Below are 56130 nucleotides of genomic sequence, written 5' to 3'. Positions count from 1 at the left end.
GCTGGGCAAAGCGATATAATCTGAAAGAAATGTCCAAGACGCTGATTTTCTTACAGGAGCATAAAATCGGCAGCATTAAAGAAATGCAGGAACGTGTGGATGCAGCAACTGCTCGCTATCACGAGTTGGGCGATTCCATTAAAGCTGCAGAAGCGCGCATGACCGAGATTGCTGTTCTGAGGACGCACATCGTTAATTATGCCTGGACACGTCCGGTCTATGATGCCTACCGCAAAGCCGGGTACCGTAAGAGCTTTCTGGATGCCCATCGGGAAGAAATCACCCTGCACAAGGCTGCAAAAGCCGCTTTTGATGAAGCTGGATTGAAAAAGCTGCCAAAAGCCAAGGACTTGAGCATCGAATACGCTGCACTTCTTAAAAAGAAGAAAGAAGCATACCCAGACTACCGTAAGGCACGAGATGAGATGCAGGAGTTGATGAAAGCTCAGAAAAATGTAGAGATGTTTTTTGCAGAGGAAAAAGACACAGCCGAAAAAGAGCCAACACGATAAACGAAATCCACCGAGGATTCTTCCCGTTTTTTTCGGGAGGATTCCTCGGCGGATTTTTGCTTTTGAAAACTGATTTCTAAGAATGTGAATTCAAAATACCAAAATTATTCAGTCAAGCCAAAAAGGTAAACCACACAAATGCAGCAGTTGCACATATCATCAGAACCAGTAGTATCGTACTTGCAAGTTTCTTCTCAATGGAAACTTTCTGATTTTCGCATAGGACAATCTGCTGAAGATTGTGAAATTCGGCTTCGCTGACATTTCCATTTAATGCTTTCCATGCAGTGCAGCGATCTGTAACCAGCAAAAAATCGGACAGTATCTCCATAAAGATGACAGCGAAAAATGCCAGAGAAAAGAACCACATACCATTCCATTGGCTTGCTGTCAAAATATCTCGGAGTGTTGCCGGTTTCAAGGACTGTACCGCAATGACATAAAGTAACGTATCACAAACATCTTTGGTCAACGGACCCTTTTGCTTGAAGAATTCCATTTTGCTTTCTCCTTTTTTAGTTCTGATATTTAAGCATTCACTTATCACTTAAATGTGTATTCGAGAAATCCGTTGTGTTTTTAGGTCTGCATTGGAACTATCTCCATATTGATTTTTGTTCATGCTCTCAGGTATCAATCTTGACTTATTTTCATAGGGAGTGGGGTGATTTCAGACGTTTTATTTAGCTCATTCCATTCAATTGGATAGATTTTCTTGTCTTTTTCTCCTACTTCAACAATAAGTCTATCTTTTTTATGATGAACAATCACCGGAATACAACCATCTGAATTTTCCACAATTAAACAGGTGACTCCATTGTCCCATTTCTCGTTCAACTCCGTTGACAGCATAGAAATAATTTCTTCTCTTGTCATTTTGATTCGCTGTTTACCTCCAATTTTTTGCTTCCGATAGGGAGCTTTTGCTTAGTTAACGTAGTTCGCATCGTGTTTGTGACAGCTTTTTTGAAAAAAGTTTAGAGTCTGGTCAACTTTGGACGTTTCAACAAAAAAACGCCCACACATTTGTAAGCAATTACAAGTGTGGGCAAAAATTTAGCCAGTCAGGAAATGCTCTCTGCAATTTTTAGAATCTCTTCACGCGGTATCTTTCCAATAATCGTATGTGAAATGCCATCTTTCTCCCATACTAGCACATATCCTGTACGTCCTCCGCTATTGTTCGTTCCGAGTGTTGCATCGGCTGTTCCAACTTTAATGCGCTCATAAACCGTGTGCTCATTGTCGAAAGTTTCGACTTGTCCATAGTCTTGAATTACGGAACAGTCCACATAATAAAAGATGTTCTTATCATTGACATCAACATAGGCATGAAGAAAGGATATTTCGTTATCATATCCTTGTTCATAATCTCGTTCAAAGCCATCCGGCACATAATGGTCGCTGTATCCATTCGGAAGCTGTTCCAACGGTTCGCCGTCCACTTGATACGTCAGCTGCATCTCAATGGGCAGGAACTTCTGAATCATCGTGTAGACTGCCTTGCGGAAGTCTGCGCTTACTGCAAGTGCGCCGAGAGTTAAAATTACCAGCGTCATGGCTGCAACAAGCACTCGTTTCAGCACCGGACGGCGTTTATGCAATGCCGCTTTCAGGCGAGCATCCCATCGGAACGTGTCCGGGTAGCGTTCTTCAAGCTGTGCCGGAGTTGGCAGCTCGTCCAGTTCTTTCTGTGCATCTGCACGGAGTGCCATCATCAAAGCTGCATCAAAAGAGATTTCTGTCCGCTCACTCACGGCTGTTCAGCTCCTTCCACAATAGTTTTCTTCCACGGAAAAGCCGCATCCGAACCACTTCATCCGTCAGTCCAAGCGATTCGGCAATCTCCCGGTTGGTATAGCCCATTGCCAAAAGACGCAGAGGATCACGGTACATCGGTTTCATCTGCCCAATCAGTTCTGTCAGGTGTTGGATGTTATCGGTGCTGACTACTGCATCATCCGGCACCGGGGCGTCATCTGGTGCGTCCGGGACTTCCTCCAGCGGTTCTTCTCGCTGCTTGCGAAGCATATCGTATGCACGGCTTCTACTACAACTAACGAGATAAGCAGCGAGTTCGTGACAGTTTTCTCGATGAATTTTAGAAAAATTTTTGGCAACGTACAAAAACACCTCTTGCAGCACATCTTCTGCCAGATACGAATCGCCCATAATTTTGTAAGCGGTATGGTAGACCAGCCGTTTGTAGGTATTATATACATCTATAAATTGTTCTTCTTTGCTTTGATCGTCAAGAACAGCTAAGTACAGGGAAAGCAACACAATCACCTCCAACGGATTCGCATGGATTGGATGTAGTGTACCATGAACCAGCGGAAATGTCGAATGTTTTCCGTTCTGAACGAAGAACAGCCAGCATCATGACCTCACTTACCGTTGAGGCCGTTGCTGGCTGTTCGTTTGGCTTGAGATGTCTCCATCAAAATTGCAGAGCGCAACTGTCTTAAAACTCTACCTTATATAAATAGAAGCGTTTTGAAAAAACGCGCAGCCTGCATCGGCACGATGCAGAACAAATGGGGTTTGGGCATAGCCCAACAAGCATTTTTGCAAAGCAAAATAGCATTTGTATAGACGAATGCCCTGCTTGCTGGAACACTTCTTGATTTTAACACAATCGGATGTTATCCTATTCTTATAGAAATCTCCGAAGGGCAGGTGTTTTCATGTACAATCATCAGCTGGAAACCTTCATCCGTGTGGCGGATGCAGGCAGCTTCAACAAGGCGGCAGAGGAAAGCTACATCACGCCAACGGCCATCATCAAGCAGATCAACCTATTGGAAGATTCCCTTGGTGTCAAGCTGTTCAAGCGTACTCGCCGGGGACTAACACTGACCAAAGCAGGCCGTTCCATGTATCAGGATGCCAAGTACATCATTCAATACTGCCATGATTCTGTCATTCGTGCCCGGAACGCAATGCAGGAGGATTCCAACGTCATCCGCATTGGTTCCTCTCCCATGACACCTGCCCAGCTGCTCATGGAACTGTGGTCGAAAGTGCAGACCATCTGCCCGGACATCAAATTCCAGATTGTGCCTTTTGAAAACACCCCGGAAAATGCACGGGAAATTCTGGCGAACCTCGGCACGAACATTGATGTAGTAGGCGGCATCTTTGATGAAACGATGCTGCATCTGCGCAAATGTGCCGGTCTGGAACTGGTTCGCAGGCCGTTTTACTGCGCGGTTTCCATCCATCATAAACTTGCGGCAAAAGACCGCTTGCAGATCACAGACCTGTACGGCGAAAATCTACTGCTGATGCACCGTGGTTGGAGCCATTATGTAGATGAGCTCCGGGACGATTTATGGCAGCACCATCCACAAGTAAATATCGTGGATTTTGAATTTTACAGCATGGACATCTTCAACCGCTGCGAAAACACCAACGATGTGCTGCTGGCAATTCCGGGCTGGGCCAATGTCCACCCATTGCTGAAAGTGATTCCAGTAGATTGGGATTACGGCATCCCCTATGGTATCCTGCACTCCCCGAATCCAACGCCTGCCGTTCAGCGTTTTCTGGATGCGGCTAAAATAGCCAGTAAGGAATTGTATCGCTGATACGCCACTGCAACGAGAAGCTGCTGCATGAGAAATCATGCAGTGGCTTTTTCTTTTTACAAAAGATGCACTTGACCTAAAGCTGACTCTAAGTGTTACAATCAGAGGGTCAAGCGGGTTGTTTGAACCTTTGAGTTCAAACAAGTGAACAAAGTGGAGATTCCGGGAAATGCAGACTTGCGCTATACTGGAACCAGAAAAAGAGAGTACCTCAAAGGAGGAACGACCGATGAAGAAAGTCTTGATTTTGTCCGGCAGTCCCCGCAAGGACGGCAACTCCGACCTGCTGTGCAGTGAGTTTATGCGTGGTGCGCAGGAGAGCGGCAACGAAGTGCAAAAGATCTTCGTGCGCAGCAAGAAGATTGTGCCCTGCAATGCCTGCTATTACTGCCGCGACCACGGCGGCAAGTGTGCCCTGAACGATGACATGAGCGAAATTCTGGACGCAATGCAGGCGGCAGATGTTATCGTGATGGCAAGCCCAGTGTACTTCTACTCCATTGATGCACAGATGAAGATCATCATCGACCGCAGCCTTGCCCGGTGGACGAACATTCCGAACAAGGAGTTCTATTTCATCATGACCTGCGCGGACGATAACCGTGCTGCCATGGCCTGCACCTTGGAGTGTTTCCGGGGCTTTACCGCCTGCCTGAATGGTGCCAAGGAAAAGGGGGTCATCTACGGCACCGGCGTATATCGGCCCGGCGAGGTGATGTCCTCCCCGGCCATGAAGGAAGCCTACGAGATGGGCAAAAACGTCTGATTTCCCAGTTTTATATAAAGGAGTGTAACGGCTATGAACAATTTTCTGTTTGAAAACAAGACCAAGGTTTATTTCGGCAAGGGTGGCGTGAAGGAATATCTGGGCTGTCTGCTGGAGCACTACGGCGATACCGTGATGCTGGCCTACGGCGGCGGTTCTATCAAGCACAATGGTGTCTATGATGAAATCGTCGGTATTCTGAACGCCGAGGGTAAGCGCATCGTGGAGTTTCCCGGCATCATGCCCAATCCCACCTACGCCAAGGTGCAGGAAGGTGCAAAGCTGGCCCGTGAGAACCATGTGGATTTGATCCTTGCCGTGGGCGGCGGTTCCGTGTCCGACTGCTGCAAGGTGGTGTCCGCACAGGCCAAGGTGGACGAAGATTTGTGGGAGCTGGAAAACACCAAGCATACTCGTCCCACTGCGTTCATCCCGCTGGGCACCATCGTCACGGTGTTCGGTACCGGCTCCGAGATGAACAACGGCGCGGTCATCACCCATAAGGAAAAGAAGATTAAGGGGGCTCTGTGGGGTGCACAGGCCGACTTTGCTTTCCTCGACCCCACCTACACGTTGTCCGTTCCCATGAAGCAGGTCATTTCCGGTGCGTTCGACACCCTGAGCCACGCGATGGAAACTTACTTCGGCAAGCCGGACGAGAACAACCTCTCCGATGACATCAACGAAGCCGTCATGCGCAGCGTCATCCGCAACATCCGCGTCCTGTTGACCGACAAGGACAACTACGAGGCCCGCAGCGAGCTGGCATGGGCTTCGGCTATGGCCGAAAACGGCATCCTGAAAATCGGCAAGGTTACCGACTTCCAGTGTCACATGATCGAGCATCAGCTGGGTGCCTACACCAACTGCAACCACGGCGCTGGTCTGGCGGTCATTCACCCGGTACTGTACCGTCACCTGCTCCCGGCCAACACCGCACGGTTCGCCCGCTTTGCACAGAACGTCTGGGGCATCGACCCAGCGGGCAAATCCGAGCTGAAACTGGCACAGGCTGGCGTGGAGGCTCTGGCGGCCTTCATCAAGGAGATCGGGATGCCCACCACCTTTGCAGAACTGGACATCCCTGCCGACACCGACCTCAAGGCTGTGGCCGATTCCACCGTGCTGACCGGCGGCTGCTGCAAGAAGCTGAGCCATGACGAGATTTACGAAATTTTGAAGGAGTGCAGGTGACCATGAAGAAAATCACAGCAGGCAGAGATGTGCTTGGTGAATTTGCGCCGAAGTTCGCACAGCTCAATGATGATGTTCTTTTCGGTGAGGTTTGGAGCCGGGAAAGCGAGCTTTCTGCACGCGACCGTTCCCTCATCACCGTGACAGCACTGATGGCGCAGGGGCTGACGGATACCTCTTTCGGACATCATCTGCAAATGGCCAAGGAAAACGGAATTACCCGCAGTGAAATTGCGGAAATCCTGACGCACGCTGCGTTTTATGCGGGTTGGCCCAAGGCTTGGGCGGCATTCCGCATGGCAAAGGACATCTGGGCAGACGAGGAAAGCGCCGACGAAAAGCAGCGTCATCAAAACAGCATGGTATTTCCCATCGGCGCGCCCAATGACGGCTTTGCACAGTATTTCATCGGGCAGAGCTATCTTGCGCCAGTCTCCACGGAGCAGGTCAAAATCTTCAATGTAACCTTTGAACCCGGCTGCCGCAACAACTGGCACATCCACGAAGCTGACAAGGGCGGCGGACAGATCCTCGTCTGCGTGGCAGGCCGGGGCTACTATCAGGAATGGGGCAAAGAGCCGCAGGAGCTGCACCCCGGCGATGTGATCAACATTATGCCCGGTGTAAAGCACTGGCACGGCGCTGCGCCGGACAGCTGGTTCTCCCATCTGGCTGTGGAAGTACCCGGAGAAAACTGCCGCAGTCAGTGGTGTGAACCTGTTACAGATGAAGTCTACAACAACCTGAAATAAAAGGAGTTTTCGAAATGGAATATGTATCTCTGAATAATGGCGTAAAAATGCCGATGGAGGGCATCGGCACATTTCTTTTGACCCCGGACGAGGCAGAGGCCTCCTGCGTCAGCGCCTTGCAGAACGGCTACCGCTTGATCGACACCGCCAACGCCTACTGCAACGAAAAAGCCGTGGGCCGCGCCATGAAGAAGTCCGGTCTGCTGCGGGAGGAAATTTTCCTCGAAACCAAGCTGTGGCCGACCTTCTACACCGATGCCGATGCTGTGGACAAGACGCTGGCACGTCTGGACACCGACTACATCGACCTGCTGCTCATTCACCAGCCTGCCGGTGATTACGTTGCCGGTTATCGCCTGATGGAAAAGGCTTACAAGGAGGGCAAAGTCCGTGCCATCGGTCTGTCCAACTTCAACGAGGAGCAGATCAAAGAAATTCTGAGCATCTGCGAAGTCAAGCCTACCATCCTCCAGACCGAAGTTCACCCCTACGCCCAGCAGAAAGAACTGAAAGCCTTCCTCGCCGAGAATGGCATGGTGATTCAGGCATGGTATCCGCTGGGCCACGCTGACAAGGGCCTGCTGGAAGAGCCGTTGTTTACCCGCCTTGCAGCAAAGTACGGCAAGAGCAACGTGCAAATTATTCTGCGCTGGCACATTCAGGCAGGCAATGTGGTCATTCCCGGCTCCAAGAACCCGGCCCACATCCACGACAACTTCGATGTGTTCGATTTTGCGCTGACCGATGCAGAAATGCAGGAGATCACCACGCTGAACAAGGATAAACGGTATTATGAGGTCACGGAGGATAAGCTGGCGGCATTCGCCACCATGTTTCCTCCCGTGGACGATCAGAAGTAAATTTCAAGCAGTTTGTAGCTGGGTGCGGAGAGTTTTTTGCGGAAAATGAACCAGATGAAAGGGTAAATGCAGATGAATAAGCTGAAGAATAAAATTTCCCGCCGCCAGTTTTTGCAGGCTGCCGGCGCATCCGCTGCCGCCCTGCTGCTGGCTTCCTGCTCCGGCAATTCCGCTAGCAGTGTGAGCAGTTCTTCTGTGGCTTCCAGTGAAGCCGCATCCAGCGCGGCTGCTTCTTCGGAAGCTACCAGCACGGTAACGACTACGGGCAAAACGCTGGTGGTGTATTTCTCCGCCACCGGCACTACACAGGGCGTAGCGCAGACCATCGCCGATACCGTGGGTGCTGACCTGTTTGAAGTCGTTCCGTCTGACCCTTATACCTCCGATGATTTGAACTGGACGAACAATGACAGCCGCGTTTCCCGTGAACACAACGACGAGGGCCTTCGTGCTGTGGCTTTGGAAAGCACCGATGTGGACGGCTGGGACGATTACGACACCGTGTTCATCGGCTACCCCATCTGGTGGGGCATCGCCGCATGGCCCATGAGCAGCTTTGTTGCCGTCAATGACTTCACCGGCAAAACGGTCATTCCGTTCTGCACTTCGACTTCCTCCGGCATCGGCCAGAGCGGTGAGCTGCTGGCAGAATTAGCCGGGACTGGAAGCTGGCTGGACGGCCAGCGGTTCAGCCGCAGCAGCAGTGAAGCTGACATTGCAAGCTGGGTAAATGGCCTGAATCTGTAAGCAGAGCTTTTGTGTGAGGAGAATTTTCTCTTGCGGTAATTTTTGAAATAGAGGGTAAATCAAAAGGAGAATGTTTGTATGAAAGCATTGCTCATCAACGGCAGTCCGCGGCCCAACGGCTGCACCTTTACAGCCCTGACAGAACTGGCAAATACGCTGGAAGCCGAGGGCATTGAAACCGAGATCGTCCATGTGGGCAACAAGGACATCCGGGGCTGCATCGCCTGCCGCCGCTGCCACAGCACCGGCTCCAACAAGTGCGTCTTTGATGATATTGTCAACGAAGTAGCCCCCAAGTTGGCTGAAGCCGATGCCTTTGTCATTGGCGCACCGGTGTACTTTGGTTCCCCGGCAGGCGGCGCGATCTCCTTTATGGACCGCCTGTTCTTCAGTACCCTGAACATCGACAAGACCATGAAAGTGGGTGCTTCGGTCGTGACCTGTCGGCGCGGCGGCAACACTGCTTCCTACGATGTGCTGAACAAATATTTTACCATGTGTGGGATGCCAGTGGCCAGCAGCCAGTATTGGAACATGGTCTACGGCGGCTCTGCCGAGGAGGTCAAGAAAGATGCCGAGGGCTTGCAGACCATGCGCACCCTTGGCCGCAACATGGCCTTTTTGATGAAGAGTATCCAGATAGGCAAGCAACAGATCGGCCTGCCCGAAAAAGAACCTGCTATCTTCACAAACTTCCATCATTGAGGAAGTGTTCCATATTCCTCCTTCTTTGTTGCAGGGAAAGCCGGGACGGAAACGTCCCGGCTTTCCCATTTCCCTGATTTTTGCGAGGTGATTTTATGCGCAGCGTGATTTTCGCGGTTTCCACCGCTTTGACCGTTTTATTATCCGCCTGCACCGGGGCGGCATCCTCTGTGCCAGTCAATACGGTTTCTTCGGTTTCGGCCAGCACATCCATCACGACCTCGTCCGAAGTGGATTCGGCTGTTTCGGAGAGTGCTTCTTCGGAAACCGGAAACATCCAGACTGGGCTTGTCCGGGAGCAGACATTGGACAGCACTGAGGGGCTCATCCATTACAGCTACTACCTGCCGGAGGATTACGACCCCACCCGGAAGTACCCCATGATGGTGGTCATGCCCGGCTATAACATGATGTGGTTCGGGGAATCTTCCTCCGGCAGCAATCTGGACTGGACGGGGTTCACCAGCTGGACGAACCTTGGACAGGATATGATCGTAGTGTCTGCCCAGCTCACCGACTGGGGCGACACTTCGGCGCGGCAGGCCATCGCTCTGACGGAGTATTTCATCAATCACTTTGCCGTAGATACCGCCCGCATTTACGCCGCAGGCTACTCGGCTGGCGGCGAAACCATGTCGCGGACAGTTGCCATGCGGCCTGACCTGTATGCAGCTTATCTGCATGGAGCATCCCAGTGGGACGGCGGTTTTGCGCCCATTGCAGAAAACGGCGTGGCGGTCTACATCTACATGGCGCAGGGCGATGAATACTACGGAGTGCAGAAAGCACGGGATGCCTACAACGGTCTGCACGATGCTTACGCCGCCGCAGACTGGACGGATGAACAAATCGACACCGTGCTGCAAATGCAGACCCCGGACAACGCCTTTTTCGATGCGCAGGGACTTCACGTCTACCATGCTGCCGCAAATGTTGTCTTTGATGATGCCGATATTCTGAACTGGATCGTTTCCAAACACAAGTGATAGGAGAGAAATTTTGAATCGACGGCAATTCACAAAACTTCTGGCGGGTGCAGGGCTGCTTCTGGCAGGCTGCCGGGCAGGTGCTGCACCCAGTTCCTCCACCTCGGAAAGAAAGGATTCCATGCAAACGACCACCCAAACTTATACCCGCACCACGCCCATCGAAACCGTACGGAATGACCCGGTTTTCGGTGATTATGGGCGGCTGATCTTCCCTGTGGAACGCTCTTATTACAGCGGCGACACGCTGGAGCAGCTGCATCTTACCTACTATAACAACATCGACCCGGACGAAACAGTGGACATCTGCAACACCCTGCGCCAGCGTGCAGCGGACGGGCAGACCATCTTTTACGATATTTACACCGAGGACGAAAAAGCCGCTGACCCGGACAAAGCTGACACCGGCTTATTCTACTTCAAGGGTAATCCCGGCGCAAAATTTTCCATCTGCAACGCAGGCGGTGCGTTTGCGTATGTGGGGGCCATGCAGGACAGCTTTCCTCATGCACTGGAACTTTCCCGCAAGGAGTACAACGCTTTTGCGCTCATCTACCGCCCCGGCGCACAGACCGCCTGCGAAGATCTGGCACGGGCCATTGCCTTTGTCTTTACCCATGCGGAGGAACTGGAAGTAGACACCAGCGGCTACTCCCTCTGGGGCGGTTCTGCCGGGGCACGGATGGCGGCGTGGCTGGGCAGCTACGGCACGGCATCCTTCGGTGAACAGGCGTATCCGCAGCCGGGAGCCGTCATCATGCAGTACACCGGGCTGGGGGAAGTCTACGGCAACGAGCCGCCCACTTATGCCTGTGTGGGTGACCGGGACTACATCGCAGACGAACGCGTGATGCGCTGGCGCATTGAAACCATCCGCTCTCAGGGCACCCCTGCCGAGATCGAAGCCTTTCCGGGCCTTGCCCACGGTTTTGGCTTGGGCACCGGCACCTCTGCCGAAGGCTGGCTCGATCATGCCGTAGCGTTCTGGGAAGAAAACACCTGAAACCGTGAGGAAACTGTTATGACGAAAAAATGGACTGCACTGCTTCTCGCGGCAGTACTTGCTGTCGGCCTTTCGGCCTGCGACACCAGCCGCGCAGAAGCCCCCGGCAGCAATTTGGAAAGCGGAGTTTCCGCCATCGAGGATGATCTATTCGTTCTATGGGCGGCTCAGCGTGGGCAACATGGACCCGGACTGGCTGGCCGAGGGTGATCTGCCGCCAACATTCTACGTTTACGGCACGGAGGACCCCTTCTACCGCCAATTCCAGCAGCAGTATGATGTGATTCGGAATATGGGCATTTCCACCGGACGCATCGTGCTGAATGGCTGGCCCCACGGCTTTGGCTCGGATGGCGGCTGGGTGAACGATTACGCCGCATGGCTGGAAAGTGTTTTTGCAAATAAGGAGGAATTTTAACATGAAGTATCGTACTTTGGGCAATAACCTGACCGTTTCGGCTGTTGGTCTGGGCTGTATGGGCATGAGCCATGCCTACGGCGCACCTGCCAACAAGAAGGAAATGACCGAACTGCTGGCGCAGGCCGTGGGTATGGGCTATACGTTCTTTGACACCGCCGAAGTCTACGGCACACCGGATAATCCCCACGACAACGAGGAACTGGTGGGTGCTGCCCTGAAACCCTACCGAGATAAAATCGTTCTGGCGACCAAGTTCGGCATCCATTTTGACATGACCAGTACGGCAGTCAACAAGCCGCTGGTGCCGGATTCCCGCCCGGAAGTTATCCGTGCATCGGTAGATGCCTCCCTCAAGCGGCTGGGCACCGACCATATTGACCTGTATTATCAGCATCGGCTTGACCCCAAGGTGCCCATTGAGGAAGTGGCCGGTGTAATGGCTGACCTGATTCGGGAGGGCAAGATCACTCACTGGGGCCTTTCGGAAGCCACCGAGGAGACCATCCGCCGAGCACACGCAGTCTGCCCGGTAACGGCCATCCAGAACCGTTACTCCATGATGGCCCGCTGGTACGAAAGCCTGTTCCCGGTTCTGGAAGAACTGCACATTGGTTATGTGGCATTCTCGCCGCTTGCAAACGGTTTTCTCTCCGGCAAATACGATAAGACTTCCAAGTTTGAAGCAGGCACGGACTACCGCAGCGTCATGCCGCAGTTCCAGCCAGACAGCATTGACCAGAACCGCGCCCTGCTGGAACTGTTACACCGTCTTGCCGCCGAGAAAAATGCAACACCTGCCCAGATCTCACTGGCGTGGATGCTGTGCAAAAAGCCTTATATCGTACCAATCCCCGGCACCCGGAAACTTAACCGTTTACAGGAAAACGCCGGTGCAGCGGATATTGTGCTGTCTGCCGCAGAAGTGGCGCTGATTGACGAAGCACTGGCGCACATGGAAATGTCGCATGTGTTTGGCGGGAGCCGCATTGTGAAAGAGTAAGACAGCAGCTTTGACGATGAGCTTCAATAGATCATGCGGAGGTAATTGTTTTTGATAATGAAGAAAGCAAAGGGTATGAACCTTTGAGTACTAACAGGTGAACAAAACGGAGATTCTGCTCAGGGGGGCAAACGGTTATAATGAAACCAGAAAGAGTTCCAGCGCGGCAGGGAGCGGAAAAGCAGGATTCCGCTCCCCGATCTGGAACAAATCTAAAAAGAAAAGGAGAACACGATTATGGCAAGTAAGTACGATGGTCTTGCCCGCATCATCATCCAGAATGTCGGCGGAAAAGACAACATTATCTCTCTGACCCACTGCATCACCCGACTGCGTTTCACGCTGAATGATGAGAGCAAGGCACAGACAGAAATTCTGAAAGAGACCGATGGCATCGCTTCGGTCATCCAGAAGGGCGGTCAGTATCAGATCGTCATCGGCAATGAGGTCAGCGATGTGTACGATGCCGTGTGTGCTGTGGGGCACATCAAGCCCGGCGGTGCCGTGGACGAAGATGGTACAGCTGTTGCTGAAGCAGCTCCTGCGGCCAAGAAAAAGCAGAATCCGTTCGATGCCTTTATCAGTATCGTGACCAGCGTATTCACCCCCTGTCTGGGTGTGCTGGCAGCCTGCGGCATCATTAAGGGTGTGCTGGCCATGCTGGTAGCTGCCGGTGTGCTGGACGGTGCAGGCTCTACTTACAACATCCTCTACTCGCTGGGCGACTGCTTCTTCTACTTCATGCCTATCCTGCTGGCCTACACTGCCTCCAAGAAGTTTGGTCTGCCGGAGCTGGAAGGTATGACGATCGGTGCCGCTATCCTGTACCCCTATCTGCTGGGTTCCAGCACCATGGTGCATGACAGCCTGTTCGGTATCCCGGTGGTGATGCCCGCAACCGGTGATTATACTTCCAGCGTCATCCCCATCATCTGCTCCATTGCGTTCGCAGCATGGTTTGAAAAGCTGTATGCAAAGCACATTCCCAGCAGCATCAAGCTGTTTGCCGTGCCGCTCATCACCTGCGGCGTGACCTTCTGCCTGACGCTGTGGGTCATCGGCCCGGTCACTTCCATTGCCGCACAGGGTCTGAGCGCAGTCTTTACCTTCCTGAACAGCATCAGCTCCGTTCTGCTGGGTGCTGTGGTCGGCGGTCTGTGGCAGGTGCTGGTCATGTTCGGTCTGCACTGGGCACTGGTTCCGCTGGGTATCAACGATGTCAGCGTCAACGGCTTCACCTTCATCCTCGCCGGTATGCTGGGCACCACCTTTGCACAGACCGGTGCCGTGGTTGCTATCTGGATCAAGTCTAAGAACAAGAAGCTCAAGAGCCTCTGCCCGCCGGCCTTCATCTCTGCCATTGCCGGTGTGACCGAACCCGCTATCTACGGTATCACTCTGCCGAAGAAGACCCCCTTCATTATCACCTGTGTGGTTTCTGCCATCGGCGGCGGTGTGCTGGGCGCACTGAACACCGTGCAGTACAACATCGGCGCACTGGGTATCTTCTCGTGGCCTTCCTTCGTGAACACCGCTACCAACGATGTCAGCGGTATGATCGCAGCGGTCGTGGTTTCTCTGGCCTGCACCGTTGCAGCCTTTGTTGCCGTTCTGGTAACTTATAAGGACGAAAAATAATTCCCCATTCAGGCACCCCTAGTTATCCGTCATAGGAGCTTCACAGGTGCCGGAACAGAATCCTCTGTTCCAATCACGGAAGCGGAACATCTTGACCGGCCTGCGGGGAAAGATGTTCCGCTTTTTGCTTAAAAATAAGTCAACAAAGGAGTATTGCTATGAAACCGATTCAATTCCCGGAAAACTTCCTCTGGGGCGGTGCAACAGCCGCAAATCAGTGCGAGGGTGCCTACAACGAAGATGGCAAGGGGTTGTCCATTCAGGACATCATGCCCCACGGCATCAAGGGCGAACCAACCGCAGAGCCGACCCCCGACAACATGAAGCTGGTGGCGATTGACTTTTACCACCATTATAAGGCGGACATCAAGCTCTTTGCAGAAATGGGTTTTAAGGTGTTCCGCTTTTCGATGGCATGGAGCCGAATTTTCCCGAATGGCGATGACACTACGCCCAACGAAAAGGGCTTGCAATTCTATGACAATGTGATCGCCGAGTGCGAAAAGTACGGCATTGAGCCGCTGGTTACCATCAGCCATTACGAAACGCCGCTGAATCTGGCAAAAGAATACGATGGCTGGCACAGCCGTAAACTCATCGACTTTTATCTGAACTTCTGCAAGGTGTTGTTTGCACGGTATAAGGGCAGAGTGAAATACTGGTTGACCTTCAACGAGATCAACTCCATCCTGCATTCTCCGCTGATGAGCGGCGGCATTATGACCCCGATGGACAAGCTGACCCAGCAGGACTTGTATCAGGCCATTCACCACGAACTGGTAGCCTCGGCCAAGGCGGTCAAGTTAGCACATGAAATGATGCCCGGTGCTATGGTGGGCTGCATGATTCTCGCCATGCCTACCTATCCGCTGACCCCGAACCCGGACGATGTGCTTGCCGCCCTGAAAACCGAACAGAAAAACTACTTCTTCGGCGATGTGCAGGCCCGTGGCTATTACCCGAAGTATCTGAACGATTATCTGGACGAACAGGGCGTTCATATCCAGATGAAACCGGGCGATGAAGAAGCCCTGAAGAACACCGTAGACTTCATTTCGTTCAGCTATTATGTCAGTGCCTGCGAAACGACAAAACCCTATACCCCCGGCGAAGGCAACCTGCTGGGCGGTGCCAAGAACCCTTACCTGAAAGAAAGCGAGTGGGGCTGGCAGATCGACCCGGTGGGGCTGCGCGTTGTTCTGAACGAATACTATGACCGCTACCAGAAGCCTCTGTTCATTGTAGAAAACGGTCTGGGTGCCGTGGACAAGCTGGTGCCGGACGGCAAGGGCAGCTATACCGTCCACGATGATTACCGCATCGACTATATGCGCCGCCACCTCATTGAGGTGGGCAACGCCCTCCGGGACGGTGTGGACATCATGGGCTACACCAGCTGGGGCTGTATTGACCTCGTAAGCGCGTCTACGGCACAGTTGAAAAAACGGTATGGCTTTATCTATGTAGACCGCAACGATGACGGCACCGGTACGCTGGAACGCTACAAAAAGGATTCCTTTTACTGGTATCAGAATGTCATCAAAACCAACGGTGCATGCCTGAATGAACAGGTAAAAAGATAACAAGGCATTTTGTCTTGCGGAAGGAGAAGATTGTTCATGAAAAAAGTTGAAGTCATCGTCCGTACTACGGAGGACAATTTTCCTCCGCAGGAAAAAGTTGTTTTGAAATTCACAGAGCAAACGGTTTCTTCGGCAGAAAACGATGCCGTGCTGAGTTATCCCGGATTGGAAATCCATCTGGAGCATCATCGAGTATTCAAAAACGGACAGGAAGTGTACATGAGCCGTTACGAATATGGCGTTTTAAGTTTAATGGCACGGCATCCGGGGCAATTGTTTACAAAAGAGCAGATATTTGAAGCCGTGTGGCATCAGGATAGTGAAAGCTGCCTGACTGCTGTTACCAATACAATTGGACGCATCCGGCAAAAAATCGAGGATGATAGAGCTGTACCTGTCTATATTCGAACGATTTCCAACCTCGGCTACCAATTTATGCCGAACATTTCAGTGAAAAAAGATTCCTTATAACGATAAAAGCCATACTCAATGGGTAACTTAAACCTTGAGTATGGCTTTTATCGTTAGCTGGATAGATAAAAATTGACATCCTTGCAATCGGAAATAATCTTTTCTAAAATATAGAAAAAAGATTTTAGGAGGCGGTAAGATGCAATCCTTCGAAGATGTTCTGAGAGAGTTTGAAGTTTTTTTGCAAACGGCATCCTATTTAGAGGTTCTCCCATGTCGATGGGGGTATGTACGGCTTTTTAATGAGGGTGATCCTATCAACTTCTACGCAGTCTTATGCCGTACCCCACAAGAACTATATGATACGCTAGAAAATGATCTTGCCATTGAAAAAGAGGTTCAAAATCCACAACGAGACTGATTACGAGAAATTTATTGTGTAATTCGTTTGCTTTTCACGTGATTTTATTGAATGACCTGTTAGAATATTGCGTATTCAGACAAAAGAACGCCAGAGAGAAGCGTAACGTCCACTCTGGCAGCTTAGGTGTTTTTGTTCTGTTCTGAAAGTTCTGTCAAATGGATTGCGAGTGACCTTGTGGCATCCAACAGCGTTTTTCGCATTTCTGGCGGACAAGCAAAATAAATCGATTCTAACTCTCGACATTCGCGCTCTGCTTCTGATAAGTTCGGGTTGATAACCGAATCCAAGGAAAGTGGCAGAACATGGAGAATTGCACTTAAAATGTCAAAAGAAGGATTTTGCTTTCCGTTTTCAATATTGGCGATATACTTCACCGAAACATGGCTTTTTAGTGCCAGCTGATCTTGTGTCATTCCCATTGCTTTTCGGACAGCCTTTATCTGCTTTCCTAAAGCAATCGCATCCGCATTCGGCATCATCATCACCTCAATAGTATTGTATCGTTCTTGCGGAAAGAACGGTATAACATCATCATTCCAGTGATTTTGTCCTATCGTGCCGATTTTTACATTTCCCGGTCGAGTTATAAAAAAACGGTAACTCGTCTGGGCGATTTTACGCGCCATCTGATCACAGTTGCCGTTTGTGGAGGTAACTGTGATTTTTTATTGGGGTAACGCATCAAAAAAAGCCTGTCTGCTGCCGTAAGCCAGACCGCCCCGAAGCAAGCACAATCGTTCCGTTCCACCATCCACAATCGTGCCGATGTGTTATATTGCGCCAGCTTCCCGCCATGGGAGGCTGGCGTTTTTGCGCTTTTGGAGCCAAAGTGCCGCAGTCCGCCGTTTCTCCTATGATACAGCAGCAAACTTTATATTTGGGAGGGAAAGTCATGCTCAATCATAAGAAGGAAGCGATTACGGAACACTGGCAGTTTTGCCCCAAGTGCAATATAAAGCTCTATCGAATGACCGCCGACTGCACTGGATTCATCCACATAAAATGCTGGCGTTGCCGGGAAATGTTATGGCTCAACCTTTCCATTCGAGCCAAGTAAGCATTGGTTTCATAAAAATCGGGTGCAACGCACTCTGAATATGGACTGTTAGCACCGAGCAACGGGCCATTGCCACATGGCAATGTATGAAACGTAGCACCAAATGGCCGGGCAGCAGCTTGACTGAAAGATTTTCGCTTGAAAATCCTTCGGTTGGCTGTTGTCCGGCTATTTTTTATAGCTTCAGATGGCCTGCTCCCGAAAAGGAGCAGGTTTTATGTTTGCCCTCTTTTCGTGGCTGCCCCAAGCGGCGAAATATCCGTAGCATCTCCAAATTTTCGACTTTTCACGTTTTATCGAAAATTTGGAGGTTACACATGGGCTTTAATTATGGTTTGGAAAAGAAGAACTTTGACCGTCAGTGGGCTATCATGCGCAAGCAGTATGAGGACGCTGGCATGAGCATTGAAGTGATTCAGGCAATGTATGAGTATGACTGGTCTGTTTTCAATGCTGCGCGTTCTTACCAGAACCACACAGGAAATCGCTGCCCCGTCCTTTGAACAGGGCGAAGAATCCTACTCGCCCCTTATGAACAAGTATCAGGAAGCAATTTCTGTTACCGAACACTACCGCGAAACCAAGAGCCGCTTCACATGGATTGGCGAAATTGAGAATGAACGGCTGTTGTCTGCTCTTGAAAATTTGTCGGACGCAGACCTCAACCTTGTCACCATGTATGCCTATGAGGGGTACACCGTCACTGAAATTTCTAAAGTTTTAGGTGTCGCGCAGCCTACTATTAGTATCAAAATCAAGAGAATCACTAAATTTTTAAAAAACTTCAATTTCAATGCTATGGATTGACCCTTCTCGATGCCTACCAAGTGAGAGGACAATTCACCAGATGGCGAAAGCCACTGAGCGAAATGTCTGCACTCATGTTCTTTGAAAACTGAATAGTTCCGTCATCTGGTACTCCGATAATGATACTTCCGTAATTCGCGGCCCGGTCACAAAGCAGACGGGGTGGCTGAAATGCCAATGAAGCGGTACAAGTCCGCTGCCAGATGTTTATGCCCCACTCGCAGGGAGCCGAGGGCGAATATGCGAGACCTTAACTTATTAAATCAGGCGTGGCCGAATGCTGTTTTCGGTCTTCGTCCACGCCTGTTCTTTTTACTTATTCCATATATCCACATTTTCGTCCTACATAGGAGGTTTTATGAACGAAAACGACCGTACCACCTTAGAGCAAGCGATCTACGAGGAAATGGAACTGACCCCGGAGATGATCCGGTCCATCCGCACGCTCTGCGGTGTCTGCCTTTGCAGTTTTGTAGAATCCAAGGCGTTCAAAATCGCCATTGTTCCCAGCGCAGACCGAAGCATGGACACTTGCACAGTCTGCCAGACCCGGCGCGGTCATGACTACGTTATAATGAACCGCTGAACAAACACACCGCCCACTGCCAAGGAGGTGCAGCGGGCGGTGTACATATTGCAAAAGGAGGACAGCTTTTGATTCAAAACTGGAAATTCCAGCGCGGAGACATTTTCTTTACCCGTTTCGACAACGCCATCGGTTCAGAGCAAAGCGGGAATCGTCCGGCAGTCGTTCTTCAGAATGATGTGGGGAATTTTTACTCGCCCACGCTGATCGTGGCCACATTGACAAGCAAGGCGGCAAAAAAGTATACCCAACCGACCCACTGCCTGCTGGTGAACGAGTTTCTCTCCGTACCATCCATCGTTCAGGCAGAGCAGATTTTTACCGTAGACAAAAGCAGGGTGCTGAAATATCTCGGACACCTCACCCCGGAAGAAATGAGCCGGGTGGATGATGCTGTCCGTGCCAGCCTTGCCCTGAACCCGATGGGGAGCATTCAGCGGCTTCCACCCATCATCCGCTCTACGGCGGCTTACGCACCGCCTGAGGTGGTTGACGGTAAGCCGCCCATCTATCCCTACACGCCCATCAAATCGTCCTTTGAGGACGCTGGGAGCGTTGAGGACATGATGCTGTACACCGAACTGGAAGCTGCGGTACACGCAATGATTCAGCGGCTGGAATACAGCTTCACGTTTAACCCCAGCCTGCTCACCATCCCAAAGCGTAAGCAGCAGGTTGCGGAAATCCTGAAAGAAGCCGAAACGTACATCTGGAGGATCAAGGAGGAAATGCGATGCGCCTGAAAGACAACAACAATCCCTTCATCCATGTCAACCCGCCGTACCAGCTCATGGTCATCCACAGCAGCAAGCTGGTCTACCCCCGCGAACTGTATCAGCGCGGTGTGGAGCGCAAGCGTGTGGAACTGATTGCCGCCCACTTCAACGAATATGTGGCAAATGAGCCGAAGGTCAGTTTCCGCAACGGTCAGTTCATCGTAACGGATGGGCAGCACACCATCGAGGGGCGCATCCTCCGCAACGGCGGCAAAGATCTGCCGATCCTCTGCAAGGTGTACACGGGCATGACCGTGGAGCAGGAAGCCCTGCTCTTTGCCGAGCAGAACGGCTTCTCTGCGCCGCTGACGGCAGGCATCAAGCTCCGTGCCAAGGTGGTAGGCGGCGATGCCATTTCCAAGGCGTTTCTCGCAGCCACCAACCGGGTGGGGTTGAGTCTCAATTATGACAGCCAGCAGCTGACCGATTACCGCATCGGCTGCGTTGGTACAGCTTTCCGGCTCTACAAGCAGATGGGCGAACCGCTCTACTGTGAAACGATGCGGCTCATCGTGGCAGCATGGGAGGGCAAACCCGATTCGTTCCGGGCCTCTGTTCTGAAAGGCATGATGCACTTTGTGGAACTGTACCACGGCGAGTTCAGTGAAGAACGGCTGCTCCGTGCGCTGCGCAACATCCACCCGGTCGATATTTACCGCATCGGGCAGGACGACCCCGCAAAGCTGCGCGGATGGAAAAAATACGTTTTCCCCATCTACACCGCCTACAACGACAAGTGCAGAAAAGACGCGCTGCCGATGAAATTCTGATATTCACAGGCATTCCTCCCATATACACAAGGGGCATCCGCAAACCGCAGATGCCCCTTGTTACATATCAAAGTGCAATATATAGTGTTTCTGTATTCATTTAATACAACATATAGAGAAAAGAGGTATTCTATGCGCTCTCAGTTCACTTCGTATGAGCAGCTTCCCATCACCCTGACAGCCGATCATGTCGCTGCTGCGCTGGGCATCTCCCGCGCCAACGCTTACATCCTGCTCCGTTCGGACGGCTTTCCCACGCTCCACATCGGTAAACGGATGGTCGTACCCAAAGACCGTTTTCTTCAGTGGATCACGGACAGCGTAAATGGCTGATCTGACATCCTTGATTCAAGAGGTTTCTTTTTCTATACTATTCCCGAAACGACTTGACATCAGGAAGGAGGCAATATGCCAAGCAAACGTTCACACGGCGAGGGTACGCTTCGCCACCGCAGCGATGGTCGCTGGGAATTACGTATGATGGACGGCTACCAGAAAGATGGTTCGCCGCGCTTCAAGACCTTCTATGGCAAGACCCAGAAGGAGGTCAAGCTCAAACTGAAAGAGTATCAGGATGCGCTTATCAGCGGTGTCCAGCTGGACACGATCCTGTACTTTGAGGATTGGGCTGATACATGGTTCGAAGGTCACAAGGATAATATCGCTCCCACGACACAGGAAAGCTACAAATACTGCCTGAAAATGCTCAAAGAGGGATTTTATCATCGCCCCTTGACCGTCATACGCCCCATCGACATTGAAAACTTCCTGAAAGGGATGCGGCGCGATGGCCGCTCGGATTCTTACATCAGCAAGGCACGAGGGATGCTCTACCAGATCTTTCAAAAGGCAGAAGCCAATGACCTTGTGCGCCGTAACCCAGTTCGGCTTGCTGAAAAGATGCGGGCATCCGGCACCGCAAAACGCAAGGAGGCCTTTACCACAGCGGAAGTCGCCCACTTAATGAAGGTTCTCCCCGATGACCGCATGGGCTTGAGCATCCGGCTTTTGCTCGGCACTGGAATGAGAATGCAGGAACTTCTGGCTTTGGAGCCGCAGTTTATTGAAGAAGATGGCTCTGTCATTCACATCCGGCAGGCAGTAAAGGTCATAAAAGGTACCGTCAGCATCGGCAGTCCGAAATCCAAAGACAGTATCCGGGATATTCCGGTGCCGCTGAATGTCCGCCCGTGCGCCATCAAGCTGCGGGATACCACCGATCAGTTCATCTGGGAAAGCCCCAAGACCGGCTTGCCCTGCAATCCCACCCATTTCCGGGATGTGTTCCGCAAATCTCTGGAAGAAGCGGGCGATGTCCGCTTGCTCACGCCGCACAGCTGCCGCCACACCTATGTGTCGCAGATGCAGGCGTTGGGCGTGGATATTCAGACCATCCAGAGCATCGTAGGCCATGCCGATACCGAAATGACTGAGCATTATCTCCATGTTCAGGAATCCATTCGGCAGAGTGCGATCCAGTTGTTCAGCGAGGCATTTTCGGCCTGAAAATTGGACGGAACGGCACTAATTAGACCAGATAAAATCTTTGGCATTGTGGTCAAAATTGTGGTCAAAACCAAATGAGGCCAGCCTATAAACAAAAAAATCCAACGACTTCTAACGTGAAATCGTTGGATTTATGGTCCGAGTGGCGAGAATCGAACTCACGGCCTCTTGAACCCCATTCAAGCGCGCTACCAAAACTGCGCTACACCCGGATACCTGCAAGCGGTTGTCGCTCACAGCTCAATCAGTATATCCAATTCCGGGTGATTTGTCAAGCATTTTCTGCTAATTTTTTCAAATATCGGGGAACTGTTCATCCTCTTTCCAGGCATCCAACGGTGCAAGGTCCTTTTCCACGGTTGCCAGTGTCACCACGAACACGCTCGCTGCGCCGTCCGCCAGCAGTGCCTGCGCGCAGGCCGCTGCCGTGGTGCCGGTGGTGAGCACATCGTCCACCAGAATGATGTTCCGCCGCTCTACCAGCTCCGGGTCGGTCACCCGGAATGCACCTGCCACGTTGGCCACGCGCTCATAAAACGGCAGACCGGCCTGGTGCTTTTTCTTCCGGGCGCGGCACAGCGCGTTCTCATACAGCGGCACGCCGGTCGCTTCGGCCAGCGGCAGCGCCATCAGGTACGGCACATTGTAGCCGCGCTTTGTGCCGGAGGGCGGCACCGGAACGATGGCGTTGTACACGTGGGAGACGCCGTCCACCTTCTGGGGCACCGGCTCTGCGCCGCACATGCGGATCTCGCTGCCGTAGACCAGCTTTGCCATCCAGACGCCCAGCTCCACCGCTGCCCAGGGCGAGGCCTGATACTTTGCACGCAGAACACCCTGCCGCACGCAGCCTGCGTACTGGAAGGGTGCCGCGCCGCCGGACAGATTGCTGATGTAGTGCTTGGCCGGGTCCAACTTCATGCTGGGCTTCCGGCGCAGGGTGTCCAGCTCCTGCGCACAGTCCAGGCATTCCGGGATGCTGCCCAGCACCCGCCCGCAGAAAGGGCACCGCCGTGGGTAGACCACCTGCCGCAGCCCGCGCAGGAAGCGGCGCGGGGCGCTGTAGTAACCCATCAGTCGTTCTTGACGGCCACGATCACGCGCACCTTTTTGCCTGCGGCGCAGCCGAAGTTGTCGTACCAGCCGGTGAGCGAGTAGCCTTCCGTGTTGACCTCGGTCAGCTTGGTGTGGTAATACTGGCCCTTATACCAAAGGTAGACCTGGGCGTCGTCCGCCATCTCATAGCGTGTGCCGCCGCTCATCACCGAGGCTGCACCCACCTGGTCGATCTTCATGGGCATCAGCTGCACCATGGAGCGGACGCTGCCGGTCACTTCCTGCCGGACGGCCAGGCCGCCCACGAACACCGGGTACTTCACCTCTGTGGTAAAGGAGGTCTGCGCGCCGTTGACGTAGCACACATAGGTGGCACCGCCGCCCACATAACGGAACAGGGAGGCATAGGGCTCGCCCACCAGCGTACCGATCTGCCGCAGGCCGAGGCTCAGCAGGCTGTCGGTGTTGGCGGTCAGCTTCTGCCAGACGGTGGTCAGGATGTCGCCGTTGACGATGCCCCAGAGCACCTCGCTGGTGGTGGGCACCAGCACATCCTTCAGATCGCTGACGATCTTGGTCTGGCTGTCGTCGCTGTCCACCGTGCCGCCGGAAATGATCGTGCTCAGGTCCTTGAGCTGGCTGGCGTTGACCGCAAGGTTCTTGATGTCATCCAGCACACCGTAGGTCCACAGATCGCCGGTGACGTCGTTGAGGATCAAGCGGTCGATCTGGCCGCTCTCATTCAAGGTATAGTAACGGATGTTCAGGGCGTTCAGAGCTGTCCCCGATAGGCGGCTGGGACGAACCGTCCCAGCCACACCCTCCGCTGTTGTATCCAGGATCTGCACATCGTCCGCAAAGGCATAATCGCCCAGGCTGGACGCATCGCTGCTGACCGTGCCGCTGATCGACTTTGTATCCAGCTTTTCCACGCTCTCGCCCTCGGGCGTCACGCTGATCTCCACCAGCCAGCCCTTGGGAAAGTTCAGGCTCTTGTCCACGTTCACGGTGCGCACGATGCCGTCCGTGCACATGACGGACACCCGCTGCAGCACATCGGCACCGTTGTCTTCCACCAGGCTGCGGGATGAAGACTGCACCACGCCGTAGAACATGCTGTCGGCTTCCTCGCCGGTGACCACGTCGGCCACTTCGTTGTTCATGCCCAGCAGCAGGGTGACCACCTCACCCACGCCGCCGCCGTTCAGGCTGGACACCTTGGACGCCACCACCGTGCTGCCCAGCTGATAGCTGGTGCCTGCCACCGTGACGGCCGTCGGCGCGCTGGCGCTAGGCGAGACCGCCGTGATGCGGCCTGCCGCGCGGCGGGTGTAGATCCACACGGCCTGCAGGCTTTCGCTGTAGTAATACACGTCATACTTGTTGAGCTCTGCCGAGGAGGAGACTTTGTCGTTGCGGTAAATGCTCACCGGGGTGAAGGGCAGCTGGGCGTTGTCGCCCGCCACGAAGGGACCCTGCAAGCTCTTGAGCATGACCGAGGAGACGTCCACCTGGCCGTTCGCCACCGTAAAGCCCAGCGTGCTGCCATAGACGCTGCCACCGGCCGTGTTCGCGTTCAGGGCGTTGTAGAGCAGCACCGCGCAGTCCTCATAGTTCATGGTCTCGCCCTGGGCGCGGTTCAGCTGGCTGCGCAGGCCGATCTCCTGCGCCTTGTTCAGCTGGGCCTGCGGGAAGGCACCGTTCAGGTCGGTCATCTTGTAGCCCAGCAGCTTGAGCACCGCCGTGGCGGCTTCTTCCAGCGTGACGGCGTTATCCGGGCGGAAGGTGCCGTCGGTGTAGCCGTTCATCCAGCCCTGCTGCACTGCAATGCGCACATAGGGTGCCCACTGGGAACTGCCCGGCACATCTTTATAAAGGGTGCCCAGGCTCCCCTGCTTCGTCGCGCTTTCGCGGTAGGCCGAGAAGGACACCAGCATTTTTGCCAGTGCACCGCGGGTGACGGCCGCATCCAGGCTGCCGGTCTGGCCGGGCTCCATAGCGCCCAGCGTGACCGCCGTCTGGATGGCGGTGTTGTTCAGGCTGGCTGCCGAGGCCGGCAGCACCAGCATGGACACGCCGAGGCACACCGCCACAAGCAGGGCGAGAATTCGTTTTTTCATAGGTCGCGATACCTCCTTGATTCTTGGCTTCCCCTCGGGGAACGATCGGGCCGCGCCGCCAGGGGCGGACAGTGAGCCCGAGAGGATGTTCTTAGTCATAGCGCAGCGCTTCGATGGGGTTGAGCCGCGCGGCACGCCGTGCAGGCAGGTAGCCGAACAGCACGCCGATGCCCACCGAGATGCCGAAGGCCACTGCGATGGAGTTGAAGGACGGGCTCACCGTGATATCCGTGCCGCCGGCAAGGATCGGCAGCAGCTTGTTGGCCGCCATGCTCACGATGTAGCCCAGCGCGATGCCCAGCACGCCGCCCAGCGCCGAGGTGGTGGCAGCTTCCACCACGAACTGCGCCAGAATGGTGCGCTCCTTGGCACCCAGCGCCTTGCGGATGCCGATCTCGCGGGTGCGCTCGGTGACGGACACCAGCATAATGTTCATGATGCCGATGCCGCCCACCAGCAGCGAGATGCTGGCGATGCCGGTGAGCACCACGATGACCATGTTGATCATCTTGTTCATTTCTTCCAGCCATTCGCTGGCGCTGTAGACATAATAGCTGTTCTCCGAGCCCATCAGGGCCAGCAGGCCGTTCTCCACAACGGCCTTGGCCTCATTGGCGCGGCTCTCGTCGGCCATGACGGCCGTATAGTTGCTCACCGTGCTTTGATTGGAAAGGCGCATCACGGTACTGTAGGGCAGGAATACGCTGTTGTCGTCCGAGCCCTCCTGCATGTCCGGGTCACTGACCTTGGCCGCCAGCACGCCCACGATGCGGAACTTGTTGGCACCGATCTTCAGCGTCTGGCCCAGGCCATTGCCGCCGAAGGCAACGCGGTTGATGTAATCGCCGATGATGCACACCTGCTTGTTATCCTTGATATCCATGTACTGCAGGCCGCGCCCCTGGGCGATCTGGAAGTTGCGCATGGCGGTGTAGTGCTCATCCACACCGTTGATGGTGACCCAGCGGTAGGTGTTGGTGCCGATCTTCAGGCTGCCGGTGCCGCTGAAGTCGATCTCCGGCGAGATGGCCTGGATCAGGTCGCGGTTCTGGTCCACGATCTTATACAGGTCGTCCACCGATGCGGTGCGGGAGCCGTAGCCCCACACCTGAATGTTGAGGGTGTTGGTGCCCAGCGACGAAAAACTGTCGCGCATGCTCTGGGTCATGCCGTTGCCCAGGCCCACGATGACGATGACCGCCATCACACCGATGATGATGCCCAGCATGGTCAGGAAGGTGCGCAGCTTGTTGCTCCACACGTTCTGGATTGCCTGGCGGAACGTTTCAATGATCATGCCTTGCCCTCCTTGCCCGGCTCCTCCGGCAGCAGCGTGGGCTGGACGATGGCCTCCGGCGCGTGGGAATCGCCGTCGTAGACCACCTGGCCGTCCTCCAGACGGATGATGCGGTCTGCCTGCACGGCAATGGAGTTATCGTGGGTGATGAGCACCACGGTGTGGCCCTCATCGTGCAGCTGCTGCAGCATGCCCAGCACTTCGCGGCCGGTGTGGCTGTCCAGTGCTCCGGTGGGCTCGTCGGCCAGGATGACCGCCGGGTTGCGCACCAGTGCCCGCGCGATGGAAACGCGCTGCTGCTGGCCGCCGGAAAGCTGGTTGGGCTTGTTTTTCAGCTTGTCGCCCAGGCCCACCTGGTCCAGCACTTCCCGTGCGCGGGCATGCCGCTCGGCGCGGGGAACGCCCGCATACACCAGCGGCACCTCCACGTTCTCCATCAGGTTGAGCCTCGGCAAAAGATTATACTGCTGGAAGATGAATCCCAGCATTTCGTTGCGGATGGCCGCCAGTTCGTTGCGGCTCATCTTGCCTACGTCTTTTCCGTTCAGGCGGTAGGTGCCCGCTGTGGGCACATCCAGGCAGCCGATGATGTTCATGCAGGTGGATTTGCCCGAACCGGACTGGCCCACAATGGCCACGAACTCGCCTTTTTCGATTTTCATGGTGATATGGTCCGCCGCCTTTACCGTGGTGTCGCCCATCTGGTAGTACTTGCAGACTTCATCAAACTCGATCAGAGCGCTCATTTCCCCTCCTGCGTCAGTTCGGGATCACGGCATCCGCTTCGGACGGATCAATGCCGCCTGCCCCGTCTGCCCCGCCGATGACTTCGCCATCCGCCGTATCTTCTGCCGACATGGTATCTTCATTGTCCGCTGCATCACCGGCATCGGCCGTGTCATCCGCAGCGTCGGCGGTGTCGTCCGCACTGTTTCCGGTGTAGACATAGCCGCCGTCGTCATAATAAGTGTCGCTGCTCACGGCGGCGGAATCATAGGCCACGGTGTCGTTGCCGGTGACACCGCTGACGATCTGGGTATAGTTGTCGTCGCTGACGCCGGTCTTGACCGGGACATACACATAGCCGTCCGGTGCGATCATGCTTTCATCGGCGTTGACAGCGCTGGGGGAATCCTTGGTCACCAGCACATAGCTGCCGCGCACGATGGCGGCGTTGGGCACCGTGAGGGTGTTCTTGGCCTCGGCCACCACGATCTCGGCGTTGGCGTTCATGCCGGGGCGCAGGCCCTCGGTCTCGTCGATGCGGACGGTGACCGGGTAGGTGGTGGTGCCGCCGCTGGAGTTACCCTTCATGGAGACGCGGGTCACCTCGCCGATATAGGTCTTGTCCGGCACAGCGTCGGCCGTCACCTGCACGCTCTGGCCCACCGACAGGCTGCTGACCTGCAGCTCGTCCACGTTGATGGTCATTTCCAGATAGCTCAGGTCGTAGATGGTGCACAGATCCGCACCGGCGGTCAGGGCGTCACCGGCCTTGGCGGCCTTTTCAATGATGGTGCCGCTGATGGGCGAGGTGATGGTATAGTTGTTCATCGCTTCCTGCATGTTGTCCATGTTCAGCTCGGCGCTGCGCAGGCTCTCGGCAGCGGACTGCATTGCTTCGCTCAGGTCGTCGCCGCTGATCTGCAGCACGATGTCGTCCTTGTTCACCGCGCCGCCTTCCTGCACGTTGATGGCGGTAACGGTGCCTGCTACCATGGCAGTCAGGGTGCGCTCCGCCTGATAAGTAAAGTTCTTGGCCGCGATGCAGCTCACGCCGTTGATGGTGGCGGTGGCCGCCTGGGCGGTGGTCAGGCCGCCCGCGTTGCGCACCGAGATGGTCACGGTGCGGGTGAGCAGGTTGCCGGTGCTCAGGGCATCGGTGCCGGTGACGGCGGTCACGGTGCCGGTGATGGTCTCAAAGGTGCCATCCAGAGTCACCTCAGCGCTCTGCCCCACCGAGAAGGAGGCAGCATCCGCAGCCGGGAACTCCAGCTGCAGGGTCATTTTGGAGCTGTCGCGGATGACCGCCACCTCCTGGCCGCTGGTCACCTCGTCACCCTTTGCCACCTTGAGGGTGCTGACGACGCCCGCCACCTCGGCACGGACGTACTGGCGGTCCACCGTTTTATCATAGCTGCGCTGGGCCTGCTGCAGGGCAATGGAGGCCTGCTCGGCCTTCGTGGTGGCGTCGGAGGAGTCCACGGTGTAGAGCACATCGCCCTCCTCCACGATGTCGCCCTCCTCAGCGGTGCTGGTGAGCACCTTGCCCGCCACCAGCGACTTCACATTATAAGTATTGGCCGGGTTCAGGATACCGGTGCCGCTGAGGGTGTTCGTCACGTCCCGCTTCTCCGGCGTGGTCTGCACATAGTTGATGTCCACATTGGTGTTCTGTGCGGGGCTCGGGCGCAGGATGAACCAGCCGCCCAGTGCCACGACGCACACCACCGGCACCAGCCACTTCCAGTTCTTCTTCACGAATGCCGCCGGGCCGCCTGCCCCGGGCGCAGCCTTTTCTGCACCGGGGTCAGCCTTGGCCGCTGCATCCTTGCTTTTTTTCCAGTTCATGCTTGCTGTCTCCTCCTGTATCCTTCAGGCGCACCGTGCTGTGCCGGGGCCTGCGGTATTCTGATCGGCCGCGCAACACGATACGCCGCACGGAAAAAGGTGTTATCGTTAGTGTATCGCATTTTCCTGCGCGGCACAAGCGTCCAAATTTCACTTTGCCGCCTTTCCGATAAATTTAATCGAACTTTCACACAACAAAAAGGGCAGCACCCCGGTCTCCCGGAGCACTGCCCCAAAACACGATCTTATTCTGCGGTGGTCTCCACGACCACATACACCCCCGCAGGGACGCAGGCCGCCCAGGCACCTTCTTTGGAAAGCCAGCCGAATTGCTCGCACACATGGTCCGGGCACTGACTGTCCTGAAAGGCGATGGCGCCATCCTTCACCTGCAGATGCACGACGTAATCGCCCACATCATAGAGGTAGTCGTAATCCTTATCCAGCGAGAGGGTCTCGGACACGCCGCCGCCGAAATCGACGACCGCCTGCAGGCCGGTCCCCTTGCCGCTGTGTGCTGCGCGCACGCCGAAGTACAGCGCCGCCGCCAGCATGAGGATCACCAGCGCAAAGATCAGATTTTTCTTCCACGCGCCGCCCTTCGGGGCAGCGGTGTCCGTTTTCTTGCGGTTCAGGCTCATGCAGCGTAGTCGCTGGCAGCCTTGCCTGCAATGCGGCCGAAGACGGTGAAGTCGGCCACAGCGTTGCCGCCCAGACGGTTTGCACCGTGGACGCCGCCGGTCACCTCACCTGCTGCGAACAGGCCGGGGATGACGCTGCCGTCTTCCTTCAGCACCTCAGTGTTGGTGTTGATGGTCAGGCCGCCCATGGTGTGGTGCACACCAGCGGTGACCTTGATGGCGTAGTACGGAGCGGTATCCAGCTTGTTTGCAAAGCTGGTACGGCCGAAGTCGGGGTCATTCTTGGCGTCCACGTAGCCGTTCCAGGTGTTCATGGTCTCGGCGAAGGCAGCCTCATCGACGCCCATAGCCTTGCCCAGTTCCTCGTAGGTCTCACCGGTAACGGTGTAGCCCTTCTTGATGTAGCCCTGGATGACGCTGGAAGCATCGACCATGGCCTGGTCCACGACCAGCCAGCTGTAGCTGCCGGTCTGAGCGATCTCAGCAGCGGAGACCACGTCACGGGTGCCCACTTCGTCGATGAAGCGCTTGCCCTCAGCGTTGATCAGCACAGCGCCGTCGCCGCGCAGACCCTCGGTGATCAGGGCAGCAGTGTTGGCCTCCACAGTGGGGTGGATCTGGATCTGGTCCATATCCACGGTGCCGGCACCAATAGCAGTTGCCATCTCAATGCCCTGGCCCTGCGCGCCGGCAGCGTTGGTGGTCATGAAGCCCTTCAGCTCGGGCTTGTACTCGGTGACCATATCCAGATTTGCGCCGAAGCCGCCGGTGGTCAGCACCACAGCCTTGGCGTTGACGGTGACGGTCTCACCGGAAGCACCGGTAGCCTTAACGCCCACGGCAGCGCCGTTGGCATCGGTCAGGATCTCATTTGCGGTGGTGTTCAGCAGGATCTGAACGCCAGCCTTCTCGCAGTTCTCCTGCAGCAGGGGGATCATGTAAGAACCAACGGAAATGGTCTTGCCGTCAGCGTCCACCGGGCGATGGATGCGCTTGACGGATGCGCCGCCGAAGCTTGCAACGTTGTGCAGGGTGATGCCGTGCTCGTCCAGCCAGTCGATGGCGTCAGCAGAGTTGGAGCACAGGGTCTCCACCAGCTCAGGGTCATTGATGCCCTTGCCGCCGACCATGGTGTCCAGCTCCATCAGCTCAACGGAATCGAAGTAGCCGGTGGGGTTTGCCTGGTACTCGGCCCACTGCTCAGAAACAGTCTTGGCCAGAGCGGTGATGGTCTCGTTGTCGGCGTACTTTTCAGCAGCAGTCTTCAGGGTCTTCTCAACGCCTGCAGCCTCGCCGAACTCGTTCTCGTCCTGGTACACGGTCTTGCCGGCGTTCATGCCGCCGGTAGCGCGCACGGAGTTGCCGCCCACCATGGACTGGCTCTCCAGGATGACGACGCTCTTGCCTTCCTCGGCAGCAGTGATGGCAGCAGTCATGCCTGCGCCGCCTGCACCGACGATGACGATGTCAGCATCAACGGTGGAATCCTCGGCCTTTTCGCCATTGTTCTCCACAGCGGTCTTGAAGTCATCGGGGTTCAGGCCGGCAGCGGTCAGAGCAGCTGCAGCGGCCTCCTTGATGGCGTCGGAAGTGATGGTCGCACCGGTCACGCCGTCCACGGCGATGCTGCCGGTCTCAGCGATCTGGCCGGGCAGCTGGTCCAGCGCCAGGGTGCCGATGCCCTGGGTCTCGTCAACGCCCTCGGCAGTGCAGCCGGTGATCTTGCTGTCAGTCAGGGTCAGGGTAACAGTCACATCGCCGCCCATGCCCTTGGCGGTGCCGGTGAAGTCACCGGACACGCCAGCAGAGGAAGCGGAGTTGCTCTTGCCGCCGCAGCCGATCAGGCTCAGAGCCATGACGGATGCCAGCGCAAGCGCAGCAATGCGTTTTCTCATTGGAAAATATCCTTCTTTCTTCTGTTCTCGTAAGTTTGTCGTGTCAAACATCTATCAGCATAAAAAGGGGACTGCCCATTCGGAAGGCAGCCCCCTCTGCCGAACTAAGTAGGGGGCTTAGGCGTTCGCCTGAGCTGCAGCAACGGCACATGCGACGGTAGCACCGACCATGGGGTTGTTGCCCATGCCGATCAGGCCCATCATCTCAACGTGAGCGGGCACGGAGGAGGAGCCAGCGAACTGAGCATCGCCGTGCACACGGCCCAGAGAGTCGGTCAGGCCATAGCTTGCGGGGCCTGCGGCCACGTTATCGGGGTGCAGGGTACGGCCCGTGCCGCCGCCGGAAGCGACGGAGAAGTACTTCTTGCCGTTCTCGATGGCCCACTTCTTGTAGGTGCCTGCAACCAGGTGCTGGAAGCGGACGGGGTTGGTGGAGTTGCCGGTGATGGAGCACTGAACGTCCTCCTTCTTCATAATGGCAACGCCTTCCATGACGTCGTTAGCGCCGTAGCACTTGACGGCTGCGCGCTCACCCTCAGAGAAGGGGATTTCCTTCACGACGGTCAGGGTCTGAGAAGGAATGTCGTACTCAGTCTGCACATAGGTGAAGCCGTTGATACGGGAAATGATGTAAGCTGCATCCTTGCCCAGGCCGTTCAGGATGACGCGCAGGGGGGTCTTGCGGACCTTGTTTGCGGTGCGGGCGATGCCGATTGCACCCTCAGCAGCAGCAAAGGACTCGTGGCCTGCCAGGAAAGCGAAGCAGGTGGTGTCCTCGCTCAGCAGACGAGCGCCCAGGTTGCCGTGGCCCAGACCGACCTGACGCTGCTCAGCGACAGAACCGGGGATGGTGAAAGCTTCCAGACCTTCGCCGATGGCAGCTGCGCACTCGGCAGCGTCGGTCAGGCCGCGCTTCACAGCGATGGCGGTGCCCAGGGTGTAAGCCCAGACAGCGTTATCAAAGCAGATGGGCTGCACACCGCGGACGATCTTGTCGCAGTCGATGCCCTTGGCGAGGAGCATCTCGTTGCAAGCGTCCAGAGACTCCAGGCCGTTAGCCTTCAGGCATGCCTCGATTTTCGGCATGCGGCGATCCATAGATTCAAAAGTTGCCATGAGTTGTTCCTCCTCTCTTATTCCTCACGCGGGTCGATGTACTTGACAGCGCCTGCTTCCTTGCTGAAGCGGCCGTAAGTGCCCACGTTCTTCTCGTAAGCCTCGTTGGGGGTCTTGCCGTGACGGATATCCTCCATCATCTTGCCCAGCTTGACGAACTGGTAGCCGATGACCTCATCGTTGGCATCCAGAGCCAGCTTGTTGATGTAGCCCTCGGTCAGCTCCAGGTAACGGACACCCTTTGCCTTGGTGGAGAAGATGGTGCCGGTCATGGAACGCAGGCCCTTGCCCAGGTCGTCCAGACCTGCGCCGATGGGCAGACCGTCCTCAGAGAAAGCGGTCTGGCTGCGGCCGTAGACGATCTGCAGGAACAGCTCACGCATAGCCACGTTGATGGCGTCGCACACCAGGTCGGTGTTCAGAGCTTCCAGGATGGTCTTGCCGGGCAGGATCTCGCCTGCCATAGCAGCAGAGTGGGTCATACCGGAGCAGCCGATGGTCTCCACCAGAGCCTCCTCGATGACACCGTTCTTGATGTTCAGGGACAGCTTGCAGGTGCCCTGCTGAGGTGCACACCAGCCCACACCGTGGGTGTAGCCGCTGATGTCCTTGATCTCATAGGCCTTGACCCATGCGCCCTCCTCGGGGATGGGAGCCGGACCATGCTTAGGACCTTTGGTGATCGGGCACATATTCTGTACTTGCTGCGAATAGGTCATAATCATACTCTCCTTTTGACAAATGTTGCTTTGCAGCACAAAGCCGCCGCCGCGCCCTGCCGGCACAGCCGCTGCTCCATCCTGCTTGCATCTGACCGGGTGCGCCGCTCTCTTTCAGAGCCTTCACCGGTACTACCACGCATGGTTTTATTATAGAGAAACCGGACGGATTTTGCAATACATTTCCGGCAAAAAACCACAAAACTCTTTGCAGTTATTCTCATCTAACCGTCATTTCGGATGCTTTCATCACCGCAATCGTCAAGTTTTTGTCAATTTTGTCAGGGAGTCGATTTTCACGCTCCCGCGTCCGTCTTTCCGGCGGGCTTCAGTGCCCCCATGGCGGCAAAGCCCGCCGCTGCGCCGCCCACGGCCAGCCAGTGCCGCCCGGCGGAAAGGCCCAGCATATTTGCTGCAAACGGGAACACAAGGCTGCCCACGCTCTGCCCCAGCGCCAGAAAACCGTAGTTCACCCCTGCATGGGGGAAGCCGAACAGGTCAGTGGAGAGAGCAGGCAGCACCGCCGCAAGGCCCGAGTAGCAGAAGGTGAGCCCCGCATAGCAGGCCACCACCCACCAGCCCTGCGCGAAAGCGAACCCCACCGACAGCCCGGCCGACACCGCAAACAGCAGCATGTCCGTGGGGCGGCGGCCGATCTTATCGCTGAGCATGGGCATCAGCAGGCGGCCCGCCGCGCTGCCCACGCTGCCCAGCACCACGCTCCACAAAGCAGCACGCTCGTCAAGCCCCCGCTCCATGCCCAGCTTTAAGATGATGGGGCTGAACAGCAGCACCGCCGGGGTGGAAAAGCACACCGCGCCCGCACACAGCCAATATTGCCGGGTCTTCAGCATCTGCCACGGGGAAAGGTCGAGGGCGTTTTTGCCGCTTCCCTGCTGTTTCTGCGCACTTTCCGGCGGGTCCTGCAGCAGCAGGCTGCCCACCAGACAGATGGGCAGGGTGATGGCTCCCAGCGCCCAGAATGCGCCCCGGATGCCCTGCACGATCCAGAAGCCATTCACAGCCGTGCGCACGAATATCGTCAAAAACGCACCGGAAAGCCCCACCGCCCCGCCGATGACACCAGTAGCAAGGCCCTTGCGCCCGGCATACCACTTCTGGGCGCAGGACTGGATGGACGGGTACAGAAACGCCGTGCCCAGGCCCGCCGGAATGCTGAACGCCAGAAAAAACGTGCCCGCACTGCCGCCCGGCAGCATGGCCGCTGCAAAAAAGCCGCCGCACAGCAACGCTGTGCCCCACAGCCCTGCGCAGCGCGGGCCGTGCTTATCCTGCAGAAAACCGCCGATCACGCATCCCACGCCAAAGGCCGCGATCAGGATACCGAAGGCATAGCCTGCCCCCTGCTCGCTCAGGCCGTATTCGTCCATGACCGGCTGCTGGAACACGCCCCACGCCGCCGGGATGCCCGTCAGCACCTGAATGGCTGCACCTGCCGCAAGGATGGTCCAGGGGTGTTTTGCTGCAAATTGCTGTTTCATCGTCTGCCCTCCGAATGGTTTTTCTCATACAGTGTGCCCATTTCAATTGACAAAACGGCAGATTCCTTTATAATGAAAAGGTATTATAAAAGAATCGGGGAAAATATACCGGCATCTGCCGCAGCTTCCCCTCATCAGCCGCTTGCGCGGCAGTCTCCCCTTTCTGGCTACGCCATCTTCCCCCGGCCGGGGGAAGTCGTTCCCCGAGGGGGAAGCCTTTAGCTTAAGAATAGAGAGGAACCACAGCTATGAAAACACAGGCATTGAAGGGTATGCGCGACCTGCTGCCCGCAGAGCAGACCCTGCGCGATTACATTCAGGGCAAGATTCTGGAGACCTACCGTGCGTCCGGCTTCGAGCGCATCTCCACCCCCATGCTGGAGGATATGGAGAACCTCGACAAATCCGACGGCGGCGACAACCTGAACCTCATCTTCAAGGTGCTCAAGCGCGGCGACAAGCTCACTGCTGCCCTGAACACCGGCGACCCGAAACAGCTCTCCGACATGGGCCTGCGCTATGACCTCACCCTGCCCCTGAGCCGCTACTATGCCGCCAACAAGGACAAGCTGCCCAGCCCCTTCAAGGTGATCCAGACCGACCGTGTGTTCCGCGCCGAACGCCCGCAGAAGGGCCGTCTGCGCGAGTTCGTACAGTGCGATATCGACATTCTGGGCGATTCTTCCCCCAATGCCGAGGTGGAACTGATCGACGTGACCACCCGTGCCCTGCTGAACATCGGCTTCACCGGCTTCACGGTCAACATCAACGACCGCCGCATCCTGCGCGGCATGCTGGAGAGCATGGGTTTTTCCGCTGATACGCTGGATTCCGTCTGTATCACCTTTGATAAGATGGACAAGATCGGTGCCGATGGTGTGAAGGCTGAGCTGACCGAAAAGCAGCTGCCGGAAAATGCCATCAACGCACTGGCCGACTTCATTGCCGCAGGCGAAGTCACGCTGGATGCCGTGGCTGCCCGCTGCGCAGACCCCGCCATTGCCGACGACCTCAAGTATGTCCTTGCTACCGCCAACGCCATGGCGGCAGGCCGCTATCAGGTAGCTTACTGCCCCAGCCTTGTGCGCGGTCAGGGCTACTACACCGGCATGGTGTTTGAAATCACCTGCCCGCAATTCAGCGGTGCCGTGGCCGGCGGCGGCCGCTACGACAACATGGTGGGCAAGTTCCTGGGTACCCAGGTGCCCGCCGTGGGCTTCTCCATCGGCTTCGAGCGTGTGTGCGGCATCTTGTTGGAGCAGGGCTACCAGATCCCCGGTGCCAAGCAGAAAATTGCTCTGCTGTACGCAAAGGACGTCGACTTCCCCGCCGTGCTGGCAAAGGCAGCTTCTCTGCGCGACAGCTACAACGTGACCGTCCTGCCGCAGGGCAAAAAGCTGGGCAAGCAGCTGGGCCAGCTGGAAGCCGCCGGTTTTGCCGGTGCCGCCTTTATGGATAAAGATGAAGTGAAAATTTTCTGATTTTCATACAGAAAAGGGAGTCCCCTCGACCATCCGGTCGAGGGGACTCCCTTTATTTTTTATTATCAGATGGTAAACTGCACCACGCAGAACGCCGCATAGATGCACAGCAGCGCAATGCCCTGCGGGCGGCTCAGCCTGCCCTTGACGAGGGCGGGCACCGTCAGCAGCAGCATCACGGCGAACATCACCGGGAACTCCAGCACCAGCGAAGCGTTATGCCCCAGCAGCATGGAGTTCTGCGGGATGGTGAAAGGTGCCACCGTGGCAGAAACGCCGCTCACCAGCACCAGGTTGAACACATTCGCGCCGATGACATTGCCCAGCGACAGCGCACCGTGGCCTTTGGCCAGCGAGGTAATGGCGGTGACCAGCTCCGGCAGCGAGGTGCCCAGTGCCACAAAGGTCAGCGCAATGACCGACTCCGGCACGCCCAGCGCCTGGGCGATCAGGGTGCCGTTGTCCACCAGCAGGTTGGCACCCACGGCGATGAGCACCGCGCCCACGGCCAGCAGGCCAAGCTCCTTGGCAAGAGAGCTGTTTTCTTCCGGTTCTTCGTCTTCCGCCGGGGCGGGGGCGTTCTTCATGGCCAGAATGTTGCACACGATGTAGGCCACGAACATCGCCAGCAGCACAAGGCCCACCGGGCGGGAGAAATAGCCGGTGGTGTAGGCCACACCGGCGTAGAAAGCCGCGGCCACAAAGAAGAACAGCACCGGGGTGCGCAGGCTCTTGGGGTCCACCTTGCCCGGCTTGGCCACAATGGGAATGGCCGCAATGAGGGCGGAATTGCAGATGACCGAGCCGATGGCGTTGCCGTAGGCGATCTCGCCGTGGCCGGTGAGGGCGGAGGTGGTGGAGACCATCACCTCCGGCAGGGTGGTGCCGATGGACACTACGGTGGCACCGATGAGCAGCTCCGGCACATGGAAGCGGCGGGCAATGCCCGTGGCACCATCCACGAACCAGTCACCGCCCTTGATGAGGCACAGCAGGCCCACGATGAACAGCAAAACAGGGATGAGCATAAATTTCTTCTCCTTTTGTTTTTGGCAGAACAGCAATAAAAAAGAGACCTTTATTACAGCCTGCCCAGAAATGGGAAAGTGTAATAAAAGTCTCAAGCTTCCGGTGCTGCAGCGGGCATTTCTGCCGGGATGTCGCTGCAGCACAGCGCACCGTTTTTTGCAAACGCGCGCCCTTTACTCCCTTTTATCCGAAAGCTATTATACCGGTTTTTGCACCGAAGCGCAAGAGAAAAGTGGAAATTTATTCGCTCTTTACCACTTTTTTGGCATTGGGGTAGATGCGCTCCATGCGGTCGTTGTCAAAATGTGCATCCAGCAGGGTGTCGATGCTGTTTTTGGGCGTTTCGCCGCTGGTGCGGGCGTCGTAGCGGGCCAAGGCCAGCGCGCTGGTGAGCATGTTCACCGCCATGAACACCGACAGCACCACGGTCATCCAAGGGCGGATGTGGCTGCGCACCGCCTTCATGCCCCGCAGCACCAGCGGGTAGCCGTAGCGCATCCACACCACCGCCGCGATGCCCCAGAAAAAGCAGTACAGCAGGTTGATGCGGCCGCCCAGGTTGAACTTGAACTTGCTGTAATCCCAGAACACAGTGCCGAACAGCAGCTCGGTCACGGCGCTGCACACATATTCATAGACGCCGCCCATGATGGTGCCGAAGGCGAACAGATAGCGGTCGCTCTTGTCCCGGTTCTGGCGCAGCAGCACGGTGGCCAGCGCCAGCGCCAGACCCCACACCACGCTGAAGGGCCCCCACACCAGACTGGACCGGCTCATCCATACGCCCGCCGTCACCCGGCAGAAGATGGTCTCCACCACGTCGCCCAGGAACGCCCCGATGACGAACAACCACACAAGGTCCGACAGACTCAGAAAGTCGCTGGCATCCTTCTGCACAGCGGTCTGTTCCTGCTTTGCCGCCTCCGGGTAGGCGCGCTGGATGCGCTTTTCCACATACACGGTGATGCGGCGGCGCAGGGTGTCCGAGCCCTCGCCCAGGCGCTGGTTCAGTTGTTCCAGCACCGGGTGCTGCGCCGCATACCGCCCCACCAGCACCGCCGAGCCGATCTGGTCCAGCGCGGCCACGGCCAGCGCGGCCCACACCAGCAGGTGCAGCAGCCAGGCCGGCAGCAGTGCGCACAGCCGCAGCAGCAGGTCGTTGCCCCACAGCACGCTCACCGTGCCCAGCACGCCCCACAGCAGCGAATACTGCAGGCAGACATAGCCGTTCAGGTTGAACTTTTTGCCGGAGTAATCCCACCATTTGCGGCGGTGCAGCCGTTCCAGCAGCTTTGCGGTGAGCCACTCCACAATGGTGGCGGCCAGCGCGCAGGCAAAGAACAGGTAGACCGGGTCCGTGCGCAGATCGGTGAAGCCCACCGCCAGCAGCACGCCAGTGGTGCCGTAAACAAAGCAGAACGGGCCCGCCGCCATGCCGCGGTTGGCAAAGCGCTTGTCCTTCACGGTGACGACAACGGTCTCACCCACCCAGCCCAGAAAGGAATATATCAGGTAAATAACACCCAGCGTATAAAAGTTCAGCGTCATAAGCGTCCTTTCGCTTCCAGATTTTTCTCGATGGTTTGATTGTACCCGGTTTAAGCGTTTTGCACAATAGCTGGTGTAAAAAATTTACAAAAGGCCCTGCCATCCCGAAAGACAGTAGGGCCAAAGATCACAGATTCAGTTTACAGCGGGGGATCACAGCTGGCTCTTGTACAGCTCCACGATCTCCTCCACGCTGGTGTCGCGCGGGTTGCCGGGGCGGCAGGCGTCGGCGTAAGCGGACTCTGCGAGGAACTGGATGTCCTCCTCTTTCAGGATGCCGTGCAGGTTTGTGGGGATGCCCACGTCAGCGCTCAGCTGCTTGACGGCGGCGATGGTTGCATCCGCAGCAGCGGCATCGTTCATCTCGTCGATGTTCTTCACGCCCATGGCCTTGCCGACGGCGCGGTAACGCTCACCGGCCACGCTCTTGTTGTACTCCAGACCGACGGGCAGCAGGATGGCGCAGGCCACACCGTGGGGGGTGTCATACAGAGCAGACAGGCCGTGTGCCATGGAGTGCACGATGCCCAGGCCCACGTTGGAGAAGCCCATACCGGCAATGTACTCGCCCAGAGCCATGCCCTCGCGGCCTTCCGGGGTGTTCTGCACAGCACCGCGCAGGTTTTCGCTGATGAGCTTGATGGCCTCCAGATGGAACATATCGGAGATGGTGCAGTGGCCCTTGGTGATGTAGCCCTCGATGGCGTGGGTCAGAGCGTCCATACCGGTAGCGGCGGTCAGGCCCTTGGGCATGGAAGCCATCATATCGGGATCGACCACAGCGATCTCGGGGATGTCGTTGGTGTCCACGCAGACGAACTTGCGCTTCTTCTCCACATCGGTGATGACGTAGTTGATGGTGACCTCGGCAGCCGTGCCGGCAGTGGTGGGCACAGCGATGGTGAACACGGCGTGCTTCTTGGTGGGGGCAACGCCCTCCAGCGAGCGCACATCGGCAAACTCGGGGTTGTTGATGATGATGCCGATGGCCTTTGCAGTGTCCATGGAGGAGCCGCCGCCGATGGTCACGATGCAATCAGCTTCTGCGGCCTTGAACGCAGTCACGCCGTCCTGCACGTTGGCGATGGTGGGGTTGGGCTTGATCTCGCTGTACACGCTGTAAGCGAAACCGGCAGCATCCAGCAGGTCGGTGACCTTCTTGGTGACGCCGAACTTGATCAGGTCAGGGTCCGAGCAGACGAAAGCCTTCTTGTAGCCGCGGGCGGTCAGTTCAGGAACGATGTTCTCAATGGCACCGTGGCCATGGTAGGAAATGGTATTCAGAACGATACGATCAGCCATAATCTTTTTCCTCCAAATTCTCTTTTCCGGGCGGAACTCTCTGCCCCTCAGCATAGCATATCGTTAAAGATTTTACAATATGAAATTCTTTGAATTTATTGTAAATTTTTATAGTTGTGCAGTGATTTATAGATGTTTTCACCAAATTTCTGCAATTTTATTGCGGCGTTCTCTTTTTATTCCGGGTGAATCCTGCTATACTGAGAGCCAGAAAAACACACATGCAGGAGGTTTGTTTCCCATGTCCCGATACATCCTCGCCCTCGACCAGGGCACCACCAGCTCCCGCGCTATCCTGTTTGACGAAAAGCAGAACATCGCCGCCGTCAGCCAGAAGGAGTTCACCCAGTTCTACCCGAAAGAGGGCTGGGTGGAGCACAACCCCATGGAGATCTGGTCCAGCCAGTACGCCGTGATGATGGAGGTCATCGCCCAGAGCAACATCCGCGCTTCGGACCTTGCCGCCATCGGCATCACGAACCAGCGCGAGACCACCATCCTGTGGGACAAGGCCACCGGGATGCCCATCTACAACGCCATCGTCTGGCAGTGCCGCCGCACCGCGCCCATCGTGGACGGTCTGGTGGCCCAGGGCCTGACCGACCACATCCGGCAGACCACCGGTCTGTTGCCGGACGCCTATTTTTCCGCCACCAAGATCCGCTGGGTCCTCGACCATGTGGAGGGCGCACAGGCCCGGGCCGAGAAGGGCGAAATTCTGTTCGGCACGGTGGACAGCTGGCTGCTGTGGAAGCTCACCGGCGGGGCCGTGCACGCCACCGACGTGACCAACGCTTCCCGCACCATGCTGTTCGACATCCACAAGCTCGACTGGGACGACACCTTATTAAAGGCCCTGAACATCCCCCGCTCCATGCTGCCGGAGGTGCGTTCTTCCAGCGAAATTTACGGCTATACCGAGATTCAGGGCGTAAAGGTGCCCATCGCCGGCATGGCAGGCGACCAGCAGGCCGCGCTGTTCGGCCAGACCTGCTTTGACGCGGGCGAAGCCAAAAACACCTACGGCACCGGCTGCTTTCTGCTGATGAACACCGGCGATACCCCTTGCGAGAGCCGCAACGGCCTTGTCACCACCATTGCGGTGGGGCTGGGCGGCAAGGTGCAGTATGCGCTGGAAGGCTCGGTGTTCGTGGGCGGCGCGGTCATTCAGTGGCTGCGGGACGAGCTGCGGCTGTTCAGCGAGAGCCGTGACGCCGAATACTACGCCCAGAAGGTGCCGGACAACGGCGGTGTCTACCTGGTGCCCGCCTTCACCGGCCTTGGCGCGCCCAACTGGGACATGCATGCCCGGGGCTGCATCGTAGGCATCACCCGCGGCACCCGGCGGGAGCACATCATCCGTGCCGCACAGGAGTCCATTGCCTATCAGGTAGCCGACCTCGTCCGTGCCATGGAAGCCGACACCGGGCTGGAACTTTCTTCCCTCAAGGCCGACGGCGGGGCCAGCCGGGACCGCTTCCTGATGCAGTTCCAGTCTGACATCATCGGCCGCACCGTGCGCCGCCCGGTCATCCGGGAGACGACCGCCTTGGGTGCAGCCTACCTCGCGGGCCTTGCGGTGGGCGTGTGGAAAGACAAAGACGAGCTTCGCCAGCTGTGGAACTGCGAAATGGAATACACCCCCGCTATGGATGCCGCCCGGCGGGAAAAGCTGCTGCACCAGTGGCACCGCGCCGTGCAGCGCAGCCTTGCGTGGGACGAGGAAGAATAATTGGGTTTCTTTGCCATAACCACCGCTTTTGCCGGGAAATGAGGGTATACTAAACTATATTATATAGGCTTCCCCTGGGGGAGAAGCTGTCACCGAAGGTGACTGATGAGGGGGAAGCCCCCTTAAGAAGCCGTTTGCAGACAAAATCTGGACACTGCTGCCCCTCATCCGTCATTGCTTGCGCAATGCCACCTTCCCCCAAGGGGAAGGCTTAATAGAGGTATTTTATGTCCAACCAACCATTTACCCTTTCACAGGTGCGGCCCATCCGAGAGGCCATGACCGTCTCCCGCCCGGCACGCCTCGGGCAGGAAGTGCCCGTCACCTGGTTCTCACTGGGCGCAGGCACTTCCATCACCCCGGAATCCTACGACTGCACCACCCTGTACCTCGGCGGCGAGGGCAGCGGCACATTTGTTCTGGGCAATGACGGCCGCACCGTCGCCGTCTGCCCTGGCCAGCTGCTGGCCGTCCCGCCGAAAACCTTGTGCGGCACCCGTACCGACACCGGCATGATCTACACTGAAATCATTTTGAAAAAGGAGACTTTTACCATGAACAGCATCCTCAAAGCAGGCCAGCCCACTGCGCTGAAGAACCTCATCTCTTACGAAGAAGGCAGCATTGCCAATCTCGACCTCGTCCACGCCGACAACATGAAGTTCGTGCTGATGGCCTTTGACGAGGGCACCGGCCTGACCCCGCACCGCGCACCCGGCAACGCCATCCTCACCGCCCTGGAGGGCAAGGCCATCATCGGCTACGAGGGCAAGGACTATGAGCTGAACGCAGGCGAGAGCTTCCGCTTTGATAAGAACGGCCTGCACAGCGTTACCCCGCAGGGCAAGTTCAAAATGAGCCTGCTGCTGGTGATCGAATAAGTGAAACGATTTTAAATGCCCGCCGCGTTTGCTCTGGGCATTTTCAGTGGAAATATTATTTTATATTGAAGGTTCCAAAAGCCTGCGGGCTTTTGGAACCCTCTTTTTTCACAAGAAATTGCCTAACCCCCTTGACAAGCGGGGCAAATCGTGTATTATTGTATCAAGCGTTTAATACAGCAATACAAGGAGATGATACCATGGCTGAACAGTTCGATGCCAGCCGCCCGATCTACGCACAGCTGGTGGAACGGCTCAAAGCCAAAATTCTGGCGGGCACCTACCCGCCCGGCGGTCATCTGGATTCCGTACGCGACCTGGCCGCCGCCGCCGGGGTAAACCCCAACACGATGCAGCGGGCCCTGGCCCAGCTGGAAACCGAAGGCCTGGTGCGCACCGAGCGCACGGCAGGCCGCTTTGTCACGGAGGATACCGCATTGATCGAACAGCTCCGCGCCGACACAGCCCAGACGCTGGCGGCCGATTTTCTCGAAAAGATGCGCGGCATTGGCTACAGTCCCGCTCAGGCCGCCGCGCTGCTGGAACACTGGGACGCAAAGGAGAACCGCGATGAGTGAAATTCTGACCTGTGAAGCGCTGACCAAGCGCTATGAAAAAGACAAGACCGCACTGGACGGTGTGGACCTGCATGTGAGCTTCGGCCGCATCGTGGGTCTGCTGGGGCCCAACGGCAGCGGCAAGACCACCCTCATCAAGCTGGCCAACGGCCTGCTGCAGCCCACCGGCGGCAGCATCAAAATTGCCGGCATGGCCCCCGGCCCGGACACAAAGGCCCTTGTCTCCTACCTGCCGGACGCCGACTGGCTGCCGGACTGGATGCGTGTGGAGCAGCTGGTGGAGATGTTCGGCGATTTCTACGCCGATTTTGACCCCGCCAAGGCCAGCGAGATGCTGGCAAAGCTGAACCTCTCCCCCAAGGCAAAGCTCAAGACCCTCTCCAAGGGCAACAAGGAGAAGGTGCAGCTCATCCTGGCCATGAGCCGCAACGCCCGGCTCTACCTGCTGGATGAGCCCATCGGCGGCGTGGACCCGGCCGCCCGGGACTACATCCTTTCCACCATCCTGAACAACTACCAAAAGGACGCAACGGTCATCCTGTCCACTCACCTCATCGGCGACATCGAGCCCATTCTGGACGAGGCCATCTTCCTGAAGGACGGCAGAGTGTTCGCCCACCGCAACGCCGAGGAACTGCGCGAGACCGAGGGCAAGAGTGTGGATGCATATTTCCGGGAGGTATTCAAATGCTGAAGAAACTGTTAAAATACGAGTTCAAGGCCACCGGCCGCGTGTACGGCGGGCTGTATCTGGCCATTCTGGCCGTGGCGGTCCTCATGGGCGTTTCCTTCCAGATTCCCGCCCTTTTGGTGCACACCGCGCCCATTGCCGTGCTGATGCTCGTGTATCTGGCGCTTGGCGTGGCCATCGCCGTCATGACCGTTCTCAGCATCATCCAGCGCTTCACCCGCAACCTGCTGGGCCGCGAAGGCTACCTGATGCACACCCTGCCTGTGAGCAATGCGCAGCTCATTCTCGCCAAGCTCATTCCCAGCATCGTCTGGGTGCTGTGCAGCATTGTTGTCGTGCTGTTGTCCTTTGTTCTGTTCAGTCTGTTCGGGACCCTCAATTCCGCTGCCGTGTCCGAATTTTTCCACGCATTCTCCCGTTACGGCAGCGAGATCGGCAAGCTGCTGAGCTCTGTCATCAAGGGTTACGGCGTTACGCTGGTGCTCATGGTGCTGGAATGGCTGGCTTCCCTCACCTGCTCCATCCTGTGCATCTACACGGCCTGCATGATCGGCCACTGGTGCAAAAAATATTTCGTAGCGGTGAGCATTGCAGCCTTTGTGGTGCTGAACGTGCTGCAGAACCAGCTGCTGAACCTGCTGCCCTATAACACCACCAACACCGGCCTGGACCTGGTGTTCAGCACATCCGCCGGGGACGGCAGCATCGTGTACACGGTCACCGGCAACAAGACCTATCTCTGGGCCGTGCTGGCCGCACTGGCTGCCGACCTGGTGCTGTGCGCGGTCTACTTTGCCGCCACCAGCTGGCTGATGAAAAACAAACTCGATCTGGAGTAATCTTTCCACAAAGGAAGCCCCTCGCCAAATGGTGAGGGGCTTCCTGCGTTTTTATAAAGCTGTCAGCATTCGTCGTACTGCTTCTGCAGGTAGTGCAGGCACTGCACCGAGTTTTCCGGCGTGGTGTTTTCCAGCGTGGCGAAGATATAGGGCTTTTCCTGCTTTGCAAAGCGCAGGATGGTGCGGTAATCGCCCATGCCGCCCTGCCCGGCACCGGTGGCCGCCAGCTGGCCGCCGGCATCCTTGCGCAGGAAATCCTTGAAGTGGATCATCGCAATATCCTTGCCCAGCAGTTCGATGGCCTCGGCAAACACTTCCTCGCGGCGATCCACATTCTCCATGTTCAGCAGGTTGACCGGGTCGAACAAAATTTGCAGGTTCGGGCTGCCGATCTCGTCCAGCACGGTGCGGGCGCGCTTGGCGTCATACACGATGTGCTTGACCACCGGCTCGATGGCAATGGTCACGCCGTACTGTTCGGCGCAGCGCACCACCGGCTTGAAGTTCTTGATAAAAGTGGAAAGCGCAGCATCACTGCGGCACTCCGGGCAGAACTTGTACTCGGCGTTGGGCGCACCGGTCTCGGTGCCCACCATGCCGCAGCCCAAAAGGCTTGCAAAGCGGATATGGGCGTAATATTTTTCCTGAATGGCGTGCAGGGCGTCCGCATCCGGGTGGGCAAGGTTCAGGTAGTTGCCCAGCACCGCAATGTCAATGCCATTCTTCTCGAACTGGTGCCGCAGATACAGCGCATAGCCGGGTGTCAGGGCACCGGGCGTGTTGGGCACCTCTTTCAGGGACTTGCTCAGGGCCACGTGGGCGCAGGTGAAGCCCTTCTGGCGCACCAGCGGCAGCACCTGTTCCAGCGGCAGCTTTTCGGCGTCGTGCAGACGCAGGCCGAATTGGATCATGAAAACGTCCTCCTTTTCCCGCAGGGCGGGGATGTTGGCTCCATTATACACCAAAATGTCCCGGCAGAAAAGCGGCGGCCTTTGCCCCGGCCGCAGTTTTCCCTACTCTGCGGCGCGGGTAAGCCTTGCCAACCGCGCACCCTGCGTGTTAGAATAAGGTGTTACCTGCTAAAATTTTTTGCCGGGGAGGGAAAACGGTGCATCGTTCCATGACGCTGAAGCAGCGCATCACGCTGGGGCTGGCTGCCTTTCTGCTGGCACTGGCCGTCCAGATCTTTCTCAGCTTTTATCAGTCCGGCACCGTGATGCAGCGGCTGGACGACCAGATGGGCCAGTTCAACGCCATCAGCCGGTTTCAGGGCGGCGTGGAGCGCGGGCTGACCGTCCTTGGCGATTACCGCTGGGAGTACGGCGACGCCGACACCCTGCTCAGCGGGCTGGACAGCGCGTTTTCCACCACCGACGCCTGGCTGTGGCGCATCGACGGCAGCCTCGAGACCGTGAGTGAGGAAGAATATCTGCTCTACAGCGCCGTGTGCACCACCTATAAAAGCTACACCGCCCTTGTGGAACAGCTGGAAGCTGCCGTCCGCACCGGCGATGACGCCGGAGCCGCCCGGCTCTACTACGACCAGGTCCTGCCCTGCGGCAGCTACCTGCGCCAGTACACCCAGCAGCTGCTGAACACCGCCATCTCGGACGCCCAGGGCACCTACACTGAGGTGTCCGCCCTCAGCGGCCGGGTGAAGTGGGCCCAGACCGTGGTGGCCACCGTCTGCCTGGTGCTGGGCTGCTTCATGGCCTGGTCGGTGATCCGGCTGCTGGACCCGGTGCAGCAGATGATCGGTGCGTCCCGCAACATCGTGGCGGGCAAATACGATGCACCGGACGTGCCGATCCCCGGCGGCGGCCGCGAGATCGTCCAGCTGACCGACGCCTTCAACAAAATGAAGCACTCCATGGCCCAGCAGATGAACACCCTGCAGGAGCGCAACGAGATGGAGCGGGAGCTGCACCGCCAGAAGACCGAAGCGCTGGAGCTGCAGAACCGCATGGAGCGCAGCCGGATGCAGCAGCTGCGCAGCCAGATCGACCCGCATTTTCTGTTCAACACCCTGAACGTGATCCAGCAGACTGCAAGCACGGAGAAGGGCTACCGTACCCAGGCGCTGATCATGGCGCTTTCCCACCTGCTGCGCTACAGCCTGATGAGCAACGACGAGCAGGTGCCGCTGGCGCGGGAGGTGCGCATCGTCGACGAATACTACTCCATTTACCACGTCCGCTTCGGCGACCGGGTGCGGATGCGCTGGTGCATCTCGGATTCGCTGGACCTGACCGAGACCATGGTGCCCTCCTTCATCCTGCAGCCCCTTGTGGAGAACTCGTTCAAGCACGGCATCGCCCCCAAAGAGGAGGGCGGCACGGTGCGCATCCGCATCGCACCGCTGCGGGAAAAAGGCCTGCTGCGCATCAGCGTGTGTGACAATGGGCTTGGCATCGAGCCAGAAAAGCTGGCCCAGCTGCAGGAGGGCCTTGCCAGCCCCCGGGACCGGTGGGAGCATATTGGTGTGTACAATGTTGCGGCGCGGCTGCAGCTGCTGGACAAGCGCTGCCGCTTCGTGATCCGCTCGCGGCCCGGGTTCGGCACAGCCGTGAGCATCTATCTGCCCCTTGTGGAGATCGTAGAGGAGGAATTTGAGGATGATACGCCTGCTGATCGCAGATGATGAAAAACTGGAGCGGGACGCCCTGACCGAGATGGTGGCCCGCCGCTTTGATGAACATCAGGTGGTGCTGGAAATAGCGGAAAACGGCCGCAAGGCTGCCGACACCGCCATTCTGTGGGGCGCGGACCTGATCCTGATGGACATCGAGATGCCGGGCATGAGCGGCCTGGATGCGGCCCGGGCCGTGCTGGCCCAGCGGCCGGGCTGCCGGGTGATCTTCGTCACCGCCTACAGCCTGTTCCAGTACGCCCACGAGGCAGTGCACCTGGGTGCCTGCGATTACCTGCTCAAGCCGGTAGACCCGGACGAACTGGAAGCTTCCATCCGCCGGGCTATCCGCCAGATCGAGACCGAGCGCAAGCTGGAAACGCTGGCCCCGGTGCAGCCCGAGCCGGAACCCGCCGCAGCTGCAGAAGGCCAGCCGGAGGCAGACACCCCGGAAAGCAGCCAGAATGCCCTGGTCATGGACCATGTGCGGCGGTATCTGGAAGACAACTACATGTTCGACATCTCGCTGGACAGCGTGGGCGAGATTTTGCACATCAGCCCGGCATACCTGTCGGCACAGTTCAAAAAGTACCAGAAGATGAACTTTCTGGACTGTCTGACCGAGCTGCGCATCAATGCGGCCAAAGAACTGCTCACCGACCCGTTCCGTTCCTCGGCCGAGGTGGCTTCCATGGTGGGCTACGAGGACGCCAGCTACTTTGCCCGCGCCTTCAAAAAGCGCACCGGCGAAACGCCCACCCAGTACCGCCGCCGGGTCAGCAAAAAGATCGGCGAGCACCACCCGGAGGGCGTTCTGTGAGCGGGTGCATCTCCCGGCGGCAGGTGCTGCTGGCCGCCGCCGGGGCCGCGCTGGGCCTGTGCGGCTGCGCCGCCGCCCGGCAGGAAGAAGCTGCCTCCGGCCCGGAGCTCATCCTGCGCTATGCCGAGAACCAGCCCGAGGACTACCCTACCACCCAGGCGGCCCTTGCCTTTGCGGACCTTGTGAACGAGCGGACCGGCGGCCGGGTGAAGGTAGCCGTTTACAGCGGCGGTGAACTGGGGGCCGAGCAGAGCGTCATCCAGCAGATGCAGTTCGGCGGCATTGATTTTGCCCGCATCTCCCTGAGCCAGCTGGCCGAGTATGTCCCGGCGCTGAGCGTGCTGCAGCTGCCCTACCTCTACGAGGATGCCGCCCAGATGTGGCGGGTGCTGATCGGCACCATCGGCGACGAATTCCTCGCCATGCTGGATGCAGTCGATCTGGTGGGGCTCTCCTGGTTCGACGCCGGTGTGCGCAGCTTTTACACCCGGGAAAAGGTCACCCGCCTTGCCGACCTGCAGGGGCTGACCCTGCGGGTGCAGGAGTCGGACATGATGAGCGACATGGTGGAAGCCATGGGCGCGGTGTCGGTACAGGTGGTGTACAGCGATGTGTATGCCGCCCTGCACAACCGGAAGATCGACGGGGCCGAGAACAACTGGCCCAGCTACGAAGCCATGAGCCACTATGAGGTGGCACCCTATTTTCTGCAGGACGAGCACACCCGCGTGCCGGAGATCCAGATCTCCAGCCGGGCCGCGCAGGAAAAACTGGCCGCGCTGGATGCCTCCTTCCCGGCCATCGTGCAGGAATGCGCGCGGGAAAGCGCCCAGCTGGAGCGCTGCCTCTGGGCCCAGCGGGAAGCCCAGGCCGAAGCCGACCTGCGGGCCTGGGGCGTGGAAGTGACCCTGCTCTCCGACGCCGAGAAACAGAAGTTCCGGGACGCCGTCCAGCCGCTGTACGACCAGTTCAGCGAACAGGCCGAGATGATCCGGCGCATCCAGCAGGCATGAAATATCCATTCTTGAATCCAAGTCTTTGGTTGAATTTGCTAAAGACTTGGATTTTTGTTTGTTTATTTTCCACAGGGATTATCTTCACATTCTTTCGAAAAACAGGACATTTTTTGAAACCCCTTGTGAAAGTAAAAAAATTTTGCTAAAGTGTGAACAGTTGATGAAGGCGCTGCAGACCTGTGCAACATGCAGCGTCCCGAGGAAAATTTTTAGGAGGATAAACTTATGAAAATGATCTCTCGTCGCAGCTTCCTGGCAGCCGCCGGTGTTTCCGCCGCTGCCCTGGCCCTGACCGCATGTGGCGGTTCTTCCAACAGCACCGCTGCTTCCACTTCCACTGCAGCTTCCGCTGCTCCCGCAGGTGATGCCGCCGCTGCTGCAAACGATCCCGAAGTGACCCTGGTCTACGCCGAGGTCAACCCGCTGGACACCATCGTTGGCCAGACCGCTTCTCACTTCAAGGAGAAGGTCGAGGAGCTGACCGGCGGTTCCGTCGTCATCGACGTGCAGGCTTCCGGCGTTCTGGGTTCTGAGAACGACGTTCTGGACGCCATCCTGGGCGGCTCCACTTCCATCGACATCAGCCGTATCTCTGCTTTCGCACTGACCAGCTACGGCTGCAACAAGTCCAAGCTGCTGAGCATCCCCTTCACCTTTGAGAACCGCGCACACTTCTGGAACTTTGCCAACAGCGATCTGGCACCTGAGTTCCTGAACGAGCCCCAGGAGCTGGGCCTGCCCGTCCGCGGCATGTTCTACGGCGAGGAGGGCTTCCGTCACTTCTTCACCGTCAACCCCGTTTCCGGCATTGCGGACTTCAAGGGCCTGAAGCTGCGCGTGTCCAACGACCCCGTCATGAACGGCATGGTCGAGGGCCTGGGCGCAAACCCCACCGTCGTTTCCTTCGGTGAGCTGTACAGCGCACTGCAGACCGGCGTTGTGGATGGCGCTGAGCAGCCCATCGCAAACTACAAGTCCAACGCATTCCCCGAGGTCGCCAACAACCTGATCCTGGACGGCCACACCCTGGGCGCTGTGCAGGCTGTCATCACCGACAATGCATGGGGCAAGCTGACCGAGAACCAGCAGGCTGCCATCATGGAGGCTGCTGCCGACACCCAGTCCTTCAACGCAAACCTGTCCGAGACCGAGGAGAACAAGGTCCTGGATGAGCTGAAGGCTTCCGGCTGCAACGTTGTGGATGTTCCCGACAAGGCTCCCTGGCAGGAGGCTTGCTCCAAGGTCATCAGCGAGAACACCTCTGACCAGGCTGAGCTGTACCAGCAGCTGCTGGATATGAAGGCCTGATCGAATCGCCTTCGTGTTCTAAAGTAGTACATAGCCCGGCGGGGGACTACGGGAATACGCCCGCAGACCCGCCGGGTTTTTATATGGAGGAATTCCTATGCCGAAAATCTTTACCACTCTGGATAAGATCAAGCCGGCGTACGACATCACCTACAAGGTGGTCCTGTTCATCTGTAAGATCCTGCTGATCGCAGATATCCTCATTACCACCATGTCGGTCATCGGTCGTTACGTCCCGTTCATCCCGGACCCCTCCTGGTCTGAGGAGGTCGTCCTGACCTGCATGAGCTACATGGCTGTGCTGAGTGCTGCTCTGGCCATCCGCCGCGGTGCTCACATCCGCATGACTGCCTTTGATATGTACCTGCCCAAGAAAGTGGTCAAGGCTCTGGACATCCTGTCCGATGTGGCCGTGATGATCCTGGGCGTGGTGATGATGGTGGTGGGCTGGAACTACGCCACCACCCTGGGCGGCCGTGGCTTCTATGTGTCCATGCCCTGGCTGAGCCGCTTCTGGATGTACTTCCCAGTGCCTCTGGCTGGCGTTGCCATGATCATCTTTGAGATCGAATCTCTGTACAACCACATCAAGAGCTTTTTTGTAAAGGAGGAAATGTAATATGACAGTTCAGACACTGGCGATCATTGTCCTTCTTGTCAGCTTCTTCGTCATGATCTTCCTGCGCTTCCCCATCGCCTACGCCGTTGGCCTGTCCAGCGTGCTGTGTATGCTGGTGCAGGGCCAGGCATTGACCGACGTTTGCCGACTGATGGTCAAGGGCATTTCTTCCTTCAGCCTGATGGCAGTTCCCTTCTTCATCACCATGGGCGTGCTCATGGGCTCCGGCGGCATCTCTGAAAAGCTCATCGCTCTGGCTGACGCCTGCGTGGGCTGGATGCGCGGCGGCATGGCCATGGTCAACATCGTGGCTTCCTACTTCTTTGGCGGCATCTCCGGTTCCGCCTCTGCCGATACCGCTTCCATCGGCTCCATCATGATCCCCATGATGGTGGATCAGGGCTACGGTGCAGACTTCTCCACCGCTGTTACCATCACCTCCTCCTGCGAGGGTCTGCTGGTTCCTCCCAGCCACAACATGGTCATCTACGCTACCACCGCCGGTGGTATCTCTGTGGGCAGCCTGTTCCTGGCAGGTTACCTGCCCGGCGCACTGCTGGCCATCGTGCTGATGATCGGCTCCTACATCATCTCTGTAAAGCGCAACTACCCCAAGGGTGATCCCTTCAGCATCAAGCGCTTTATCAAGCAGCTGGGCACCTCCATCTGGGCTCTGGCCGCTGTTATCATCGTGGTGTTCGGCGTGGTCGGCGGCGTGTTCACCGCTACCGAGTCCGCTGCTATCGCTGTTATCTACTCCCTGTTCGTGTCCGTGTTCATCTACAAGGGCCTGGACTGGAAGGGCGTGTGGCACGCCCTGGACGAGTGCGTCAACACCCTGTCCATCGTGCTGATCCTCATCGCCACCTCTGCTGTGTTCGGCAACTGCCTGACCATCCTGCACGTGCCCGATCTGGCTGCTAACGCCATCACCGACCTCACCGACAACCCCTACATCATCGCACTGCTCATCGACCTGATCCTGCTGGTTCTGGGCATGATCATGGATATGGCTCCCATCATCCTGATCGCTACCCCCATCCTGCTGCCCATCGCCACCTCCATCGGCATCGATCCCATCCAGTTCGGTATCATCGTGGTGCTGAACTGCGGCATCGGCCTGCTGACTCCTCCCGTCGGCTCCGTTCTGTTCATCGGCTCTGCCGTTGCAAAGCGCCCCATGGAGAAAGTGGTCAAGGCGACCCTGCCGTTCTACCTGTGTATGTTCGTTGCACTGCTGCTGCTGACCTACGTCCCCGACATCAGCCTTGCTATTCCCAAGCTGCTGGGCGGTTACGTCAGCCCCATCGCAAACCCGCTGGGCCCTGTGTTCATCCACTAAGCATTCTCTCCTAAGAAATATCATCTGAAGCAAAACCCCGCCCCGTGCATTGCATCGCGCAGTGTATGGGGCGGGGTTTTTGCGTGCGGAAGTTTTGTTGAACGGGCCGTCTTTGCGTTGCTCCGGCCGCTGCCGGGCAGTGCGGTCGAGCATGGGGCAAGGCAGGCCCGGAGACGGCGGTCACAAAGATTTTCCATCCCTCTGCGGAATAGCCCCCGCGCTGCCCTCGGCGGGCTGCCTGGGACTTGCCGGGGAGCCAAGCGGAGACCTCTGTGAGCAGGTTTTCCGGTAGTCACGCTCATCCGGCAGCGCACCAAACGGTTCGCGGAACCAGCGGAGACCGCATTCCCGGCATTCGGGCATTCGGCTATCCGCTCGGAGCCAAATGTCTCTCCCGCCGCTCAATACCACAAAACACATTCCAGAAGAAAGTGCTGCGGGAGAAACGATCAAAAGACTACGCAAAGCTTCCGCTTCCCCGAAAAGAATCGCACGCCGTATCTGCTATCCCTTGCGAGTGCGCGCAGAAAAAATCCCCCCGTTGCAAAAGTGACCGCCCCGATCGGGACGGCCATTTTTGCAGAATGGAGAATGCAAGTTTATAAAGAAGGAGAAGAAAATAGCTTGAAAAAGGGCTTTCAGCGGTTCTGCACATCGTGAATCTTTGCTTCCAGGTGCAGGCTTTTCTCGATGGGTGCATACACGGCCATCATGGCCAGCAGATTGGGCACCCACAGCCCGGTCAGCAAAAACACAAAGGCGCAGCGCGGGATGACGGCCGCCATCAGCAGCCAGTAGCCCAGCTGAAACACGGCCGAAAGCACGGTCTGGGGCAGAAAGCCGAGCAGCATCCGCACGCAGTTGGAAAGCTTCCTGCTGACACAGCTCTCAAACAAAGCGCTCTGCATCCAGAAGTAACTGCCCAGCGTCAGCAAAAGCACGGCGTCCAATAACAGGATCCATACAAAGCTGGTGGACACATCGGCCATCAGCGGCAGGGCAAAGGCCGTATAACCCACCAGCGCCCACAGCACGGTGAAGATCATGCCGGGGAGAAAGCTGCTTTTGAAGCTCTGCTTCCACACCCGCTTGTAGGTATGCCACCAGAAACCCGGTTCATCCCGCAGGGCCCGGAGAATGGTGTCGTAAAGGCCGGTCAGCGCCGGGCCGACCAGCCAGCCGGTACAGCAGGCGGCCAGCAGGCTGCCCATCCAGAGGGCAATGCCCACCAGAGCCGCCGCCGGGACACAGGCCAGCAGTGCCAGCGAACCGGACAGAAAAATGCCGTCCAGGTCGCGGCTCATGATCTCGACCAATCGGGCAAGGCCCTTTTTGCGGGGCGTGTCCGGGCTGATGCCCGCGCCCTCCGGGATGAATTCGGACCGACCAAACAGCATTCTGCATTCACCTCTCTACGGCTCTATTGTAACATAGCAAAATAAAAAGCGGCTGCAAAAAAGCGACCGCTTTTCTGAAGAATCCCGACATCCGAATCCGGGTCATTCCGGTTGGCTGCCAGACCTCACAGTGACATTTTCAAAGCTGACATTTTGGCAGTGCTGCATCTGGATGTTCTGGGCAGGGCCGTTGTTGTCTTCCAACACCACATCCCTGAACCGGATGTTCTTCACTTCGTACCCCGGCTCGTCAAAGCCGCACAGCTCAATGGCCGGGCAGAAATGCCACACATGGTCGTGGTCGATGTACCGGCCCAGCAGAGTGACCCGTTCATACCTGAAGTTTTCCAGAATAGGCGGCACATCGGAGCCAATGCCATCATCGTTGTAGCCTACCGAATGTACCATCACATGGGAAAGGGTGCAGTCCCGCACTTCCACATCCCGGACGTAGCCGCCGCGCTTTTGGGTGGCTTTGATCTCCAGCCCGGAGGTGGACACCACCATATCACAGTCCCAGATCTTCACATCCTCCACGCCGCCACTCATCTCGCTGCCAATGCAGATGCCGTGGCCGAAACCGCTGTGGCAGTCGAACACCCGGATGTGCTTCGTCGGGCGATTGATGATGTTGCCCTCCGGGTTCTTGCCGGACTTGATGGCCACCGCATCGTCGCCGGTGCAGAACTCGCAGGCGAAGATCGTGCAGTTGGTGGAGGAATCCGGGTCCCAGCCATCGCCGTTCCATACGCCATCCGATTTGATAACACAGTGGTCGGTGACGATCTGGTCGGAGTAGACCATGTGCAGGTTCCAGCTGGCACCGTTGGCAAAGGTCAGCCCCTGCATCCAGATGTTCCGGCAATTGCTCATGTTGACAAGGCGCGGCCGGACGCGGCCCGGAATGGTGTCGGCGTTCTCGCAGGTGGACACGAGGTCTGCGTTCTGCGCAAGGTATTCTTTCAGGCGTGCCCGCTCATTTTCAATGATGCGGCTTGCCAGCAGCCTGCCGCCGGAGGCAATGGTGCCCTTGCCCCGCAGGATGATGTTTTCGCAGTTCGGCCCAGCGGTATGGTCGAGCGTGCCGAGATTCAGCAGGCTGCTGTAGCACTCCATCTCGGTACCCTCAAATCGGCTGGGGATGCGGGGCAGGTAATCTTCCGGCTCGGCAGTGCCCTGCAGGACGGCTCCTTCGTCCAGATACAGCTCCATATTGCTGTGCAGCCACAAAGCACCGGTCATGTAGATGCCCGCCGGAAAGTAGACGCACTCGTTTTCCTTGCAGTCGTCCATAGCTTTTTGCAGGGCGGCGGTGTTCAGGGTTTTGCCGTCACCTACGGCAAAATAGGGCGCAGCGGTCACATCCAGTTTCTGTTTGGTGGGGGTAGTGCGGACAGTCAGTTCGCCGATGCCGCCGCCCCGCCACTGGACGAACAGCACATACTCCGTCTCCGGCTGGAGATGTTCCAGCGTGAAATGCGTTTTGACGGTCGTGCCCACTGCGGCATCGTTCCGCAAAACTGTATAGGTCTCCACGGCCCCGGCGGCTGCAGGCTTATCCCAGAACAGAGTGATGGTGGTATCGGTACAGCAGGCGGTCAGGCCGTTCTTCGAAAAATAATGTTCAGCCATACAACGCTCCTTTGCGTTTTTACCCAGTATAGTCAAAACCACCGGCTGAGCCGGTGGCTTGAGTAAGCCCTAGAAGGGCATAATACTAGCAAAGCCCCTTAAGGGGCCACGAATGGGTCTGCCAACTGCATTCCGGTCTCGTGGCAGGCCCCTCAAGGGGCCCTTTTATTTACGCCTTAGTTTCCTTGCTACCCGTAAACGGGTCCACGAACTCCTTAAGGCTCAACTGATCGGCAATCTGGTCCTGTTGCAGTTGATTTTTAATGTACTCTTGG

Annotated in this window: 57 protein-coding genes, 1 tRNA gene and 1 pseudogene (1 of these 59 only partly in view); 35 read left to right on the top strand and 24 right to left on the bottom strand. The window is 57.0% G+C overall.

The window, feature by feature from the left end:
• Window positions 1-512 carry the end of a relaxase/mobilization nuclease domain-containing protein gene (locus tag CGS49_RS08570; protein ID WP_097801431.1) on the top strand. Its footprint begins 877 nt before the window's first position, so only the last 512 of its 1389 coding nucleotides appear in the window; the start codon falls outside the window, past its left edge; it ends in the stop codon at window positions 510-512.
• Window positions 513-624: 112 nt separating this feature from the next.
• Here the strand turns inward: CGS49_RS08570 and CGS49_RS08565 are convergent, their stop codons facing one another.
• The 4 genes from CGS49_RS08565 to CGS49_RS08550 all read right to left on the bottom strand — a co-directional run bounded on the left by CGS49_RS08565 (window position 625) and on the right by CGS49_RS08550 (window position 2795).
• Window positions 625-1011, bottom strand: a complete 387-nt coding sequence (locus tag CGS49_RS08565; protein WP_097801430.1) for a hypothetical protein — start codon at window positions 1009-1011, stop codon at window positions 625-627.
• Window positions 1012-1145: 134 nt separating this feature from the next.
• Complete coding sequence (locus CGS49_RS08560) at window positions 1146-1388, bottom strand: hypothetical protein (RefSeq protein ID WP_097801429.1); 243 nt, start codon at window positions 1386-1388, stop codon at window positions 1146-1148.
• Window positions 1389-1576: 188 nt separating this feature from the next.
• The gene (locus CGS49_RS08555; protein WP_097801428.1) at window positions 1577-2269 is read right to left on the bottom strand and encodes a DUF4367 domain-containing protein; all 693 of its coding nucleotides are present in this window, start codon (window positions 2267-2269) and stop codon (window positions 1577-1579) included.
• Window positions 2262-2795, bottom strand: a complete 534-nt coding sequence (locus tag CGS49_RS08550) for an RNA polymerase sigma factor (protein ID WP_242975425.1) — start codon at window positions 2793-2795, stop codon at window positions 2262-2264. Before CGS49_RS08550 ends, CGS49_RS08555 begins: the two co-directional genes overlap by 8 nt.
• Before the next feature lie 404 nt (window positions 2796-3199).
• Here CGS49_RS08550 and CGS49_RS08545 point away from each other — a divergent pair, with 404 nt between their 5' ends.
• From CGS49_RS08545 to CGS49_RS08515, 7 genes are all read left to right on the top strand, one after another.
• Entirely contained in the window at window positions 3200-4102 is a 903-nt protein-coding gene (locus CGS49_RS08545; protein WP_097801426.1) for a LysR family transcriptional regulator, read from the top strand.
• A gap of 229 nt (window positions 4103-4331) precedes the next feature.
• Entirely contained in the window at window positions 4332-4868 is a 537-nt protein-coding gene (locus CGS49_RS08540) for a flavodoxin family protein (protein WP_015538303.1), read from the top strand.
• A gap of 33 nt (window positions 4869-4901) precedes the next feature.
• Window positions 4902-6062 carry an iron-containing alcohol dehydrogenase gene (locus CGS49_RS08535; protein WP_097801425.1) on the top strand — a complete coding sequence of 387 codons (1161 nt, stop codon included), beginning with the start codon at window positions 4902-4904 and terminating at the stop codon, window positions 6060-6062.
• A 2-nt stretch (window positions 6063-6064) separates the two neighbouring features.
• Window positions 6065-6814 carry a carboxymuconolactone decarboxylase family protein gene (locus CGS49_RS08530; protein ID WP_097801424.1) on the top strand — a complete coding sequence of 250 codons (750 nt, stop codon included), beginning with the start codon at window positions 6065-6067 and terminating at the stop codon, window positions 6812-6814.
• Between the two features lie 14 nt (window positions 6815-6828).
• Window positions 6829-7674 (top strand): aldo/keto reductase, encoded by an 846-nt coding sequence (locus CGS49_RS08525; RefSeq protein WP_097801423.1) that lies wholly within the window; start codon window positions 6829-6831, stop codon window positions 7672-7674.
• 66 nt (window positions 7675-7740) lie between these two features.
• The gene (locus CGS49_RS08520; RefSeq protein WP_343215863.1) at window positions 7741-8421 is read left to right on the top strand and encodes a flavodoxin; all 681 of its coding nucleotides are present in this window, start codon (window positions 7741-7743) and stop codon (window positions 8419-8421) included.
• A gap of 78 nt (window positions 8422-8499) precedes the next feature.
• Window positions 8500-9126, top strand: coding sequence for a flavodoxin family protein (locus CGS49_RS08515; protein WP_097801422.1), 627 nt, complete (start codon window positions 8500-8502; stop codon window positions 9124-9126).
• Here CGS49_RS08515 and CGS49_RS08510 read toward each other — a convergent pair.
• The gene (locus tag CGS49_RS08510) at window positions 9107-9403 is read right to left on the bottom strand and encodes a hypothetical protein (protein WP_097801421.1); all 297 of its coding nucleotides are present in this window, start codon (window positions 9401-9403) and stop codon (window positions 9107-9109) included. The two genes, CGS49_RS08515 and CGS49_RS08510, sit on opposite strands and share 20 nt — an antisense overlap.
• Window positions 9404-9431: 28 nt before the next feature.
• Between CGS49_RS08510 and CGS49_RS08505 the strand changes: the two genes are divergently transcribed.
• The 8 genes from CGS49_RS08505 to CGS49_RS08470 all read left to right on the top strand — a co-directional run bounded on the left by CGS49_RS08505 (window position 9432) and on the right by CGS49_RS08470 (window position 16589).
• Window positions 9432-10112 carry a prolyl oligopeptidase family serine peptidase gene (locus tag CGS49_RS08505; protein ID WP_097801420.1) on the top strand — a complete coding sequence of 227 codons (681 nt, stop codon included), beginning with the start codon at window positions 9432-9434 and terminating at the stop codon, window positions 10110-10112.
• 121 nt (window positions 10113-10233) lie between these two features.
• On the top strand, window positions 10234-11115 hold the full coding sequence (locus tag CGS49_RS08500; protein ID WP_097801419.1) for an alpha/beta hydrolase: 882 nt from the start codon (window positions 10234-10236) through the stop codon (window positions 11113-11115).
• A 142-nt stretch (window positions 11116-11257) separates the two neighbouring features.
• Window positions 11258-11533 carry an alpha/beta hydrolase family protein gene (locus CGS49_RS08495; RefSeq protein WP_242975424.1) on the top strand — a complete coding sequence of 92 codons (276 nt, stop codon included), beginning with the start codon at window positions 11258-11260 and terminating at the stop codon, window positions 11531-11533.
• 1 nt (window position 11534) lies between these two features.
• Window positions 11535-12536, top strand: a complete 1002-nt coding sequence (locus CGS49_RS08490; RefSeq protein ID WP_097801418.1) for an aldo/keto reductase — start codon at window positions 11535-11537, stop codon at window positions 12534-12536.
• A 237-nt stretch (window positions 12537-12773) separates the two neighbouring features.
• On the top strand, window positions 12774-14174 hold the full coding sequence (locus CGS49_RS08485; RefSeq protein ID WP_097801417.1) for a PTS transporter subunit EIIC: 1401 nt from the start codon (window positions 12774-12776) through the stop codon (window positions 14172-14174).
• Window positions 14175-14332: 158 nt separating this feature from the next.
• On the top strand, window positions 14333-15757 hold the full coding sequence (locus CGS49_RS08480; RefSeq protein WP_097801416.1) for a glycoside hydrolase family 1 protein: 1425 nt from the start codon (window positions 14333-14335) through the stop codon (window positions 15755-15757).
• Between the two features lie 36 nt (window positions 15758-15793).
• A complete protein-coding gene (locus tag CGS49_RS08475) occupies window positions 15794-16228 on the top strand; it encodes a winged helix-turn-helix domain-containing protein (RefSeq protein ID WP_097801415.1) in 435 nt (144 codons plus the stop codon).
• 139 nt (window positions 16229-16367) lie between these two features.
• The gene (locus CGS49_RS08470) at window positions 16368-16589 is read left to right on the top strand and encodes a hypothetical protein (protein ID WP_097801414.1); all 222 of its coding nucleotides are present in this window, start codon (window positions 16368-16370) and stop codon (window positions 16587-16589) included.
• Window positions 16590-16711: 122 nt separating this feature from the next.
• On the opposite strand, the gene CGS49_RS08465 is transcribed toward CGS49_RS08470, so the two are convergent.
• The gene (locus CGS49_RS08465) at window positions 16712-17218 is read right to left on the bottom strand and encodes a helix-turn-helix domain-containing protein (RefSeq protein ID WP_242975423.1); all 507 of its coding nucleotides are present in this window, start codon (window positions 17216-17218) and stop codon (window positions 16712-16714) included.
• A 748-nt stretch (window positions 17219-17966) separates the two neighbouring features.
• Here CGS49_RS08465 and CGS49_RS14470 point away from each other — a divergent pair.
• The 7 genes from CGS49_RS14470 to CGS49_RS08430 all read left to right on the top strand — a co-directional run bounded on the left by CGS49_RS14470 (window position 17967) and on the right by CGS49_RS08430 (window position 22094).
• Window positions 17967-18152: a hypothetical protein gene (locus tag CGS49_RS14470; protein ID WP_242975422.1), complete on the top strand. Its 186-nt coding sequence runs from the start codon at window positions 17967-17969 to the stop codon at window positions 18150-18152.
• Between the two features lie 28 nt (window positions 18153-18180).
• Window positions 18181-18456: a sigma-70 family RNA polymerase sigma factor gene (locus CGS49_RS14465; protein WP_242975421.1), complete on the top strand. Its 276-nt coding sequence runs from the start codon at window positions 18181-18183 to the stop codon at window positions 18454-18456.
• A 358-nt stretch (window positions 18457-18814) separates the two neighbouring features.
• The gene (locus CGS49_RS08450) at window positions 18815-19042 is read left to right on the top strand and encodes a hypothetical protein (RefSeq protein WP_179859057.1); all 228 of its coding nucleotides are present in this window, start codon (window positions 18815-18817) and stop codon (window positions 19040-19042) included.
• A 68-nt stretch (window positions 19043-19110) separates the two neighbouring features.
• Window positions 19111-19785, top strand: a complete 675-nt coding sequence (locus CGS49_RS08445) for a type II toxin-antitoxin system PemK/MazF family toxin (protein WP_097801411.1) — start codon at window positions 19111-19113, stop codon at window positions 19783-19785.
• On the top strand, window positions 19776-20588 hold the full coding sequence (locus CGS49_RS08440; protein WP_097801410.1) for a DUF6551 family protein: 813 nt from the start codon (window positions 19776-19778) through the stop codon (window positions 20586-20588). The genes CGS49_RS08445 and CGS49_RS08440 overlap by 10 nt, the downstream gene beginning before the upstream one ends.
• Window positions 20589-20720: 132 nt before the next feature.
• A complete protein-coding gene (locus tag CGS49_RS08435) occupies window positions 20721-20921 on the top strand; it encodes a helix-turn-helix domain-containing protein (RefSeq protein ID WP_005927005.1) in 201 nt (66 codons plus the stop codon).
• 75 nt (window positions 20922-20996) lie between these two features.
• Complete coding sequence (locus CGS49_RS08430) at window positions 20997-22094, top strand: tyrosine-type recombinase/integrase (RefSeq protein WP_242975420.1); 1098 nt, start codon at window positions 20997-20999, stop codon at window positions 22092-22094.
• A gap of 134 nt (window positions 22095-22228) precedes the next feature.
• On the opposite strand, the gene CGS49_RS08425 is transcribed toward CGS49_RS08430, so the two are convergent.
• The 11 genes from CGS49_RS08425 to CGS49_RS08375 all read right to left on the bottom strand — a co-directional run bounded on the left by CGS49_RS08425 (window position 22229) and on the right by CGS49_RS08375 (window position 35011).
• A tRNA-Pro gene (locus tag CGS49_RS08425) sits at window positions 22229-22306 on the bottom strand.
• 82 nt (window positions 22307-22388) lie between these two features.
• A complete protein-coding gene (locus tag CGS49_RS08420; RefSeq protein ID WP_097801408.1) occupies window positions 22389-23168 on the bottom strand; it encodes a ComF family protein in 780 nt (259 codons plus the stop codon).
• Entirely contained in the window at window positions 23168-25270 is a 2103-nt protein-coding gene (locus CGS49_RS08415; RefSeq protein ID WP_097801407.1) for an S-layer homology domain-containing protein, read from the bottom strand. The genes CGS49_RS08420 and CGS49_RS08415 overlap by 1 nt, the downstream gene beginning before the upstream one ends.
• Before the next feature lie 91 nt (window positions 25271-25361).
• The gene (locus tag CGS49_RS08410) at window positions 25362-26567 is read right to left on the bottom strand and encodes an ABC transporter permease (protein WP_097801406.1); all 1206 of its coding nucleotides are present in this window, start codon (window positions 26565-26567) and stop codon (window positions 25362-25364) included.
• Window positions 26564-27313, bottom strand: coding sequence for an ABC transporter ATP-binding protein (locus CGS49_RS08405; protein ID WP_097801405.1), 750 nt, complete (start codon window positions 27311-27313; stop codon window positions 26564-26566). The genes CGS49_RS08410 and CGS49_RS08405 overlap by 4 nt, the downstream gene beginning before the upstream one ends.
• A 13-nt stretch (window positions 27314-27326) precedes the next feature.
• On the bottom strand, window positions 27327-29138 hold the full coding sequence (locus tag CGS49_RS08400) for an RND family efflux transporter (protein ID WP_097801404.1): 1812 nt from the start codon (window positions 29136-29138) through the stop codon (window positions 27327-27329).
• Between the two features lie 245 nt (window positions 29139-29383).
• Window positions 29384-29779: a NusG domain II-containing protein gene (locus tag CGS49_RS08395; protein ID WP_097801403.1), complete on the bottom strand. Its 396-nt coding sequence runs from the start codon at window positions 29777-29779 to the stop codon at window positions 29384-29386.
• The gene (locus CGS49_RS08390; protein WP_097801402.1) at window positions 29776-31674 is read right to left on the bottom strand and encodes a flavocytochrome c; all 1899 of its coding nucleotides are present in this window, start codon (window positions 31672-31674) and stop codon (window positions 29776-29778) included. The genes CGS49_RS08395 and CGS49_RS08390 overlap by 4 nt, the downstream gene beginning before the upstream one ends.
• Before the next feature lie 117 nt (window positions 31675-31791).
• On the bottom strand, window positions 31792-32790 hold the full coding sequence (locus tag CGS49_RS08385; protein ID WP_097801401.1) for a GGGtGRT protein: 999 nt from the start codon (window positions 32788-32790) through the stop codon (window positions 31792-31794).
• 17 nt (window positions 32791-32807) lie between these two features.
• Window positions 32808-33509 (bottom strand): iron-sulfur cluster assembly scaffold protein, encoded by a 702-nt coding sequence (locus CGS49_RS08380; RefSeq protein ID WP_097801400.1) that lies wholly within the window; start codon window positions 33507-33509, stop codon window positions 32808-32810.
• 296 nt (window positions 33510-33805) lie between these two features.
• Complete coding sequence (locus CGS49_RS08375; protein WP_097801399.1) at window positions 33806-35011, bottom strand: MFS transporter; 1206 nt, start codon at window positions 35009-35011, stop codon at window positions 33806-33808.
• Between the two features lie 248 nt (window positions 35012-35259).
• Here CGS49_RS08375 and hisS point away from each other — a divergent pair, with 248 nt between their 5' ends.
• Entirely contained in the window at window positions 35260-36492 is a 1233-nt protein-coding gene (gene hisS / locus CGS49_RS08370) for a histidine--tRNA ligase (RefSeq protein WP_097801398.1), read from the top strand.
• A gap of 65 nt (window positions 36493-36557) precedes the next feature.
• Here the strand turns inward: hisS and CGS49_RS08365 are convergent, their stop codons facing one another.
• From CGS49_RS08365 to fucO, 3 genes are all read right to left on the bottom strand, one after another.
• Window positions 36558-37520: a calcium/sodium antiporter gene (locus CGS49_RS08365; protein ID WP_097801397.1), complete on the bottom strand. Its 963-nt coding sequence runs from the start codon at window positions 37518-37520 to the stop codon at window positions 36558-36560.
• A gap of 241 nt (window positions 37521-37761) precedes the next feature.
• Complete coding sequence (locus CGS49_RS08360; protein ID WP_097801396.1) at window positions 37762-39069, bottom strand: putative ABC transporter permease; 1308 nt, start codon at window positions 39067-39069, stop codon at window positions 37762-37764.
• Between the two features lie 153 nt (window positions 39070-39222).
• Window positions 39223-40371 carry a lactaldehyde reductase gene (fucO, locus tag CGS49_RS08355; protein WP_097801395.1) on the bottom strand — a complete coding sequence of 383 codons (1149 nt, stop codon included), beginning with the start codon at window positions 40369-40371 and terminating at the stop codon, window positions 39223-39225.
• A 241-nt stretch (window positions 40372-40612) separates the two neighbouring features.
• Between fucO and glpK the strand changes: the two genes are divergently transcribed.
• The 5 genes from glpK (at window position 40613) to CGS49_RS08330 (ending at window position 45092) form a co-directional block, all read left to right on the top strand.
• Entirely contained in the window at window positions 40613-42103 is a 1491-nt protein-coding gene (glpK, locus tag CGS49_RS08350) for a glycerol kinase GlpK (RefSeq protein WP_097801394.1), read from the top strand.
• Between the two features lie 227 nt (window positions 42104-42330).
• Window positions 42331-42984, top strand: coding sequence for a cupin domain-containing protein (locus tag CGS49_RS08345; RefSeq protein ID WP_097801393.1), 654 nt, complete (start codon window positions 42331-42333; stop codon window positions 42982-42984).
• Window positions 42985-43184: 200 nt separating this feature from the next.
• Window positions 43185-43562 carry a GntR family transcriptional regulator gene (locus CGS49_RS08340; protein WP_097801392.1) on the top strand — a complete coding sequence of 126 codons (378 nt, stop codon included), beginning with the start codon at window positions 43185-43187 and terminating at the stop codon, window positions 43560-43562.
• On the top strand, window positions 43555-44256 hold the full coding sequence (locus CGS49_RS08335; protein ID WP_097801391.1) for an ABC transporter ATP-binding protein: 702 nt from the start codon (window positions 43555-43557) through the stop codon (window positions 44254-44256). Before CGS49_RS08340 ends, CGS49_RS08335 begins: the two co-directional genes overlap by 8 nt.
• Entirely contained in the window at window positions 44250-45092 is an 843-nt protein-coding gene (locus tag CGS49_RS08330) for a hypothetical protein (RefSeq protein WP_097801390.1), read from the top strand. Before CGS49_RS08335 ends, CGS49_RS08330 begins: the two co-directional genes overlap by 7 nt.
• 62 nt (window positions 45093-45154) lie before the next feature.
• Here CGS49_RS08330 and CGS49_RS08325 read toward each other — a convergent pair whose 3' ends face one another.
• Window positions 45155-46003, bottom strand: coding sequence for a sugar phosphate isomerase/epimerase family protein (locus CGS49_RS08325; RefSeq protein ID WP_097801389.1), 849 nt, complete (start codon window positions 46001-46003; stop codon window positions 45155-45157).
• Between the two features lie 197 nt (window positions 46004-46200).
• Between CGS49_RS08325 and CGS49_RS08320 the strand changes: the two genes are divergently transcribed.
• The 6 genes from CGS49_RS08320 (at window position 46201) to CGS49_RS08295 (ending at window position 52826) form a co-directional block, all read left to right on the top strand.
• A complete protein-coding gene (locus tag CGS49_RS08320; RefSeq protein ID WP_242975419.1) occupies window positions 46201-47733 on the top strand; it encodes a sensor histidine kinase in 1533 nt (510 codons plus the stop codon).
• Window positions 47708-48541, top strand: a complete 834-nt coding sequence (locus CGS49_RS08315) for a response regulator transcription factor (protein ID WP_097801387.1) — start codon at window positions 47708-47710, stop codon at window positions 48539-48541. Before CGS49_RS08320 ends, CGS49_RS08315 begins: the two co-directional genes overlap by 26 nt.
• On the top strand, window positions 48538-49554 hold the full coding sequence (locus CGS49_RS08310) for a TRAP transporter substrate-binding protein (RefSeq protein ID WP_242975418.1): 1017 nt from the start codon (window positions 48538-48540) through the stop codon (window positions 49552-49554). Before CGS49_RS08315 ends, CGS49_RS08310 begins: the two co-directional genes overlap by 4 nt.
• A gap of 228 nt (window positions 49555-49782) precedes the next feature.
• Window positions 49783-50865: a TRAP transporter substrate-binding protein gene (locus tag CGS49_RS08305; RefSeq protein WP_097801386.1), complete on the top strand. Its 1083-nt coding sequence runs from the start codon at window positions 49783-49785 to the stop codon at window positions 50863-50865.
• 97 nt (window positions 50866-50962) lie between these two features.
• Window positions 50963-51484, top strand: coding sequence for a TRAP transporter small permease (locus CGS49_RS08300; RefSeq protein WP_097801385.1), 522 nt, complete (start codon window positions 50963-50965; stop codon window positions 51482-51484).
• Window position 51485: 1 nt separating this feature from the next.
• Complete coding sequence (locus CGS49_RS08295; protein ID WP_097801384.1) at window positions 51486-52826, top strand: TRAP transporter large permease; 1341 nt, start codon at window positions 51486-51488, stop codon at window positions 52824-52826.
• 638 nt (window positions 52827-53464) lie between these two features.
• Here CGS49_RS08295 and CGS49_RS08290 read toward each other — a convergent pair.
• The 3 genes and pseudogenes from CGS49_RS08290 to CGS49_RS14315 all read right to left on the bottom strand — a co-directional run.
• Entirely contained in the window at window positions 53465-54223 is a 759-nt protein-coding gene (locus tag CGS49_RS08290; protein WP_097801383.1) for a DUF624 domain-containing protein, read from the bottom strand.
• Between the two features lie 102 nt (window positions 54224-54325).
• Entirely contained in the window at window positions 54326-55855 is a 1530-nt protein-coding gene (locus tag CGS49_RS08285; RefSeq protein WP_097801382.1) for a glycosyl hydrolase family 28 protein, read from the bottom strand.
• 169 nt (window positions 55856-56024) lie between these two features.
• Window positions 56025-56130: pseudogene (locus tag CGS49_RS14315) on the bottom strand (IS200/IS605 family transposase); the annotation flags it as partial.

Source organism: Faecalibacterium langellae (assembly GCF_002549775.1).
GTDB lineage: Bacteria > Bacillota > Clostridia > Oscillospirales > Ruminococcaceae > Faecalibacterium > Faecalibacterium langellae.
The sequence above is the reverse complement of the archived record's forward strand: the minus strand, read 5'-3'. Positions and strand labels throughout refer to the sequence as shown.

Excerpts from the sequence above, each read along its gene's own strand:
- CGS49_RS08565 (WP_097801430.1), bottom strand. The coding sequence starts at position 1,011 with ATGGAATTCTTCAAGCAAAAGGGTCCGTTGACCAAAGATGTTTGTGAT.
- CGS49_RS08560 (WP_097801429.1), bottom strand. The coding sequence starts at position 1,388 with ATGACAAGAGAAGAAATTATTTCTATGCTGTCAACGGAGTTGAACGAG.
- CGS49_RS08545 (WP_097801426.1), top strand. The coding sequence starts at position 3,200 with ATGTACAATCATCAGCTGGAAACCTTCATCCGTGTGGCGGATGCAGGC.
- CGS49_RS08540 (WP_015538303.1), top strand. The coding sequence starts at position 4,332 with ATGAAGAAAGTCTTGATTTTGTCCGGCAGTCCCCGCAAGGACGGCAAC.
- CGS49_RS08535 (WP_097801425.1), top strand. The coding sequence starts at position 4,902 with ATGAACAATTTTCTGTTTGAAAACAAGACCAAGGTTTATTTCGGCAAG.
- CGS49_RS08530 (WP_097801424.1), top strand. The coding sequence starts at position 6,065 with ATGAAGAAAATCACAGCAGGCAGAGATGTGCTTGGTGAATTTGCGCCG.
- CGS49_RS08525 (WP_097801423.1), top strand. The coding sequence starts at position 6,829 with ATGGAATATGTATCTCTGAATAATGGCGTAAAAATGCCGATGGAGGGC.
- CGS49_RS08520 (WP_343215863.1), top strand. The coding sequence starts at position 7,741 with ATGCAGATGAATAAGCTGAAGAATAAAATTTCCCGCCGCCAGTTTTTG.
- CGS49_RS08515 (WP_097801422.1), top strand. The coding sequence starts at position 8,500 with ATGAAAGCATTGCTCATCAACGGCAGTCCGCGGCCCAACGGCTGCACC.
- CGS49_RS08510 (WP_097801421.1), bottom strand. The coding sequence starts at position 9,403 with ATGTTTCCGGTTTCCGAAGAAGCACTCTCCGAAACAGCCGAATCCACT.
- CGS49_RS08500 (WP_097801419.1), top strand. The coding sequence starts at position 10,234 with ATGCAAACGACCACCCAAACTTATACCCGCACCACGCCCATCGAAACC.
- CGS49_RS08495 (WP_242975424.1), top strand. The coding sequence starts at position 11,258 with ATGATCTATTCGTTCTATGGGCGGCTCAGCGTGGGCAACATGGACCCG.
- CGS49_RS08490 (WP_097801418.1), top strand. The coding sequence starts at position 11,535 with ATGAAGTATCGTACTTTGGGCAATAACCTGACCGTTTCGGCTGTTGGT.
- CGS49_RS08485 (WP_097801417.1), top strand. The coding sequence starts at position 12,774 with ATGGCAAGTAAGTACGATGGTCTTGCCCGCATCATCATCCAGAATGTC.
- CGS49_RS08480 (WP_097801416.1), top strand. The coding sequence starts at position 14,333 with ATGAAACCGATTCAATTCCCGGAAAACTTCCTCTGGGGCGGTGCAACA.
- CGS49_RS08475 (WP_097801415.1), top strand. The coding sequence starts at position 15,794 with ATGAAAAAAGTTGAAGTCATCGTCCGTACTACGGAGGACAATTTTCCT.
- CGS49_RS08470 (WP_097801414.1), top strand. The coding sequence starts at position 16,368 with ATGCAATCCTTCGAAGATGTTCTGAGAGAGTTTGAAGTTTTTTTGCAA.
- CGS49_RS08465 (WP_242975423.1), bottom strand. The coding sequence starts at position 17,218 with ATGGCGCGTAAAATCGCCCAGACGAGTTACCGTTTTTTTATAACTCGA.
- CGS49_RS14470 (WP_242975422.1), top strand. The coding sequence starts at position 17,967 with ATGGGCTTTAATTATGGTTTGGAAAAGAAGAACTTTGACCGTCAGTGG.
- CGS49_RS14465 (WP_242975421.1), top strand. The coding sequence starts at position 18,181 with ATGAACAAGTATCAGGAAGCAATTTCTGTTACCGAACACTACCGCGAA.
- CGS49_RS08450 (WP_179859057.1), top strand. The coding sequence starts at position 18,815 with ATGAACGAAAACGACCGTACCACCTTAGAGCAAGCGATCTACGAGGAA.
- CGS49_RS08440 (WP_097801410.1), top strand. The coding sequence starts at position 19,776 with ATGCGCCTGAAAGACAACAACAATCCCTTCATCCATGTCAACCCGCCG.
- CGS49_RS08435 (WP_005927005.1), top strand. The coding sequence starts at position 20,721 with ATGCGCTCTCAGTTCACTTCGTATGAGCAGCTTCCCATCACCCTGACA.
- CGS49_RS08430 (WP_242975420.1), top strand. The coding sequence starts at position 20,997 with ATGCCAAGCAAACGTTCACACGGCGAGGGTACGCTTCGCCACCGCAGC.
- CGS49_RS08420 (WP_097801408.1), bottom strand. The coding sequence starts at position 23,168 with ATGGGTTACTACAGCGCCCCGCGCCGCTTCCTGCGCGGGCTGCGGCAG.
- CGS49_RS08415 (WP_097801407.1), bottom strand. The coding sequence starts at position 25,270 with ATGAAAAAACGAATTCTCGCCCTGCTTGTGGCGGTGTGCCTCGGCGTG.
- CGS49_RS08410 (WP_097801406.1), bottom strand. The coding sequence starts at position 26,567 with ATGATCATTGAAACGTTCCGCCAGGCAATCCAGAACGTGTGGAGCAAC.
- CGS49_RS08405 (WP_097801405.1), bottom strand. The coding sequence starts at position 27,313 with ATGAGCGCTCTGATCGAGTTTGATGAAGTCTGCAAGTACTACCAGATG.
- CGS49_RS08400 (WP_097801404.1), bottom strand. The coding sequence starts at position 29,138 with ATGAACTGGAAAAAAAGCAAGGATGCAGCGGCCAAGGCTGACCCCGGT.
- CGS49_RS08395 (WP_097801403.1), bottom strand. The coding sequence starts at position 29,779 with ATGAGCCTGAACCGCAAGAAAACGGACACCGCTGCCCCGAAGGGCGGC.
- CGS49_RS08390 (WP_097801402.1), bottom strand. The coding sequence starts at position 31,674 with ATGAGAAAACGCATTGCTGCGCTTGCGCTGGCATCCGTCATGGCTCTG.
- CGS49_RS08385 (WP_097801401.1), bottom strand. The coding sequence starts at position 32,790 with ATGGCAACTTTTGAATCTATGGATCGCCGCATGCCGAAAATCGAGGCA.
- CGS49_RS08380 (WP_097801400.1), bottom strand. The coding sequence starts at position 33,509 with ATGACCTATTCGCAGCAAGTACAGAATATGTGCCCGATCACCAAAGGT.
- CGS49_RS08375 (WP_097801399.1), bottom strand. The coding sequence starts at position 35,011 with ATGAAACAGCAATTTGCAGCAAAACACCCCTGGACCATCCTTGCGGCA.
- hisS (WP_097801398.1), top strand. The coding sequence starts at position 35,260 with ATGAAAACACAGGCATTGAAGGGTATGCGCGACCTGCTGCCCGCAGAG.
- CGS49_RS08365 (WP_097801397.1), bottom strand. The coding sequence starts at position 37,520 with ATGCTCATCCCTGTTTTGCTGTTCATCGTGGGCCTGCTGTGCCTCATC.
- CGS49_RS08360 (WP_097801396.1), bottom strand. The coding sequence starts at position 39,069 with ATGACGCTGAACTTTTATACGCTGGGTGTTATTTACCTGATATATTCC.
- fucO (WP_097801395.1), bottom strand. The coding sequence starts at position 40,371 with ATGGCTGATCGTATCGTTCTGAATACCATTTCCTACCATGGCCACGGT.
- glpK (WP_097801394.1), top strand. The coding sequence starts at position 40,613 with ATGTCCCGATACATCCTCGCCCTCGACCAGGGCACCACCAGCTCCCGC.
- CGS49_RS08345 (WP_097801393.1), top strand. The coding sequence starts at position 42,331 with ATGTCCAACCAACCATTTACCCTTTCACAGGTGCGGCCCATCCGAGAG.
- CGS49_RS08340 (WP_097801392.1), top strand. The coding sequence starts at position 43,185 with ATGGCTGAACAGTTCGATGCCAGCCGCCCGATCTACGCACAGCTGGTG.
- CGS49_RS08335 (WP_097801391.1), top strand. The coding sequence starts at position 43,555 with ATGAGTGAAATTCTGACCTGTGAAGCGCTGACCAAGCGCTATGAAAAA.
- CGS49_RS08330 (WP_097801390.1), top strand. The coding sequence starts at position 44,250 with ATGCTGAAGAAACTGTTAAAATACGAGTTCAAGGCCACCGGCCGCGTG.
- CGS49_RS08325 (WP_097801389.1), bottom strand. The coding sequence starts at position 46,003 with ATGATCCAATTCGGCCTGCGTCTGCACGACGCCGAAAAGCTGCCGCTG.
- CGS49_RS08315 (WP_097801387.1), top strand. The coding sequence starts at position 47,708 with ATGATACGCCTGCTGATCGCAGATGATGAAAAACTGGAGCGGGACGCC.
- CGS49_RS08305 (WP_097801386.1), top strand. The coding sequence starts at position 49,783 with ATGAAAATGATCTCTCGTCGCAGCTTCCTGGCAGCCGCCGGTGTTTCC.
- CGS49_RS08300 (WP_097801385.1), top strand. The coding sequence starts at position 50,963 with ATGCCGAAAATCTTTACCACTCTGGATAAGATCAAGCCGGCGTACGAC.
- CGS49_RS08295 (WP_097801384.1), top strand. The coding sequence starts at position 51,486 with ATGACAGTTCAGACACTGGCGATCATTGTCCTTCTTGTCAGCTTCTTC.
- CGS49_RS08290 (WP_097801383.1), bottom strand. The coding sequence starts at position 54,223 with ATGCTGTTTGGTCGGTCCGAATTCATCCCGGAGGGCGCGGGCATCAGC.
- CGS49_RS08285 (WP_097801382.1), bottom strand. The coding sequence starts at position 55,855 with ATGGCTGAACATTATTTTTCGAAGAACGGCCTGACCGCCTGCTGTACC.